The sequence below is a fragment of the Nocardia sp. NPDC052316 genome, from assembly GCF_044547795.1.
GTDB lineage: Bacteria > Actinomycetota > Actinomycetes > Mycobacteriales > Mycobacteriaceae > Nocardia.
Genome location: NZ_JBIUBB010000005.1, coordinates 797,633 through 854,453, shown reverse-complemented (window position 1 = coordinate 854,453; position 56,821 = coordinate 797,633). Strand labels below are relative to the sequence as shown.

The window sequence follows — 56,821 nt, the reverse complement described above, 5'->3', positions numbered from 1 at the left end:
GGGAGTTCAGCCGAACAGGTTGAACTTCGGCGAGCCAGAAACTGGCCCTGATCTGGGAGTATGGAGCCGCCTGCGAGAATCGAACTCGCGACCTTTTCATTACGAGTGAAGCGCTCTACCGACTGAGCTAAGGCGGCGTGCCTTTCGGCGTGGCGAGTCTATCGTCTCGGGGGGTGGAACGCGAAAACGGGTGGTCACCGGGGCGGATCGGGCGGGGTCAGGTGGTTTGGGCGGCCGTCAGGGCGGCGGCGAGGGCGGCCAGGGCGAAGCGGGGTTTGACGTTGAGGTCGAGGGCTTCGCGGCAGGCCAGGACGGCGTCGATGGACTTCAGCAGACCCTCGGGGCGGACGCGTTGGGCCAGGTCGTGGATCTGGTCGGACATGTCGGGGTGGGTGAGGGCGACGCCGGAGCCGTTGCGGGCGGCGCCGAAGCGGACGGCGAGGGCGTCGCGGTAGACGCCGGCCACGTCGATGAGGGCGCGGTCGAGGGAGTCGCGGCCGGTGCGGGTGGCGCGCGACTTCTGCCGTCGTTCCAAGTCTTTCAGTACGCCTGCGGAACCGCGAGTGGCGCCCGCGGCACCTTTGCCGGTGCCGCCCGCGCCCATCGCGGTGGCGAGTTCTTCGCGTTCGCGGTCGTCGCGGGTGGCGCTCATCTGTTTGGCTTCGTCGTCGGCGGCCTTGACCAGTTCGTCGGCGGCAGCATAGGCGGCGCCGGGTTTCGAGGCGGCGCCGACCAGGGCCAAGGCCCGCTGACGACGGGCCCGCGCTTCTTCGTCGGTGGCCAGGCGCCGAGCCCGGCCGACGTGACCGCCGCTGATCGAGGCGGCCCAGTTGGCGGTCTTCTCATCGAGCTTGTCGCGCTCGCGCAGCACCTGCGCGATGGCGGGCACCGAGGGCGTGACCAGGTGCACATGCCTGCAGCGGGAGCGCAGGGTCACCGAGATGTCTTCGGGGTCGACAGACGGCGCGCACAGCAGGAACACCGTCCGGTCCGGCGGCTCCTCGACCACTTTCAGAAGCACGTTGCCCGCGGCCTCGGTCAGTCGGTCGGCGTCCTCGATGACGACCACCTGCCAGCGACCGGTGCTGGGCCTGCGCGAGGCGATCTGCACGATCTCGCGCATCTCCTTGGTGCTGATGCTCAGCCCCTCCGGGATCACCCGGCGCACGTCGCCATGCGTGCCCGCCATGGTGGTGGTGCAGGCGTGGCAGCGGCCGCACCCCGGCGAGCCGGGGTCGGTGCATTGCAGCGCCGCCGCGAAGCACAGTGCCGCAACGGATCTGCCCGACCCGGGCGGCCCGGTGAACAACCACGAGTGCGTCATCGCGCCCTGCACCACCTCGGCGCGGGCGGCGACCGAGGCGGTCGTCAGCGCGGACTCGACCGCATCCTGGCCTACCAACCGATCGAAGACACCTGCCACGTCGTACACCCTAGCCGTCCGTACCGACACCGATCGCGGGGTCGGCGCGGTGCGACGCGCGGGCCGGTATTGACCCTGTCGCGGGCCGGGCGGATCCTCGAGAGGGAGGTGTAATCACCGTGAAAATTCTGTTGATCACCGGCGATGCGGCCGAAGACCTCGAGGTCATGTATCCGTATCAGCGCCTGCTCGAAGAGGGCCACGAGGTGGACATCGCGGCCCCCGCCGTCAAGAAGTTGCAGTTCGTGGTGCACGACTTCGTAGACGGGTTCGATACCTACACCGAAAAACTCGGCCACAGTTGGCCTGCCGATGTCGCGTTCGCCGACGTCGATCCGGCCGGTTACGACGCGTTGGTCGTGCCGGGCGGCCGGGCACCGGAGTACCTGCGCAACAACCCGGACTGCCAGCGCCTCGCACGGCACTTCGCGGAGGCGGGCAAGCCCATCGCCGCGCTGTGCCACGGGCCACTGATCCTCGCTGCCGCAGGGGTTTTGGTCGGTCGCTCGTGCAGCGCCTACCCGGCCCTGGCCCCGGATATCGAGGCGGCGGGGGCCAAGTTCGTGGACAGCGAGGCTTATGTGGACGAAAATATCGTCACCGGCCGCGCCTGGCCGGATCACCCCGCTTGGATGCGTGAATTCCTCAGGGTGCTCGACAAATAGCGCCGGCTGAGCACAGCGCTCAAGCGATCCGCGAGTAGGTGGTGTTCGCGCCGTCGAGTTCCTCGCGGATGATGTCGGCGTGCCCGGAGTGGTGCGAGATCTCACGCAGGATGTGCAGCAGCGTGTAGCGCACCGTCCACCACTCGCGCTCCGGCGACCACGGGGCGGTCGGGGTCGGGACCGAGGTGTCCAGGCTGTCCACCGTGCGGATCAGCTCCGCCGTGGCCGCCGCGGCCTCGTCCCATTCGGCGAGCAAACCTTCGACGGTTTCGCCTTCGGCCATCAGGTACTCGCCCTCGAACCGCGAGACGTCGAGCTGCGCGTTCTCGTCGCGCTCGGTGAGCACGGTGATCCAGTGGCGTTCGCAGCTGATCAGGTGGTGCAGCAGGCCGCCGAGGGTCAGTTCGCTGGCGGTGGTGCGCCTGCGCGCCTGTTCGTCATCGATGCCGCGCACCGTGATGCGGAACAGTTCTCGCTGGTTGGCGAGGATGCTGATCAGCTCTTCGCGTTCCTGGTCGGCCATGGGCAATCCTTTCGCGGGTCGTGCCCTTCGGACCGTAGTACGGCCGGGCACGACCCGCGAGTTCAGGAATTACCGACGCCGGTCTTCTTCGCCGCCGCCTTCTTGGCAGCCGTCTTCTTGGCGACCGTCTTGGTGGTCGTCGACTTGGCGGCCGTCGCCTTCTTGGCGGCGGTCTTCTTGGCAGCGGACTTCTTCGCAGGCGCCTTCTTGGCCGCAGCCTTCTTCTTCACCGGCCCACGAGCCCGGCGATCGGCGAGCAACTCCATCGCCCGCTCCGGGGTGATCGACTCGATCTCGTCGCCCTTGCGCAGCGTCGCGTTGGTCTCACCGTCGGTGACGTACGGGCCGAAGCGACCGTCCTTGATCACCATCGGCTGACCGGAGGCCGAGTCGTTGCCGAGTTCGCGCAGCGGCGCCGCCGCGGACGCCTGCCTGCCGCGCCGTTTCGGCTCGGCGTAGATCTTCAGCGCCTCCTCGAGCGTCACGTCGAAGATCTGATCCTCGCTGGTGAGCGAGCGAGAGTCGGTGCCCTTCTTCAGATATGGGCCGTAGCGACCGTTCTGCGCGGTGATCTCCTCACCGGAGGCCGGGTCCTTGCCGACCACCCTGGGCAGCGACAGCAGCTTGAGCGCGTCGTCGAGGGTGACCGTCGCCAGGTCCATCGACTTGAACAGCGAACCGGTACGCGGCTTGGGCGCGGTCGCCTTCTTCGCCGTCTTCTTGGCGGGTGCCGCCGTCTCCGCCGCGGCGGGTTCGGGCAGCACCTCGGTGACGTACGGGCCGAAACGTCCTTCCTTGGCGACGATTTCGTGTCCGGTCGCCGGATCCGTGCCCAGCGAGCGCCCCTCCTGCGGGGTCGAGAACAACTTCTCGGCGACCTCGCGGGTCAGCTCGTCCGGCGGCAGATCGTCGGGCAGGTTGGCCCGCTGCGAGATCGAATCACCTTCGGGGTCATCGGGATTGGTGACCATCCGCTCCAGGTACGGACCGTACCGGCCGACCCGGACGACGACGTCGCGCCCCTCGTCGTCGGCGAACAGCTTGATGGAGTTGATCTCTCGCGCGTCGATGTCGTCGAGCCGCTCGCCGACCATCTTCTTCAGACCGCCGGAGCGCGCGACCGAACCCTCGACGCCGGTATCGCCGCCGAAATAGAAGCTGGACAACCAACTTCCGCGCTGTTCGCGGCCGCCGGCGATGGCATCGAGGTCGTCCTCCATGCCCGCGGTGAAGTCGAAATCGACCAGCCTGCCGAAATGCTCCTCCAGCAGCCCGATCACGGCGAACGCCACCCACGACGGCACCAGCGCGCTACCGCGCTTGTACACGTAGCCGCGGTCGAGAATCGTCTTGATGATCGACGAGTAGGTCGACGGGCGGCCGATGCCCAGCTCTTCGAGCGTCTTGATGAGCGAGGCTTCGGTGTATCTGGCGGGCGGATTAGTGCTGTGCCCATCGGGATTCAGCTCGACCGCGGTGACGCCCTGGCCCTCGTCGAGCGCGGGCAGCCTGGACTCGGCGTCGTCGGATTGACCGCCCGCCTCCTCGTCCACGCTCTCCACGTAAGCCTTGAGGAAGCCTGCGAACGTGATGGTGCGACCCGACGCCGAGAACACGCACTCCTCGCCGGTGGTCGCGACGCCGGTGATGCGCAGCGTCAGCGTGGTGCCCCTGGCGTCGGCCATCTGCGAGGCGACCGTGCGCTGCCAGATCATCTCGTAGAGCCGGAACTCGTCGTTGTCCAGTCGCGCGTGCAGCTGGCCGGGGGTGGCGAAAGTATCGCCGGCCGGGCGGATCGCCTCGTGTGCTTCCTGCGCGTTCTTCACCTTGCGGGTGTACTGCCGCGGCGTGGGATGCACGTACTCGGCGCCGTACAGCTGGGTCGCCTGCGACCGGGCCGCGGCGATGGCCGACTCCGACAGCGTGGTCGAGTCGGTACGCATGTAGGTGATGTAGCCGTTTTCGTACAGTCGCTGCGCGACCCGCATCGTGCGCTCGGCGTTGAAGCGCAGTTTGCGCCCGGCTTCCTGCTGCAGCGTCGAGGTCATGAACGGCGGGTACGGCTTGCGGCTGTACGGCTTGGCCTCCGCGGAGGAGACGACCAGATCGGCGCCGTCGAGAGCCTGTGCCAAGCGGCGCGCGTAGCCCTCGTCCAGTACGACCACACCGGAGGCGGTCTTGAGCTGACCGTCCGAACCGAAGTCACGACCGCTCGCCACGCGCGCACCGGCCACACTCACCAGTCGCGCCCCGAAGGTCCGCGGGTTGCCGGTGTCACCGTCTTCGCCGGGACCAGCGTCGAGTTTCGCGGCGATGTCCCAGTATTCGGCGGAACGGAAAGCCATCCGCTCGCGCTCGCGCTGGACGATCACCCTGGTGGCGACCGACTGCACCCGGCCCGCCGACAAGCGCGGCATGACCTTCTTCCACAGCACCGGGCTGACCTCGTAGCCGTACAGCCGGTCCAGGATGCGGCGGGTCTCCTGCGCGTCGACCAGGTCGTTGTCCAGGTCTCGGGTGTCGGCGGCGGCCGCCTGAATGGCGGGCTCGGTGATCTCGTGGAACACCATGCGCCGGACCGGGACCTTGGGCTTGAGCGTCTCCAGCAGGTGCCAGGCGATGGCCTCGCCCTCGCGGTCGGGGTCGGTGGCGAGGTAGAGCTCGTCGGCGTCCTTCAGCAGGTTCTTGAGCTCGGCGACCTTGGCCTTCTTATCGGGGCTCACCACATAGATGGCCTCGAAGTCGTGGTCCACGTCGACGCCGAGCCGCGCCCAGGACTCGCCCTTGTATTTGGCGGGAACGTCCGCCGCACCACGCGGCAGATCCCGGATATGCCCGACCGAGGCCTCGACCGTGTAGTTACGGCCTAGATAGGGCGCTATCTTGCGGGCCTTGGTTGGGGACTCGACGATCACGAGACGACGCAGGGGACGGCCCTGGTCGGCTGCACCGCGGTCTCGTGTTGCCACCGGCGAATACACCTTTCCTGTCGACCCGCGCGGGGCGCTTTTCGGCGCTGTGCGCGGCTGGGGCAAGCGGGAGCGACGGCTGGGCGTCGCCACCAGACACGTTTATACCTTGACGCTACGTGTGGCCGAGTGCTTGCGACTTGAACCACAGAGCGTACGCGCGTCACTGCGACTCAGTATGCCTTGTGTGCCAGCCCCGGCTGTGCCACGGCGTGTTCACAGGCTCCTGACCTCAGTCGCCGGGTGTGTCTTTGCCCCGGATATAGCTCGTCCCCCACCTCCGGCTAACCGGCGGTGAGGGACGAGTGTGTTGGATTGCGTCGCTCAGCTGAGCGCGCGAACTCCGGTGGCCTGCGGGCCCTTGGTGCCCTGGCCGACCTCGAACTCGACCTTCTGGTTCTCTTCGAGGGTGCGGAAGCCCGACCCCTGAATTTCGGAGTAGTGGACGAAGACGTCAGCGGAGCCGTCCTCGGGCGCGATGAAGCCGAACCCCTTCTCCGCGTTGAACCACTTCACAGTTCCCTGTGCCATTCTGTTCCTTCTCTTTTCTTACCGGAACGGCGGACAACTGGGTTCGTCCACCGGGCCCGTTCCGACCGCTGTACTGTTGGTTCCCCCTGCAGGAAAGCACCAAGCACACCGTTCGCAACATCGATCCTGCTGACGGTTTGGACTTTGGATCCGACCCTCGAACACAGAAGCTTGCGACCAGGAACCAGTGAACCATGTCTTCGAGCAATTCAACAGTCGAGTTACCGACAATTTGCAAAAAAGTTGATCTTGCGAATGCGCAGGTGAGGGACACAATGCCGGAATCCAGACTTGAGGTTCGTTTGCCTCCCGATAACCGAGTGCGCGTATGGCAAAGGGCCTGTGACCCAGGTCGCTATTTGGTATCGAATTGGCAGGTAGACGTTCCTAACCGTCCACGTTTCACACTTTCTGAGCGTGTCGTGGCGCGCGCCGCATGAATCCGACCGACTCGACCGTCCGCACGGCACCCCCTAACGGCCTCAGCTACGGGACATCGTTGCTGAATCGTGTCCTAGTCGGAGCGCCCGCCGACGAGCCCCGATTGACCCACGTCGTCGAGCTGCCCGCCCGCGCCGCCGAGCTCACCACCTGGCCCGATTGGACATCGCCGGAGGTGATCTCGGCATTACGGGACACCGGAGTCGACGCGCCGTGGAGCCATCAGACCCGCACCGCCGACCTCGCGCACAACGGCGCCGACGTCGTGGTCAGCACCGGCACGGCATCCGGCAAGTCGATGGGATATCAGCTACCGGTATTGACCGCGCTGCGCGACGACCCGCGCGCCACTGCCATTTATCTGGCACCCACCAAAGCGCTCGGCGCGGATCAGCTGCGCGCCGTCAGCGCGCTCACGCACGACGGACCGCTGCGCGATATTCACCCAGCAACCTACGACGGCGATACCCCCGCCGAGATCAGGCAGTGGGTGCGGGCGAACGCACGCTGGGTTTTCACCAATCCCGACATGCTGCATCTGGGGATCTTGCGCTCGCATCAGCGCTGGGCACGGGTACTGCGCAGGCTGCGCTACGTCGTGGTCGACGAATGCCACGCCTACCGGGGTGTTTTCGGTTCGCACGTGGCGCTGGTGCTGCGCAGGCTGCGGCGGATCGCCGCGCGCTACGGCGCGGACCCGGTGTTCATCCTCTGCTCGGCCACCACGGCCGAGCCCGCGGCGGCCGCTTCCCGATTGATCGGGGCGCCGTGTGTCGCGGTCACCGAGGACGGGTCACCGCAGGGGCCGCGCACCGTCGCACTGTGGGAGCCGCCCCTGCTCACCACCGTGACCGGCGAAAACGGCGCGCCGGTGCGGCGGGCGGCCACCACGGAGGCCGCCCGGATCATGGCCGACCTGGTGGTCGAGGGCGCGCGGACGCTGACCTTCGTGCGGTCCCGGCGCGCCGCCGAGCTCACCGCGATGGACGCGCGGCGGTTGCTGAGCGAGGCCGATCCGGACCTCGCCGAGCGCGTCGCCGCCTATCGGGCCGGGTATCTCGCGGAGGATCGACGCGAGCTGGAGACGGCACTGTCGGACGGTTCGCTGCTCGGCGCGGCCACCACCAATGCGCTCGAACTCGGGGTCGATATCGCCGGGCTCGACGCCGTGGTGATCTGCGGTTTCCCCGGCACCGTCGCCTCGTTCTGGCAGCAGGCGGGCCGGGCGGGCCGACGCACCCAGGGCTCCCTGGTCATGCTGGTGGCCAGGGACGATCCGCTCGACACCTACCTCGTGCACCACCCGGAAGCATTGCTGGACAAGGCTGTCGAGGCCACCATCACCGACCCGCGCAATCCCTATGTACTGGGTCCGCAGTTGCTCTGCGCGGCGTTGGAGCTGCCGCTCACCGACGCCGAGGTGGACGAGCTCGGCGCGCGGGAGGTGCTGGCAGGCCTCGCCGAGCAGGGATTGATCAGGCGTCGCGCGGTCAACGGTGCCGAGGACCGAGGACGCTGGTACGTCACCGCGGAGACGCAGCCGCACGACGCCGTGGACGTGCGCGGCGGGATCGGCACGCCGGTGGCCATCGTCGACGGCGAGACCGGGCGATTGCTGGGCACGGCCGATGCCGGACGGGCGCCGGCGACGCTGCATCAGGGCGCCGTTCACCTGCATCAGGGCGAGACCTTCGTCGTCGACGAGCTGGATCTCGACGGCGGCGTCGCGTTCGTGCACGCCGCTGAACCGGGGTGGACCACCAGCGCCCGCTCGGTCACCTCGATCGCCATCGACGAGTTGACCGACGAGCGCCGCTACGGCCGGGTGACGACCGCGTTGGCGCAGGTCAGGGTGACCAGTCAGGTGGTCGGGTATCTGCGCACACTGGTCAGCGGTGAGGTGCTCGACCTGGTCGAACTCGACATGCCCGCACACACGCTGCCCACCAGGGCGGTGCTCTATACGGTGCGCCCGGAGTTGCTGGCGCTGGCCGGCATCGATCCGGCGGACGTGCCCGGGGCATTGCACGCCGCCGAGCATGCGGCGATCGGGCTGTTGCCGCTGGTGGCGACCTGCGATCGGTGGGATATCGGCGGGGTCTCCATCGCCGAGCATCCGGATACCGGGCTGCCGACGGTGTTCGTCTACGACGGCCAACCGGGCGGGGCGGGCTTCGCCGAGCGCGGGTACGCCCAGTTGCAGCGCTGGCTGTCGGCGACACTCGCCGTGATCGAGTCCTGCGCCTGCGCGGCGGGGTGCCCGTCGTGCGTCCAGTCGCCCAAATGCGGGAACGGGAACCATCCGCTCGACAAGGCCGGTGCGGCACGCCTGCTCACCTCCGTGCTGGCCGAGCTGTCGGTCCGGTGACGGTGCCGAGCTCGGTTCGTGACGGCACCGAGCTCGGCGTGTGATCGAATGTCTACCTGACCTGGGGCGATCTGCCTGGGAGCCGGACGCGGTGGCTGCGGACCACGGTCCGGGATCCCCGGTCGAATAAAGAGGAATGTATTCAGGTTAACTGAACTATTGCCACATCGCCGCCTGCTTACATGCGCATTCGTTCGTTTCTTTATCCGCGTCACTGCGGACAATTGTGCCGTCTGAAATTATTTGGCCAGGCTATTTGCCGATTTCCGCTACTCGCGACAACGTCTGCGTGCGAGTCAACACTTAGGTTTCTCTCAGTTTTCAACAGGCCCTGCCCGCGCGACAGCGCGCACCATGTGGGTTCCCAACAGACCCATTGGTACATTCCTGTTAACAATCACAGTCGCGTCCCACTCGACGACTTCGCACTCTTCCATCCGCGCCGCCATCCGCCGCACCACCGCTGCCGCCGCAGCGCATCCCGCATCGCCCCCCTCGGCCAATGCCGCGGCTGCCGCCAACGCCGCCAAGTCGGCGGCCGCCTGCGCCCGATGCCGCGTGACAACCACCACACCGACCTGCCCGATCAGCAGCGTCGCCGCGACAAGCGCGGTGACCGCGAGGCACGCGAAGACCGTGGCCGCACCGTCATCGGCCCGAAGCCGGTCCCCCACTGCGCCCCTCGCTGCGCTGCGCACCGCACCTCGGTTCACTCGTCGGCACCCACTCACGGCGTCGTTCCCGGCTCGCGCACCGCGACGGTGTCCGAGTGCAGCGTCAGCAGCGGTAGCAGCGGCGCGCGGGCAGTGACTCGGACGATCACGTGGTTGCCCGCATTGCGCAGCGAGATATCCGCGGCAGGCGGCGCGACGCGGCGGGCAGCGGCGATCGCGTTCGCTTCGTCGCCGCGGGCGGCCAGGCGAGCCGCCTCGCGGGCGGCGTCGACACAGCGCACCTGCGTCGACGCCGCCAGCAACGCGCCGATACACAGCACCACCGCGACGACGAGGGTGGCGAGCGCGATCGCCGCTTCGACCGTCACCGAACCTCGGTCATCACCGAGATACTCGGTGCTCCAACGGTTTATCCGAAACCACCCGACCGCTACACGTTCGTGTTGAGGGCGCGATCGATGATCTTCGTCAGCGCGTTCACAATGCTGTCGCCGGTCACCACCCCGTACAGCACGGCACCGAACGCCGCGGCGGCGATGGTCCCGATCGCATACTCGGCCGTGCTCATCCCGTCGTCGGCGGTCACCGCGTGCACGACTCGCGAACGCAGCTCCATATATACAGCCACCGAACCGTGGATCGCATCGCTCGTCACTCGCTCGATCAGCACCTGATTCCCCTCTCACTGCGGCCCGCGCGGCCGATCCGCACGGACACGTTCCGGTAGGCCGAGCAGACGGTGCGTGCACGGCGCCAGCCATGCCGACAACTCGTCCGCTTCTGACGCACTGGCCTGCCTGCGGGCCAAGTCCGCACGGTGGCGCATAGCGCCTTCGGCGCACCCGCTCGGACTCGCCGACGTACGCCACACCCCAAGGCGGCTGAGCGCGGGCGCACTCGTCGGCGCTCACCCGTGTCCGACCGGCGTAAGAGCGCGCTGTGCCGCCGCGGCCCACCAACTGACGCTCACTCACAGCAGCCCACCGCCGAGCACCCGGCCAGCGAGGCCGATGACAACCGGCACGATGCCGAGGCAGACGAACGCGGGGAGGAAGCAGAGGCCGAGGGGACCGCCGATCATTACTCCGGCCCGCTCGGCCTTCGCCGCGGCCGCATCCTCGACCACGCCGCGCCGCTGCTCGGCCAGTTCGCCGACCGCGACCGCCAGCGAAGCACCCGATCGCGCGGACCGGCGCGCCATCCGCGTCAACGACTCCACCTCCTCCGCACCCGACCGGCCGGTCGCGTCTTGCGCCGCGCGCTCCCATGCCGTTGCCGCATCGGCACCGAGGGCGAGCAGGTCCGCAGCTCGTCGCAGCGCCTCCCCCAGCGGTTCCGGCGCGCCGGGTGCCACCGCCCGCGCCGCGCCCGCCATCGGCAGCCCAGCGCGCAGGCATGCGGCAAGCAGATCGAATACCGAGGCCGAGGCCAGCGGATCGAGTTGCTGCTTCGACGCGGGTACGACGGTGCGCGTCGTGGACCGCCGGAGGGCACGCAGTCGACGGCGCACCGCGACCCGGCCGGGCAACAGGAGCAGTGCGACCGCAAGCAGCACCACCGGCAGGGCCGGATACATTGCCGACTTCATCCAGCACCTCCGCACCAGTCTCATTGCACGATTTCGACTCGAACACAGCGCAATTCGTATTCACATGACCACAGCTTCCCAGGCGTTCCGGGCAGGTGATCGAATGTGTTTGCCACACAACGGATTTGTCCTGACGGCGACAACGCTGTTGATTCATACGAGCACCTTTCGAGTGATGGCATCCGTCCACAGCAAGCCCGCGCAGGCGAGGGCAGCGCCGAGTGGAAGCAGCACGGTCCCTGCCGACGAAGCGAACAGCACGTGCAAGGGGGCGGCACCCATCAGCTGACCGAGACCGAGCCCGAGCAGTGGCAGGGCGGCCAGCACGGTGGCGGTGGCGCGCGCACCAGCGAGAGCTGCGGTGGTGCGGCCGTGGAAACGGATGCGGCCCGCCAGGTCCGTGCGCGCGGCGGACAGCAGCTCGGCCAGCGCCAGTCCGTGCTGTTCGGCCACCTGCCACGCGTCGGCGATGCGAGACAGCTCCGCAGCGACGATGGAATCCGGCTGTCGCAACCCGGCGGCAGCGGAACCACCCAGTCTGCTGCGCCCGGCGCTCACCGCGAACGCCGCGGCGGCTTCGCCCCGCGCTTCGCAGGACGCGACCTCGGCCGCAGCACTCGGATGCGCGCCGACCCGCAGCTCTGCGATCACGGCCTCCAACGCGTCGAGCAGGTAGGCGCATTCGGCGGTTCTACGCCGATCCACGCCCGCTCGACGAACTCGAAACCCGACCGTTCCCACCACCATCGCCGTCGCAAGGAATGGACCGATGCCGAAGACCGACACCGCGGCTACGCCGCAGCAGACGCCGAGCCGGAGCACACTGTCGCGGCGAACCTTTCGAGCCACGACCGGCACGTCGAACAACCCGGCCAACCGACGACGCGGTGGCGATGTCGGCGCCGCGAGCAGTGCGAGCGCCAGACACACCAACGCCGCGCTCATCGGCCGAGCCGCTCATCGAGCATCCGATTCAGTTCGCCCGCCGCAGGAGTCGGGGCGCACGTGTGCCAGGCGGGTGCGATGTGGACGCGGCCGTTGTCGTCGCGGCGGACGAGACCGATCTCGCGCAAGCCCCGTGAACCGTCCGTCCGACGGTGGACGTGCAGCACGATCTGAACGGCGGCGGCGAGCTGGCTGTGCAGTGCGGCGCGGTCCATTCCACCGAGTGCCGCAAGGGCTTCCAGCCGTGCGGGCACCTCCTGGGGCGAGTTCGCGTGGACCGTTCCGGCGCCGCCGTCGTGGCCGGTGTTCAGCGCGGTCAACAGGTCGACCACCTCGGCGCCTCTGACCTCGCCGACCACGATGCGGTCCGGGCGCATGCGCAGCGCCTGGCGCACCAGATCGCGGACGGTCACCGCACCGACGCCCTCTACGTTCGCGGTGCGCGCGACGAGTCGCACCACATGCGGGTGCGGCGGCGCCAGTTCGGCGGCGTCCTCCACGCATACGATGCGTTCGCGCGGCGCGACCTTGGCCAGCAGACCGGAGAGCAGCGTCGTCTTGCCCGCGCCGGTGCCGCCGACCACTAGGAACGCCAGTCGGGCCCGAATGATCCGCTCCAGCAGCTGTTTAGCGTCGGCCGGCACCGCCCCGGCGGCGGCCAGGGCGTCCAACCCCTGGGTGGCGGGGCGTAGCACGCGCAGCGACAGACAGGTGCCGCCGTGCGCGACCGGCGCGAGCACGGCGTGCAGTCGCACGCCGAACGAATCCCCCAGCGCCGCTCCGGTTCCGGACAGCCTGCCGTCGACCCACGGCTGCGCGTCGTCCAGTCGCCGACCGGCCGAGAGGGCCAGCCGCTGCGCCAGCCTGCGCACCGCGGCCTCGTCGGGGAAGGTGATCGCGGTCTTCTCCAAACCGTGTCCGCGATCTATCCACACCGCGTCCGGCGCGGTGACCAGCACATCGGCGACCTGTGGATCGTGCAGCAGCGGCTCGAGCACCCCGGCGCCGGTCATCTCGGTCTGCAACAACCGCAGCGCCCGCAGCAGATCCGTATCGCCGAGTACCGCACCGGCCTCCGCGCGAATAGCGGCGGCCACCTGGGCCGGGTCCGGATCACCCGAACCGCCGGACAGGCGTTCCCGCACCCGATCCAGTAGCTCGGCGGTCACCAGCGCACTCATCGCCGTTGTCCAGCAGGCGCACTCAACACGGCGAGTACCGCGTCGGCCGCGTCGCGCAGCGGTCCGCGCCGGTGCACGGTGAGCCCGCCGCGTTCCAGCCGAGCCGCCAAACCGGATTGGGCGCGCACGGCGGCCAGCAGTGGGAGATCGAGTACCTCGGCGACCTCGGAGCCACGCAGGCCACCGGGCGCGGGCCCGCGAACGATCAAGCCTTGATTGGGGTTCCGTCGCCCGATGTGCGCGGCGACCGCCTCGGCGGCGGCAACGGCCCGCAGCCGGGCGGGTACCACCAGCACGACGAGGTCGGCGGAGTCGAGCATTTGATCGGCGTGCGGGCCGCGTTCGCCGGAAATGTCGCAAACCACCAAATCGCCTGCGGCACGGCCTGCTTCGATGACAGCACGGACGGCGGCGGCGCCGATCTCGCGCGGCAACCGGCCGGCACCGCAGCGTCCACAGGCGAGCACCGCCAGGCCGGGGGCCGCGGCAGGCAGTGCGGCGTGCAGCGCCGCCGCGGACACCCTGCCGTCCTCGACGACCAGGTCCGGCCAGCGCGGTCCGGTGCTTGTCTCGATGCCGAGCAGCAGGTCGAGGCCACCGCCGAGGGGCGCGCCGTCGACAAGCACAGTGTCGCGGCGAAACCCCGCCGCCGCGGATCGCAGCGCGACGGCGGCGGCCAGCGTCGACGCTCCGGCACCGCCTGCCGCGCCTGCCACGGCGACGACAACCCCGTCTCCTGTGCGGTGTTCGCCGTACTCAGCAAACATCTCGATAAGTCCTTCGGCGGCGCCGGGCAGCGCGATGACCCGCTCGGCGCCGACGGCCGCCGCGGCTTGCCAATCGGGTAGTCCCGGTTCGCCGTCGGTGGTCAGTACGACCCCCACCCGGCGCAGATATCCGGCTTCGGCGGCCGCCCGCGCGGCGGTTGTGTCCAGGATCACCAGTGGCGCACCGGTCCAGGCGTGCCGTCCGACGGGTAGCAGGCGTTCGTCCAGCCCGCGTTCGGCCGCGGCGGCGACGCGCCGTACTTCGTCGCGGAGCCGTGGGTCGTGCAGGAGCACGAGGGCCGGTGGCGGGCTGCTGTTGTCCGGCGCCACTTCAAGATTCATGCGGCTGAGCGTGGCCGAAATCGGCTGACGGCAGAAGGGGCGATGGGCCGATTGTGGATAACTCGGGGGTGTGTAGAACTTTCGAGTTCCGCGACGATGACGTTCGGCGTCCGCGAAGGGGGAGGTGAACCGTCCCCGGAATAGAGGACGGCCCCAGCCGGGGGGGGAGGAGGCTGGGGCCGTCGGGTTCAGCCCCGGGGGGTCGGGCTGAACGCGCCTGGACCATGTCCAGGTGCCAGCAATACTACACCCAAGCCCCGCCCACAACGCAAGTCTGTTGCGGCAGAAGTTTCCGGCGATTACGGGCTCCGCGGGGGTGCGGCAAACTCCCCGCTCGCGGCTGCGGATACCGCCGTGTGGGCCGCCGCAGCCTGCGCCGCATCGCACTCGCGCGGTCCCCAGTCGGATCCCCAGTTCCGCACCGCGCGGCGACCGCCGCGGGTCCGCGCGTGCCGTAAGGGCGGTGGCGATACGCCTATGCTGGTCGGGTGGACTCACCCACTGCGGACGGACGCGTCGCCGCCTTCTTCGATCTGGACAAGACTGTGATCGCGAAATCGAGCACGTTCGTCTTCAGCAAGCCCTTTTACGCGCAAGGCCTGTTGAATCGCCGCGATGTGCTGGAAAGCAGCTACGCGCACTTCCTGTTCATGCTGTCCGGCGCCGACCACGACCAAATGGAGCGGATGCGCGCCCATCTCACGAACATGTGCGCAGGCTGGGACGTCGAGCAGGTGAAATCCATTGTGGCCGAGACGCTTCACGAGCTGGTGGATCCGCTGATCTACGCCGAGGCGGCCGATCTCATTGCCGACCACAAGATCCGGGGCCACGATGTGGTGATCGTGTCGGCCTCGGGCGAGGAGATCGTCGGCCCGATCGCGGAGGTGCTGGGCGCCTCGCACACCGCGGCGACGCGGATGGTCGTCGCGGACGGCAAGTACACCGGCGAGGTCGAGTTCTACTGCTACGGCGAGGGCAAGGTCGCCGCGATCGAAAAGCTGGCCGCCAGTGAGGGTTACGACCTCGCGCGCTGTTACGCGTACTCCGATTCGGTCACCGATCTGCCGCTGCTGAACGCGGTGGGCCATCCGACGGCGGTCAATCCCGATCGCGGCCTGCGCCGCGAGGCACTCGCCAACGGCTGGCCGATTCTGGCCTTCTCGAACCCGGTATCGCTGTGGGCCCGGTTCCAGGCACCGTCGTCCACTACCCTTGCCGCGACCGCGGTGGTCGGCCTGAGTGCGTTGCTCGCCGGCGCGATCAGCTATCGATTGCTGCGCCGGCGCAGCTGAGCCTTAGCCACCGCCGACGGGGGCGCGACCGCCGCTGCTCGAGCGGAAGCCCGGTACTTGCCGGAGAGGTTTGCTGAGTGCACACGCAAGAAGTTGCGACCAGGCATTGAACCACGAAACGCCGATCGACACGCCGTGAATCGAATGTTTTCGCAGCTCTTGATGTGAGAGCTGTCACAGAGTAAAAAGGTAACTACGGAAGGTCGGAAGGCCAAGGCAGGACCGGAAGAGAAGGTTCCGTCTCCCATCCAGCCTTCCCAGCACGGACACCAGGCACCCACGCGGAGCGCGCCGCGACAAGGGCAGAAGCGTTGTGGGCCTGCGAAATCCGGGTCTTCGTCGGCGATGGCCTCGCACAGGTTGCGGGGATGAACCGCCGGAGGTCGGACTCTCGCCGAGGCCGTAAACACAACCCACCCAGCACGCTTGGTAACCGGGTAGTCCGTGCTACGCGGGCGGTGAGGTCGGCAACGACACGCCGCCCGCTTTGACGTTCCGTCGACTACCCCGACGCCGAATCGGCGATCGACGTGGCCTCCCGCGCACCATCCTCCAGCGCACCGCAGCACAGCAGCACCCAGCCGCCGACCGCATCCGCCACACCGGACCCGAACGCCGCTGCCGCGTCGAGATACGCCTGCCTGCGCCGCAGCCAGAAAACTTCGGGCACTCCCAAGCTGTGCGGATCCAGCCCGCTCGACACCGCGACCAATCGCGAGGCCGCCCGCGCGACGACCCCGTCCGCGGTCCCGAACGGCCGCAACGCGAGGAGCTCGCCGTGCACCACCGCGGCGATCACGGGAGCAGGCGCGCTCGACCCGAGCACCGTCTGCACCAGCAGATCGAGGCGCTCGGCCACCCCGGCGTCGGGCCGTGGCCTGCCGAGCGCCGCCTGGTCGGCAACCAGATCGGCGGCGGCGAGCAGATGCAATCGGGCCAGCGCCTGCAACGGCGCCCGCTGCCAGGTGCCCACCAGATTCCGCAGCGCGTCACCGTCCAACGCCTGGCCAACGCGCAGCGACCCGGCCAAAATCGGATCGCCGACCTGACCGTCGGCGGGCAGCTCGGTGCTCCCGCCGTCGATGGCGGCCGACGATCGGGCGGCCCGCACCGCGGCTTCGGCGGCGGTCGTCGGCCAGCCGCGCCGATTCGCCTTGTGCCGATGCACCTCGGCGAGCGCATCGCGGGCGCGGTCGGCCGCGGCACGGACACCGGGGAGATCGACGAGAGGCTGTAGCGGATCGGTCACGGTTTACGAGGCTACTTGCGCCCGCCGGGCCGCTGGACCCAGCCCGCCGCGCGATGTCACTCAGCTGACGGAAACGGCCTCATCAGCACGGTTCACGGAAAGCGCGACTATTCGGCGCGCGACGAGCACCGTTGAGGAGTGCCCCGAGCGTGGCCGTCACAGCCCCCGACCAAGCGGCCGGCCCGACCCAACCGGGCCGGGCCGGCCGCCACACTCGTCGACAGGCCGATTGCTCAGCTCACCAACAGATCTCGGCCAGGGATGGCATCGAGCAACCGCCGGGTGTACTCCTCCCGAGGACTGTCGAAGACCTCCTGGGTGGACGCCGCCTCGACCACCTTGCCGGTCTGCATCACCAGGACGTTGTCCGCGATCTGCCGGACGACAGCCAGGTCGTGGGTGATGAACACATACGACAGACCCAACTCGGCCTGCAGATCGTTCAACAGCCGCAGAATCTGCGCCTGCACCAGCACGTCGAGCGCGGACACCGCCTCGTCACAGACCACGACCTCGGGCGAGAGCGCGAGGGCACGGGCCACGGCGACGCGCTGGCGCTGACCACCCGACAACTCGTTCGGGTACCGGCGCATCACGGTGGACGGCAGCGACACCTTGTCGAGCAGTTCGCGCACCGTGGCCTCGCGCTCCTTCGGGGTGCCGATGTCGTGCGTGCGCAACGGCTCCTCGATGGTGCGGTAGATCGAGTACATCGGGTCCAGCGAGCCGTACGGGTCCTGGAAGATCGGCTGCACCCGGCGCCGGAACGCGAAGGCGCCCTTGCGATCCAGCTTCGCCACCTCTTTGCCGTCGAAGGTGACCTTGCCCGAGGTGGGCTCGAGCAGACCGAGGATCATCTGCGCGACCGTCGATTTCCCCGAGCCGGATTCACCCACGATGGCGGTGGTGGTGCCACGCCGCAGCCGGAACGACACATCCTGCACCGCGAGAAAGTCGGTCGACTTCCATGGAACGCTGCCGCGGATCTTGAACGCCTTGGTGAGGTTCTCGACCACCACCACGTCGTCGGGCACCACGGTCAGCTCCGTGTCGGCCGCCGCGATCTGCTCGGCCACCTGCACCGCCTGCTCGCGGATCTCGATGCGCTGCTTCACCGAGGACAGCCGCTGCGACGCCAGCGATGGCGCGGAGTTCACCAGCCGCTTGGTGTACAGGTGCTGCGGTTCGCGCAGAATCTGCAGGGCCGGACCGGATTCCACGACGCGGCCGCGATACATCACCACCAGATGCTCCGCGCGCTCGGCGGCGAGGCCGAGGTCGTGGGTGATCAGCAGTACCGCGGTGCCTAGCTCGTTGGTGAGGCCTTCGAGGTGATCGAGGATCTGCCGCTGCACGGTGACGTCGAGCGCCGAGGTCGGCTCGTCCGCGATCAACAACTTGGGCCGGCACGCCAGGCCGATGGCGATGAGCGCGCGCTGCCGCATGCCGCCGGAGAACTCGTGCGGGTACTGGTTCACCCGGCGTTCGCCGTCGGACATGCCCGCTTCGTGCAGCAGTTCGATGGCCCGTTGTTTGGCCGCCTTCCCCTTGGCGATGCCGTTGGCCTCCAACGTCTCCCGGATCTGGAAGCCGACCTTCCACACCGGGTTCAGGTTAGACATCGGGTCCTGCGGGACCAGCCCGATCCCGCTGCCACGTACCGCGATGACGTCCTTCTTGGAGGCCTTCGCCAGATCTTTGCCGTCGAACATGATCGAGCCGGAGGTCACCTGCCCGGTGCCGGGCAGCAGATCGATGATCGCGTGCGCGGTGGTGGACTTGCCCGAGCCTGATTCGCCGACGATCGCGACGGTCTGGCCCGGATACACCGACAGGTTCACATCGCGGACGGCGGGTATTTTCTTGCCCTCCGAGGTGAAACAGACGTTCAGGTCCTTGATTTCGAGCAGGGGCGACTGTGCGCTGCGGGACTCACTCATCGCTTCCTAGCCTTCGGGTCGAGGGCGTCGCGCACCGCGTCGCCCAGCATGATGAAGCTCAGCACCGTGAGCGCGAGCGCCGTGGCCGGATAGAACAGGATCGCGGAGGTGCGGATCTCCTTCTGCCCCGACGAGATATCGGCCCCCCACGACACGATCGTGCGCGGCAGGCCGACACCGAGGTAGGACAACGTCGCCTCGGTGACGATGAAGACGCCGAGCCAGATGGTAGTGACCACGATGAGTGGGCCCACCGCGTTCGGCACCACATGGCGCAGCAGCGTGCGTATTCGCGAGACGCCCAAAGCCTTTGCCGCCGTGACGTAGTCGCTGTTCTTGGCTTGGATCACCGCACTGCGCGCGATCCGGGCCGCCTGTGGCCAGGTGAACGAGGCGAGAATGAGGACCACGGTCCAGATGGTCCGCGAGTCGAGCAGCTGCATGATCACGATCGCGGCCAGCATCAGCGGGATCGCGAAGAAGATCTCGGCGACGCGCGACACGATCGAGTCGAGCAGCCCGCCGTAGAAACCGGACAGCGCGCCGAGGACACCGCCGATCAGCACGAACAGCACGGTCGAGCCGACGCCCGCCAGCACCGATGCCCGTGCGCCGTACACAGTTCGGGCGTAGATGTCACAGCCCTGTTTGTCGAAGCCGAACGGATGACCAGGACCGCGTGGATCCATGCTGAAGTCGCCGTTGCAGTAGCGCGGATCCTGACTGGTGAACAGCCCCGGCCAGATGACGACGATGAGCACGAAGACGATCATCAGCGCGGCGACGATGAAGATCGGGTTGCGCCGCAGCTGTCGCCAGGCGTCCTGCCAGATGCTGGTCGGCGAGCCCGCGTCGACGACCATGTCGGTGGCGAGCACCTCGACCTCGTCGGGCGGTGCGACGAAGTAGGTCTGCCTGCCGCGGGCCGCGCTCTCCGCGAGGTCGATTCCTTTTCCTTTGTCGAGGTCAGGCATAGCGGATCCTCGGATCGAGTGCGGCGTAGAGCAAGTCGACGACCAGGTTGGAGATCAGGAAGATGATGATCAGCACCGTCACGAACGACACGACCGTGGGCGGTTCGCCACGGGTGATCGCCTGGAACAGCGTGCCGCCGACGCCGGGAATGTTGAAGATGCCCTCCGTGACGATGGCGCCGCCCATCAGCGAGCCGAGTTCGGCGCCGAGGAAGGTGAGCACCGGGATCATCGAGTTACGCAGGATGTGCACCGTCACCACCCGCTGCCTGCTCAGCCCCTTGGCGGTCGCGGTGCGGACGAAGTCGGCGGACATGTTCTCCGCCACCGAGTTCCGGGTCAGCCGCAGCACATAGGCGAACGACAACGACCCGAGTACGAAAGCGGGGACCAGCAATTCGGTGAAACTCGCTTTGCCGGTGACCGTCACCGGCGCGATCCCCCACTTCACCCCGAGCAGGAACTGCGCGAGGAAGCCGACGACGAAGATCGGGACCGCGATCACGACCAGGCTGATCACCAGCATCGTCGAGTCGAACAGCTTGCCCTTGCGCAGCCCGGCCACCAGGCCGAAGATGACGCCGAACACGGCCTCGATGCACACCGCCATGGCGGCGAGTTTGATGGTGATCGGGAAGGCCCGCGCCAGCTCCTCGCGCACCGGCCTGCCGGAGAAAGCGGTGCCGAAGTCGAACGTGACGATGCCCTTCAGATACAGCAGATACTGCATGATGAAGGGCTGGTCGAGGTGGTACCGCGCGCGGAGCTGTGCTTCCACCGCGGGGGTCATCGGTTTGTCGCCGGCGAGGGCCTGAATCGGATCGCCGGGAATGAGGAATACCAAGGCATAGATGAGCAGCGTCGCCCCGAGGAACACGGGGATCATCTGAAGCAGACGCCGCACGACATACCAGGCCATTTCGTCTCCTGGGTCAGTGGTGAGCCGCGCCGTCGGGTACGACGGCGCGGCTCAACAGCGGCTACTTCTCGATGTTTTCGAAGTCGAACAGACCGTTCCAGGCGAGCTCGGCCTTCTTCACCTTGTCCGAGCGACCGGCGTTGGCGATGTAGTCGAGCACCGGGATGTCGGCCATGTCCCTGAGCATCAGGGTCTGCGCCTGCGCGACGATCTTGTAGGACTCTTCCTGCGTCGGCGCGGCGAGCGCGGCGTCGAGCAGCTTGTCGAACTCCGGGTTCTTCCAGTCGACGTTGTTGGTCTCGGAGTAGCTGTAGTACTGCGAGGTCAGGAACTGCAGCATGGTCGGGTAGTCACCCTGCCAGCCGTAGCGGAACGCCTTGCCGATGGTCTTGGCGTTCACCTCGTCGCGGATGTTCTTGAACGTCGGGTACGGCGCGCCGACGGCGTCGATGCCGAGGGTGTTCTTGATGCTGTTGGCCACGGCTTCGATCCAGGCCTGGTGGCCGCCGTCGGAGTTGTAGGCGATCTCGTAACGGCCCGACCACGGGGAGATGGCGTTGGCCTGGGCCCACACCTTCTTGGCCTCTTCGGGGTTGAAGTTCAGCGCCTCGGAGCCGGGCAGGTTCGGGTTGAAGCCGGGCAGCGAGGCCGAGGTGAAGTCGCGCGCGGGCAGCCGGGAGCCGTGGAAGATGTTCTCGCAGATCTGCTCGCGGTTGATCGCCATCGAGAGAGCCTTGCGGCGCAGGATGCCTTCCTCGCCGCTGAAGTGCGGGACGTTGGCCTGGATGCCGATGTGCTGGTTCTGCGCGGTGGGCTTGGTGATCGCCCGATCGCCGAGATCCTGCTTGTAGGACCGGAGCGCGCTGTCCGGGATGGTGTCGAGGGTGTCGAGGTTGCCCGCGAGCAGGTCGGCGTAGGCCGTGTCGAAGGACTGGTACATCACGAACCGCAAGCCCTTGTTCTTCGGCGCGCGGCCACCCTTGTACTCCGGGTTGGGCACCAGGTCGATCTGGACGTTGTGCTGCCACGCACCATTGCTGGCGAACTTGTACGGGCCGTTGCCGATCGGGTTCTCGCCGAAGGCCTTGATGTCCTTGAACGCGGCTTCGGGCAGCGGGTAGAACGGCGCGTAGCCGAGCTCGGTCTCGAAATCGATGGAGGGCGACTTGAGTTCGACGGTGAAGGTGCGGTCGTCGACCACCTTCAGGCCCCGCAGCGTCTGTGCCGTCGGCGTCTCCGCGGACACCTCCTCGAACCCGAGGATCGGGGTGAACACGTAGCTCTGCAACTGTGCGTTGGTGCCGAGCGCGCCGTAGTTCCACGCGTCGACGAACGACTTCGCCTTGACCGGGGTGCCGTCGCTGAACTTCCAGTCCGGCTTGATGGTGATCTTGTAGTTCTTCCGGTCGGACGACTCGATCGACTCAGCCATCTCGTTGTGCGCCACACCGTTGGCGTCGTAGTACTTCAGGCCGGCGAACAGCCGGTCGACTACGCGGCCGCCCATGTTCTCGTTGGTGTTGGTGGGCACCAACGGGTTCTGCGGCTCACCACCACCGGTGGTGACGATGCCCTCGTCGGCACTACTGTCCGACGAACACCCGGCCAGGCCGAGGCTGGTAGCCAGCAGCGCGGCCGCGGTCAGCGCCATTGCTCTGTTGAATCTCAACGCGTTCTCCCGTTTTCGAGAAGGGCGGAATCCGTGGCATGCGCATGAGGTCACCAGGCGCATGCCAGCACAATCCGCCTTGGGTGTCTCGGAGGGTAGCCACCGAAACGGACTCTGTCATCGGATTGACCAAGGTTCATTCCACTTGTTCCCAATCCGGCAACACGGACGAAACACGAAAAACATCGCGCCAAAACGACCTATCCACCGGAACATTGCCTCCGCAGAGGTCGCCCGGCGCCTCCCGGATCAGACCCCTCCGTTGCGGATTACGCGACGGCGTGACGGGACCGAAACCCGGTGGACACACCGGACGCGGCGTAGGTCACAGTTGATTACTGTCGAACGTGCTGCGTTTGAATTGTGCGCTCAGGCTACGTGGAAAGAAGAACCGAGATGACCGAAACCGCCGACCACAAGGACTCGTACTCGCCGAGCGCGGAGTTCGCGGCCGCGGCGAACGCCGGTGCCGAGCTCTACGAGCGGGCGTCGGCCGATCGCGACGCGTTCTGGGCCGAGCAGGCGAGTCGGTTGCATTGGCATCAGCCGTGGCGTCAGGTGCTGGACTGGAGCGACGCGCCGGTGGCGAAATGGTTCGCCGACGGCAAGCTCAACGTCGCCTACAACTGCGTGGACCGGCACGTACTGGACGGCCACGGTGACCAGGTCGCCATCCACTGGGAGGGCGAACCGGGCGACTCGCGCGCCGTCACCTACCGCGAGTTGCTCGCCGAAGTCAGCCGTGCCGCGAACTACTTCACCGAGCTCGGCCTCGAAGCAGGCGACCGGGTCGCCATCTACATGCCGATGGTCCCCGAGGCCATCGTCGCGATGCTGGCCTGCGCCCGGCTCGGCCTCACCCACTCGGTGGTGTTCGCAGGCTTCTCCCCCAGCGCGCTGCGCCAGCGGGTCGACGACGCGAGCGCCCGGCTGATCATCACCACCGATGGACAGTGGCGCCGTGGTAAGGCGGCACCGCTCAAGGAAGCGGTGGACGAGGCGTTGTTCGCGAACGGCGATGTGCCGCACAGCGTTGAGCATGTGTTGGTAGTCCGGCGCACCGAGATCGAGGTGCCGTGGACCGAGGGTCGCGACCTGTGGTGGCACGAGACTGTCGCCGAAGCTTCACCGGAACACGAGGCGCAGCCCTTCGATGCCGAGCACCCACTGTTCATCCTCTATACATCCGGCACCACCGGAAAGCCGAAGGGCATCCTGCACACCTCCGGCGGCTACCTGACCCAGGCGTCCTACACCCACCACAACGTCTTCGATCACAAAGCGGGACAAGACGTCTACTGGTGCACCGCCGACATCGGCTGGGTCACCGGACACAGCTACATCGTCTACGGACCACTGTCCAACCGCGCCACTCAGGCGGTCTACGAGGGCACCCCGAACTTCCCGGACGAGCACCGGCACTGGCAGATCGTCGAAAAGTACGGCGTCAGCATCTATTACACGGCGCCGACGCTGGTGCGCACGTTCATGAAGTGGGGCCGCGAGATCCCCGCCGCGCACGACCTGTCCAGCATCCGGCTGCTCGGCTCGGTCGGTGAGCCGATCAACCCGGAGGCCTGGCGCTGGTACCGCGACGTGATCGGCGCGGGCACGGCGCCCGTGGTGGACACCTGGTGGCAGACCGAGACCGGCGCCATCATGATCTCGCCGCTGCCCGGCGTCACCGCGACCAAGCCCGGCGCGGCGATGGCGCCGCTGCCCGGCATCTCGGCGCTCGTGGTGGACGAGGAGGGCAAGCCGGTGCAGCGCGGCGAGACCGAGGCCAACGGCTACCTCGTGCTCGACCAGCCCTGGCCGTCGATGCTGCGCGGCATCTGGGGCGACATGGAGCGGTACCGGGCCACCTACTGGGAGCGCTACGCCGCGCAGGGCTGGTACTTCGCCGGTGACGGCGCCAAACTCGACGCCGACGGCGACCTGTGGGTGCTCGGCCGGGTGGACGACGTGATGAACGTGTCCGGCCACCGGATCTCCACCGCCGAGGTGGAGTCGGCGCTGGTCGGGCACTCCGGCGTGGCGGAGGCCGCGGTGGTCGGGGCGAGCGACGAGACCACCGGCCAGGGCATCGTCGCGTTCGTCATCCTGACCGCCGAGGCCAAGAACACCGGCGCGGCGCTGGTCGACGAGCTCAAGGCCGAGGTGTCGCGCGAGATCAGCCCGATCGCCCGGCCGAGGGAGATCCACGTGGTACCCGAGCTGCCCAAGACGCGCAGCGGCAAGATCATGCGCCGGTTGCTGCGCGACGTCGCCGAGGGCAGGGAACTCGGCGACACCTCCACGCTGGTCGATCCCAACGTCTTCGAGGCGATTCGGGCGCCCAAGGCGTAGCCCGTTCCACGGGGCACAGTGCGACCTCGCGCATTCGCGGCGCGCAAGCGCTGCATAGTAGGGCCGGTGGCGGTGTTTCGTCACCGGCCCTACCCGTTAGGATTGCGTAAGGTGTGCCGGGAAGTCTGGTCGGCCTGCGAGCGTGTCCGACCGCCGAGGCGGTGGATGTCGCGGTCGCAGCGTTGACCGACCGACGCCGAAAGGTTCTCCGTGATCACGCAAGTGCGCTCGGAACTATCCCGCTATCTCCGCACCGAAACAGTCGGCGGTGCAATCCTGCTCATCGCGGCCGCCGCGGCGTTGCTGTGGGTGAACTCGCCGTGGGGCGAGAGCTACGTGACGATGACCGAGACGCCGCTGGCCATCGCGCCGCTGCACCTGGACCTGACGCTGGCGGACTGGACCAAGGACGGCCTGCTCGCCATCTTCTTCTTCGTCGCCGGGCTGGAACTCAAACGCGAGCTCGTCGTCGGCGAGCTGGCCGACCCGAAACGGGCGGCACTGCCGATCATCGCCGCGCTCGGCGGCGTGGTCACCCCGGCGCTGATCGCCCTGGCGGTGGGCTTCGGCGAGCCGGGAATGGATCGCGGCTGGGCCATTCCGGTGGCCACCGATATCGCGTTCGCGCTGGCCGTGCTGGCCATGACCGGTTCGCGCATCCCGACGAGTGCACGGGTGTTCCTGCTCAGCCTCGCGGTGGTCGACGATCTGGTGGCCATCATCCTGATCGCCGTGCTGTTCACCACCACGCTGTCGCTGCTGTGGCTGCTGGCCGCCGCCGCCTGCTTCGCGGGCTGGGCGCTGGCTCAGCACAAGCGGATCAGCACGCCGTTGCTCTATGTTCCGCTGGCGCTGGTGTCCTGGTACGCGCTGCACGAGGCGGGCATCCACCCGACACTGGCCGGCGTGGCCCTCGGGCTGCTCACCAGGGTGCGCCTCGACCCCGGTGAGGAGCAGGCGCCCGCCACCCGGTTGGAGCACCTCGTCCAGCCGATCTCGGCCGGGCTGTGTGTGCCACTGTTCGCGTTGTTCGCCTCCGGGGTTCCGTTGGACGGCAAGGTGTTCGGGGAGCTGTTCAGCGACAGGCTGGCGCTGGCCGTGATTCTCGGCTTGCTGCTCGGCAAGACCATGGGAATCTTCGGGATCAGCTGGCTCGCAATCCGGTTCGGAGTGGCGAAGCGTCCCGCCGGATTGGGCTATCGCGACATGTTCGCCCTGTCGGTGCTCGGCGCGATCGGGTTCACCGTTAGCCTTCTGGTGGCAGAACTCGCGCTTGCCGGCGTCGACGACGGCTCCGCGGTCGAATTGGCGAAGGCCGCTGTGTTGGTCACATCAATGGCGGCGTCGCTCGCCGGTTCGGCGCTACTGTTGCGACGTGGGCGTGTCCACCAGGCGCGGCGGGACGCCCGTGCGCTACAACGAAAGAGTGAGGCCGAAGCAGTGCCTGGACAGGGAGAAGGGTCTACCAAGTGAGTTTCACAAACGGCGGTAACGGCAACGACGCGCAGCGCGGTCGTACGGTGACCTCCATTCCCCTTTCCGACGCCAACCCCAGCGGCAGCGCCAGCTTCGGCACGCTGGTGCGCGACGCGACCGAGCAGATGTCCACCCTGGTCCGCGCGGAGGTCGCCCTGGCCAAGGCCGAGGTGACCGGCGAGATCAAGAAGGGCCTGCAGGGCAGCGTCTACTTCATCCTCGCGCTGACCGTCCTGCTGTTCAGCACGTTCTTCTTTTTCTTCTTCCTCGGCGAGTTGCTCGACGTGTGGCTGGCCCGCTGGGCCGCCTTCCTGATCGTGTTCGCGCTGATGATCGTCGCGACCGCGCTGCTCGCCTTCCTCGGCTATCTGCGGGTGAAGAAGCTGCGCGCGCCGGAGAAGACGATCGACTCGCTCAAGCAGGCCAAGACGGTGCTGCCGCACGGCTTCGGTGCCGCCGCGCACGACGACTACCGCTCGCTGGAAAAACCCGCTTCGTAACCGCGCGCTCGCGCGCGGATACCCCGAACTACTAGGCTGCCTCGGCGTGTCGTCGCACTTCATTCCGGATCCGTCCAGCGTCCGTTTCGACGGCCCGTGGGCGCATCGGGACGTTCATGCCAACGGCATTCGATTCCACGTGGTGGATGCCGCTCCCGAGCGCACCGACGCGCCGCTGGTCGTGCTCCTGCACGGCTTCGCCGACTTCTGGTGGTCCTGGCGGCACCAGCTGACCGGGCTCGCCGAGCTCGGGTATCGCGCGGTAGCGGTGGACCTGCGCGGGTACGGCGACAGCGACAAACCCCCACGCGGCTACGACGGCTGGACCCTGGCCGGCGATATCGCCGGGCTCATCCGCGCGCTCGGCTACACCGACGCGACCCTGGTCGGGCACGCCGACGGTGGCCTGGTGTGCTGGGCGACCGCGGTGCTGCACCCCCGGCTGGTTCGGTCCATCGCCGTGGTGGGCTCACCGCACCCCGCGGCTCTCAAGAGCGCGGTGCTGCGCAACCGGCAGCAGCGCGCGACCTGGCTGCCGAACTTCCTGCGTTACCAGCTGCCGCGCTACGGCGAACGGCTGCTGACCACCGGTGACGGGTTCGAGGTCGAGCGCATGCTGCGCGCCAGGGTGAGCGGATCCTGGTCCGGCACCACCGAATTCGTCGACACGGCGCGGCGCATGCGGTCGGCTATCCAGATTCCCGGCGCGGCCCACTGTGCGCTGGAGTATCAGCGCTGGGCGTTCCGCAGTCAGTGGCGCCCCGACGGTCGCCGGTTCATGGCCACCATGCGCGAACCGATCCGCATCCCCGTTCTGGCCATGCGTGGCGATCTGGACCCCTACGTGCTCGGCAGCACCTTCCGGCGCGGCAGCCACCTCTCCCCGGACCGGCGCCTGACGACCATTCCCGCCGCGGGGCACTTCGCGCACCAGGAGAATCCGGACGTGGTGACCGCGGAGCTGGCGAAGCTGCTCGCGTAGTGCGGCGGTGATCCAGCTGGTTCCCGGGCCGAGTCCGACTGTGCCGAACCAGACCCGGGACTTTCTCAGCTCAGTACGCAGGCACCGGTGCCCACCGGGATGTTCGACCCGGTCGCGGCGTCGAGTTGGGCGCGGACCTCGGCCAGCGTGAGCACGTAGCCCGTGTCGTCGTCGGTCACGGCGGCACCGAAGACGACACCGAGCACCTCGCCCTGCGTGTCCACCAGCGGTCCACCGGAGTTGCCCGCGCGGACGCGGCCGCGCACGGTGTAGACCTCACGTTCGACGGTGCCGTCCCGGTAGATCGTGGGGCCGGTGAGGTCCAACGTCTCACGGATGCGGGCCGCGCTCGCCGTGTACGGGCCACCGCCGGGGTAGCCGAGCACGATGGCACTGTCGCCGGGCCGTGCGGCCGCGGGTGCCTGCGGCACCACCGGCGCGGTGAGCCCGGGCACCGCGAGCACCGCGACGTCCTTGGACGGATCGAACAGCACCACGTTCGCGTCCAGCGGGCCGCGCACCGTGTCCACCACCACGCTGGTAGTGCCTGCGACCACGTGGGCGTTGGTCATGATCCGCTCGGGAGCGATCACGAAACCCGACCCTTCCAGTGCCCGCTGGCAGCTCGGCGCGACGCCACGGATGCGCAGCACGCTCTGCTGCAGCGCGGCGGCGACCGGGCTGGACAGCACGCTCGGGTCCGGCGCTTCTACGGCGGCGATCGGGGCGCGGCCGAAGGGGCCGATCACGTCCGGCAGGCCGGAGGTGTTCAGCAGTTTGGAGAACTCGTTGGGCAGGCGGCGCAGCCAGTTCGGCGCGACCTCGTTGACGTCGGTGAGCACCCGCGAGCCGTTGATGGCGGTGGCGATCGACGGCTGCGACGAGGTAGCCAACGGCAGCGCGAGCAGCCACGCGGTGACCAGCACGGCCACCGCCTGCAGCCCGGCGCCGACCACGCTGTCCACGCTGCGGGTGAACGGATGCCGCATCCCGCTGCGCGCGGCGCGCCCGAGCACCATGCCCGCGACCTCACCGATGATCACCAGCACCACGATCAGCAGCACGCCGGTGAGCACCCGAGTGCGGCCCTCGTCGACATGGATCAGGATGTGCGGCGCGATGAGAATGCCTGCGACCGCGCCGAGCACCACGCCGAGAAAGGCGAGGGCGGACGCGACCGCGCCCTGCCGCCACCCCGAGGAGGCGGCCAGCAGCGCGAGCAGCACCACCGCGATATCGAGCCAGGCCGAGGAGGTCATAACGCCATGCCCACGTCGGCGAGGGCGGTCTCTAGATCACGAACGTCCTTGTGGTCCCAATCACGTTCCCAGCCTGCGGCTTTGAAGATGCCCGCCAGGATGCCGCCGGTGAGACCCCAGACCAGCATGCCGTCCACCTGGAAGGCGGGGCTCTGATAGCCGAGGCTGCCGCGCACCAGGAAACGGTTCGCCGGATCGAGCAACGCGGACAACGGCACTCGCACCACCCGTTCGGTCTCGCTCTCGTCGACCACGCCGACCTCGCTGGGGGTCCGCCAGTAGGCCACCACCGGCGTCACGTCGAAACGTGACGGCGGCACGAACAACTTCGGCAGCACCGCAAGGGGTTCCACGCCGGAACGTTCGAGTCCGGTCTCTTCGCAGGCTTCGCGCAGCGCGGTGTCGATCGGTCCGGTGTCACCGGGATCCACCGCGCCACCCGGGAACGCAACCTGGCCGCGATGCTGGCGCATGGTGGCGGCGCGCTGGGTGAGCAACACCTCAGCGTCGGCGGGCAGCCCACCGGGCGCGGCCGGATCGGCCTCGGGCGAGCCGCCGAACAACACCAGGACCGCCGCCTGCCGCGGGGTCGAGGTGAGCGACATGGCGCGGCGCAGGGTGCGCGCGAGAGTCAACGTGTCCGAGGTATCCGCCGCGGGCTCGGTGGCTTTGCTCAGCCACTTCGGAATGTCTTCTGGCACCGGGATGCTCATGCGGCGACTCCCAGTTCCCGCGCGACGGTTTCGCTGATGTCGTCCACCCCGCTGAACGCGCGCACCACGACCTGCGCGACGGAACCGTCCGCGCGCAGCAGCACTGAGATGGGCAGCACCGCGGGAGCGCCGACCGCGGTGCGCACGCGCGCGTCGGCGTCGAGGACACCAGGAAGTTCCACGCTCAATCCGGTCAATCGTGAAATCGCCTTGGCCTCATCAGGGTCGCTGTGCACGGTCAGCACGGTAATCGCGTTTCCGGCACGTTGGGCGAACTGCTGCAAATACGGCAATTCTTGCGCACACGGTCCGCACCAGTATGCCCAGAGATTCAGCAGCGCAGGCTTACCCGCGAGCGCGGCGGCCAGCTCGACGCTCCCGCCGTCGGCCAGGCAGCCGACGGTGAGGCCGGCCAGTGGGCCGGAACCGGTGGCGCCCGCGGCGGGCCGCGGGCAGGCCGCGAGGTTCGCGGCGAGACGTTGCTGCTCGGATACCCCGGCGCGGGCCTGTTGCCCGTTCTCCGCCGCGGTGTCGGCCTCACGGCCTCGCGGCCACAGCGCGACCGCCAGCGCGACCACCGCGATCAATCCGGCCAGCGCCCATCGCCAGGCGACCGGGAATCGTCTCACCGGCCCACCAGCTCGAGCAGGTGCTCCTTCTCCGGGCCCTTGACCAGCTCGGCGGCGGTGTCCGGGTCGGTGGGGCCGGTCCCGAACGAGGGGCAGTCCTTGGCCAGCACGCACACACCGCAGGCCGGCTTGCGGGCATGGCACACCCGGCGGCCGTGGAAGATCACCCGGTGCGACAGCATCGTCCAGTCTTTGCGCTCGATGAGCTCGCCGATGATGTGCTCGACCTTCACCGGGTCTTCCTCGTCGGTCCATTGCCAACGCCGGACCAGCCTGCCGAAATGGGTGTCGACGGTGATGCCGGGCACACCGAACGCGTTGCCGAGAATCACGTTGGCGGTCTTGCGCCCGATCCCGGGCAATTGCACGAGTTCGTCCATGGTGTGAGGCAATTCACCATCATGGCGCTCCAGCAGCGCCTGACCGAGGCCGATCAGCGAGTTGGCCTTGTTGCGAAAGAAACCGGTCGAGCGGATGTATTCCTCCAGCTCGGCCCGGTTGGCCTCGGCATAGGCGCGCGCGTCGGGGTACTTGGCGAACAGGGCGGGCGTGGTGAGATTCACCCGCACATCCGTGGACTGCGCGGAAAGTATTGTCGCGACCGCCAATTCGAGCGGCGTGGTGAAGTCCAGCTCACAATGCGCATCCGGGAAGGCGGCGGCCAGTGTGCGATTCATCCGGCGCGCCCGGCGCACAAGTCCGAGCTGGGTTTCCGCCTGTCGCGCGCGGGATTTCCGTTTCGGAGCGGCGACCGCGGCGGGTTGCGCATCGGTCGCCTCGGGGGCGGACGCACGCCCGTTTTCGGCGGCTGTGGAGGGGGTGACACGCACCTGTCCACCATACGGAACCGTCGGCCAACGTTGCCCGTCCAGTTCGGTTGCCGTGTTCCATCTGAGACCTAGACCGTGTTTACTCCTCCGTATGCAAGGACTCGCTGTGGTGCTCTTCCCAGTGCTGTTGATGCTGTTCGCACTGGGTATGGAGCGGGTCGAGAACCGGCTCCGCAAACTTCTCGAACCCGACGAAGAGGTTCAGCAGTACCTGGACAAAGCAAGCAACGCAGAAGTGAAAGAGCTGACGAGGCTCGGCCTGCCGGCGGCCGTGGCACGGATGCGCAAGCGCCGTGCGCGCGGCGAAGAGCTGGATGTGGCCCGGGCCAGTTAGCGCTCGGCAAGGCGAGGAACCGCGCACATCCGCCGAGCCGCGACGGGCCCGGCGGCGGCAGTTCGGTTGACCAGGCAGGGACCTGCGAACGCCGCCGACAAACACTGGTACGGTTCTTCGCTGCGCCACGCAATCCACTCGTTACGTGGTGTCTGTCACTACGCTGTCATCATGCCGCGTAGACTGCGCTGTTGGCCGAGTCGCTTTCGGTCCAGTACGGAGCCATTTCCCATAAGGAGCACATAAGTGGACGAGGCCCTCGCCAGAGCAGGCATCTTCCAGGGCGTCGAGCCCACTGCGGTGGCCGCCCTCGCCAAGCAATTGCAGCCGGTGGATTTTCCGCGCGGCCACGTCATCTTCAACGAGGGTGAGCCGGGAGACCGGCTCTACATCATCACCTCGGGCAAGGTGAAGATCGGCCGCAGATCACCGGACGGCCGGGAGAACCTGCTGACCATCATGGGCCCGTCGGACATGTTCGGCGAGCTGTCGATCTTCGATCCGGGCCCGCGCACCTCCACCGCCACCACGGTGACCGAGGTCCGCGCCGTCACCATGGATCGCGACGCGCTGAAGTCCTGGATCGATCAGCGGCCCGAGATCGCCGAGCAGCTGCTCCGCGTGCTCGCGCGTCGCCTGCGTCGGACCAACAACAACCTGGCCGACCTGATCTTCACCGACGTCCCCGGCCGGGTCGCCAAGGCGCTGCTGCAGCTCGCACAGCGGTTCGGCACCCAGGAGGCCGGCGCGCTGCGGGTCACCCACGACCTCACCCAGGAGGAGATCGCCCAGCTGGTCGGCGCCTCCCGCGAAACCGTGAACAAGGCGCTCGCCGACTTCGCGCACCGCGGTTGGCTGCGGCTGGAGGGCAAGAGCGTGCTCATCTCCGACTCGGAGCGACTGGCGCGCCGCGCGCGCTGACGCGAGACCGGACAACACGCTGGGTTCAGAGCTCCTGGAGCCCAGCGTGTTTGTCGTGCGCTTAGCCCTGGTCGTGCGCTCAGCCTTCGGTCGGGTAGGACTGCTCAGCCGTGGGCGCGTAGGTACTCCAGCTGCGCCTGCACCGAGCTGCGGGCGGCCAGCCAGAGCCGTTTGTCGACATCGGCGTAGACGCGCCGCACCACGTCCATCGCGCTCGCCTTCGGGCCGAGCACCCGCAACGCCTCGCGCACCTGATCCAGGCGTTCCTGCCGGTGCGTGATGTAGTACCGGGCGACCGGCGCCAGATCGGGATGGTCCGGACCGTGCGCGGGCAACAGCGCCTTCCCCGCCCCGATCTCGACCAGCCGGTCCAGCGAGGCCAGATAATCGGCCAGCGTGCCGTCGCTCGAATCGAGCACCGTGGTGCCGCTGCCCAGAATCGTGTCACCGGTCAGCACCGCGTCGTCGAGCAGGAAACTCGTCGAATCCCCGGTATGGCCCGGTGTCGCCACGACGGTGAGGCGCAGGCCGGCGGCCTCGATCACCTCACCGTCGACCAGCGGCGCGTCCGAGCCGCGCAGAAAGCCGGTGTCCTTGGCGCGCACGGGGGTTCCGGTCAGTTTCACCAGGCGATCGATGCCGCCGGTGTGATCGTGGTGCCGGTGCGTGATCAACGTGAGTGCGATTTCTCCGCCGGTGACCTCGGCGATTCTGGCGCTGTGCGCCTTGTCCTTCGGACCGGGATCGACCACCACACAATCCGACCGCCCCGGTGCCCGCAGGATCCAGGTGTTGGTGCCGTCCAGCGTCATCTGGCCGGGGTTGTCCGCCAGCAGCACCGCTGCCGTCGGGGTGACCTGCCGTAGTTGTCCGTACGCGGGATGAGTCAGCGTCATCGATGTACCCCAGTCGATCGAATCCCAGTCCGGGACTTTTCAGTTGTTACCGCACCTCGGCGATGAGTTCTACCTCGACCGGGGTGTTCTTGGGCAGCTCGGAGACGCCGACCGCGGAACGCGCGTGCACGCCCGCGTCACCGAACACCTCGGCCAGGAACTCCGACGCGCCGTTGATCACGATCGGCTGGTCGTTGTAACCGGGTGCGGAGGCGACGAATCCGACCACCTTCACGATGCGCACCACCGCGTCCAGGCCGACCAGGCTGTGCACCGCCGCCAGCGCGTTGAGCGCGCACAGCCGCGCGGCTTCCTTCGCCTGCTCGGTGGTCACCTCCGCGCCGACCTTGCCGACCGCGGACAGCTCGCCGTCCACGAACGGCAGCTGGCCGGAGGTGTAGACCAGCGAACCGGTCCGGATCGCCGGAATGTAGGCGGCCACGGGCGCGGCCACCGGAGGCAGGGTCAGGCCGAGGCGGGTGAGGTTGGTCTCCCATTCGGTCACTGCGGTCATCCCCTTCTCCTTTACTTCGGGCGCTTGAGATAGGCGACGTGCTGCTCACCGGTCGGCCCGGGCAGCACGGTCACCAGCTCCCAACCGTCCGCGCCCCACTGATCGAGAATCTGCTTGGTCGCGTGCGTCAACAACGGCACGGTCGCGTACTCCCACAAGCTCGCTTCACTCATGCGAGTGAGCGTAGCTGTGTCTAATTGGCGGCGCCTGCGGCGCCGCGTGTTCGCGGCCCCCGGGTGTCTCGCGTCCGAGTGGCCGAGACTTGCGCCTGCGGCGCGTGCGCTTCGGCCACTCGGACGCGAGACGGGCCGCGAACGATGATGCTCGGTCTCGCTTCGCTCGGAAACGAAGGTTTACCGCTGGGTTCGGTCGCGGATTCGGCGGCTGGGCAGAGGGAATACGGTTCGTTGCTCAACGCGCAATCATCCGCTGTCTGGTACAGATACACGCCCTGGACCAGGCACTAGGCGGATCCCTCGGGCGCGATCTCAGAACGAGTTATAGGCTCGCGAGCGTGGGAGTACCAACAGCAGTGCCTGTTTCGGCGGAGCCGGGACTGGAAACAGGGTGGCCGAAGCGTGCCGAGAAGGCGCGTCTGCACTATGTCTCCGGGAAGGGCGGCACGGGCAAGTCCACGGTGGCCGCGGCGCTCGCCTTGGCGTTGGCCGCGGGTGGCCGCCGGGTGTTGTTGGTGGAGGTGGAGAGCAGACAGTCGATTGCGCAGCTGTTCGATCTGCCGCCGCTGCCGCCGACCGAGACCAGGATCGCCACCGCGGACGGTGGCGGCGAGGTGGTCGCGCTCGCGCTCGACATCGAGCATGCGTTCCTCGAGTACCTGGACATGTTCTACAACCTGGGCTTCGCGGGCCGGGCGATGCGCCGGATGGGCGCCATCGAGTTCGTCACCACCATCGCGCCCGGTCTGCGTGACGTCATCCTGACCGGCAAGATCAAGGAGACCGCGGTCCGGGTGGACAAGGCGGGCAAGCGGGTCTACGACGAGATCGTGGTGGACGCCCCGCCGACCGGCCGGATCGCCAGCTTCCTCGACGTCACCCAGGCCATGCTGGAGGTGGCCAAGGGCGGGCCGATCGCCTCGCAGGCCGAGGGTGTCTCGAAGCTGCTGCACTCCGATCAGACGATGATCCATCTGGTCACCCTGCTCGAGGCGCTGCCGGTGCAGGAGACGGCCGACGCGATCGCGGAGTTGAAGGCGGCCGATCTGCGCATCGGCACGGTGATCGTGAACCGCGCCGCCGAGGGCCAGCTGCCCATCGAGCTGCGCGCCAAGGCGGCGCAGGGACACGTCGATACCGACGCCGTCCGGGCCGGACTAGCCTCGGCGGGGATCACCCTGTCCGACAACGACTTCCAGGGCTTGATCACCGAAACCGTCGAGCACGCAGCCACTTTGCAGGCACAGGACGACAGCGCAGCCGACCTCGCAAAGGTCGATGTGTCCCGCCTGTACCTGCCCGCCCTGCCCGACGGCATGGATCTGGGTGGCCTGTACGAACTAGCCGAACACCTCAGCGAGCAAGGGGTCCGATAGCCATGACCACGCCGACTGTGGCCGCGCCACTGGATGTTTCGGACATCATCGACGACCGCACGGCGCGGGTGATCGTCTGCTGCGGCTCCGGCGGCGTCGGCAAGACGACCACCGCGGCCGCGATCGCCTTGCGCGCGGCCGAGCAGGGTCGCAAAGTGGTGGTTCTCACCATCGATCCGGCCCGCAGGCTGGCCCAGTCACTCGGCGTCGCCGACCTCGGCAACACCCCGCAGCGGGTGCCGCTCGGCCCGGAGGCCAAGGGCGAACTGCACGCGATGATGCTGAACATGCGGCGCACCTTCGACGACATGGTGCTCGAGCACACCAGTCCGGACAAGGCCGAACAGATCTTCGCCAACCCCTTCTATCAAACGGTCGCCTCCTCGTTCGGCGGCACGCAGGAGTACATGGCGATGGAGAAGCTCGGCCAGCTGGCCGGGCGCAAGGAGTGGGACCTGATCGTGGTCGACACTCCCCCGTCGCGCAACGCGCTGGACTTCCTCGACGCGCCGAAGCGGCTCGGAAACTTCTTGAACGGCAGGATGATCCGGGTGATCATGGCGCCGGGCCGGGGCGTCACCCGGCTGGTGACCGGCGCGATGAGCCTGGCGGTGCGCGGGGTGTCCACCATCGTCGGCGGCCAGATGCTCAAGGACGCGTCAAACTTTCTGCAATCGCTGGACTCGTTGTTCGGCGGCTTCCAGGATCGGGCGGACCGCACCTACGCGATGCTGTCCAAGCCCGGCACGCACTTCCTGGTGGTCGCCGCCGCCGAGCCGGACGCGTTACGCGAGGCGTCGTTCTTCGTCGACCGGCTCTCGACCGAGCGGATGCCGCTGGCCGGGCTGGTGCTCAACCGCACGCATCCGGCGCTCAGCGCGCTCTCGGCGGACCACGCGCTGACGGCGGCCGAGCAGCTCGCCGACACCGATCCGCTCACCGCGTCCGTCTTGCGTATCCACGCGCGCCGGGTCGCCACCGACAAGCGCGAACAGCATCTGCTGCACCGGTTTACCGGCGCGCATCCTCGGGTACCGATCGTCGCGGTGACCGCACTGCCGTTCGAAGTGTCGGATCTGGCGGCACTGCGCGCGGTCGGTGATCAGCTCACCGGCCACCGAGCATCTGCTTGATACATAGACGCATCGGCTATTGGTCCAAACGGAAGTATTTGCCCCCAAACGGAACTGAGCCCGCTTTCGCAGGCTCAGTTCCGAATGTCGGTCGGGGCTACATGGCCACCTGATGCTGGCGTTGGGCCTGGAAGAAATCCGCCCACGAGGTGACCTCGGGATGCTGCTTGAGGAGCGCGCGACGCTGCCGCTCGGTCATACCGCCCCACACGCCGAACTCCACTCGATTGTCGAGTGCGTCGGCACCACACTGCATCAGCACCGGGCAGTGCCTGCAGATCGTCGCGGCTTTGCGCTGCGCAGCGCCGCGAACGAACAACTGATCGGGATCCACTTCCTTGCATCGGGCCTGGGCTACCCAGGCGATCCTTGCTTCGGCCTGCTCCACGTCCAATCGAGCGATGGGGGTTGTCATGTGCATTTGGTGTGCCCCTTTGCAGTCCGAACACCGGGTCAACGGCGCTCCAGAATCGCGTGTCAGCGTCGCAGCAACCCAAACCCCGCTGCGAACTGCACCACATTCCACTTTGAGTGTTAGCTCTATCACACTGGGTTCTCAATCTAGGTAAAGGTATGGGCCTAGCGCAAGACCGCCCTCGGAATTTTTGGTACGTCCGTCCCTGCAAAATGCCGGGAGCGGCGGCGGGTCCGGCACATTCGCGGCGCGCCGTCCCGCGACACGCCAGACTCGCAGCCGCGACACGCCCAATCGTCCGCACGAATCGCCTTCCGGTAAACGCACGGAAGAACGCTCGGACCCCACCCCGTAGGCTGGGGATCGTGCCGATCACACAAACGCTAGCGAGGCTGGCCGGCAGCTGCGCGCTGGCCGCCGTGCTCGTCGCCGGGTTGCTGTTCCCGCTCGCCGGTGGCTTCGGATTCGTCTCGAACCGAGCCGCCGACGCCGTCGACAACGTGTCCTCGGAACTGGTCGAGGGCACGGTCCCCGCCGTCTCGACCATGGTCGACGCGAGTGGAGCACCGATCGCCTGGCTGTACGAGCAACGCCGCTTCGAAGTCCCCAGCGACAAGATCTCCAACAACATGAAGCTGGCGATCGTCTCCATCGAGGACCGGCGCTTCGCCGAGCACGAGGGTGTCGACTGGCAGGGCACGTTGCGCGCGTTCCTGACCAACACCTCGAGCGGTGAGGTCCAGCAGGGCGCGTCCACGCTCGACCAGCAGTACGTGAAGAACTTCCAGCTGCTCGTCGTTGCCAAGACCGACGCCGAGCGCCGCGCCGCCATCGAGACAACGCCCGCGCGCAAGATCCGGGAGATCCGGATGGCGCTCACCCTGGACCGCGAGCTGACCAAGGACGAGATCCTCACCAGGTACCTGAACCTGGTGCCGTTCGGTAACTCCTCCTACGGCATCCAGGACGCGGCGCAGACCTACTTCGGCGTCGACGCCTCCGAGCTGAACGTGCCGCAGTCGGCGATGCTCGCGGGCATGGTGCAGAGCTCGTCCAAGCTGAACCCCTACACCAATTCCGAGGGCGTGCTCGCCCGCCGCAACACGGTGCTGGACACGATGATCCAGAACATCCCCAGCCGCGCCGACGAATTCCGCGAAGCCAAGACCATGCCGCTGGGCGTACTGCCGGAGCCGAAGGGCCTGCCGCGTGGCTGCATCGCCGCCCACGACCGCGGCTTCTTCTGCGACTACGCCATCCAGTACCTGGCCAACGCGGGCATCAGCAGGGAGCAGATCGACAAGGGCGGCTACCTGATCAAGACGACGCTGGACCCGGTCGTGCAGGACTCGGTGAAGCGGGCGGTGACCGACGCGGCCAACCCGAACCTCGACAACATCGCGCAGGTGATGTCGGTCGTCGCGCCGGGCCAGGACTCGCACCCGCTGATCGCGATGGCGAGCAGCCGCACCTACGGCCTGAACCGCGACGCCAACGAGACCGTGCAGCCACAGCCGTACTCGATGGTCGGCGACGGCGCGGGCTCGATCTTCAAGTTGTTCACCACCGCCGCGGCCATGGAGAAGGGTCTCGGCATCAACGCCCAGCTCGACGTGCCGAGTCGGTTCGAGGCCAGGGGCATGGGTAACGGTGGCGCCCGCGGCTGCCCGCCCGCCACCTACTGCGTCGAGAACGCGGGCAAGTACAAGTCACCGATGTCGGTGACCGAGGCGCTGGCGACCTCGCCGAACACCGCGTTCGTCAAGCTCATTCAGGCCGTCGGCGTCACGCCGACCGTCGACATGGCGGTCCGGCTCGGCATGCGCTCCTACACCGAGCCGGGCAGCTCGGGCCACGGCAACCAGAGCCTCGCCGACATGATCAAGGAACAGAACCTCGGTTCGTTCACCCTCGGCCCGGTCGCGATCAACCCGCTGGAACTGTCGAACGTCGCCGCGACGATCGCCTCCGGCGGCAAGTGGTGCCCGCCGAATCCGATCAAGGAGGTCGTCGACCGGCAGGGCAAGCAGGTGCCGCTCACCCAGCAGGCCTGCGAGCAGGTGGTGGAGCCCGGCCTGGCCAACACCCTGGCCAACGCGATGAGCAAGGACGACATCAGCGGCACCGCGGCGGGCGCCGCCAAGTCCGTCGGCTGGAACGCGCCGATGTCGGGCAAGACCGGAACCACCGAGAGCCACCGCTCGTCGGCCTTCGTCGGCTTCACCAACTCGCTGGCCTCGGCCACCTACGTCTACGGCGACAGCCCGACCCCCGGCGAGATCTGCTCGTTCCCGCTGCGCAACTGCGGCGACGGAAACCTGTTCGGCGGTAACGAACCCGCCCGGACCTGGTTCAACTCCGTCAAGCCGATCCTCGACCGGTTCCCGGCGCCCGCGTTGCCGCCGCTGGACGACAAGTACGTCCGCGGCTCGAACAACGCACAGGTGCCCGACGTGGTCGGGATGACCCAGGGGCAGGCGACCGCGGCGCTGGTCGGCGCGGGCTTCCAGGTGACGCCGGTGACCGGCCCGGGCGCGCAGGCCAAGGGCACCGTGATGGGGACCGCACCGAACGGTTCGGCGATCCCCGGTTCGGTGATCACCCTCTACATCAGTGACGGCACCCAACGCGCCGCACCGCCGCCCGGTCCGGCGCCGGGGCCACCGGGGATCCCCGGGCTGCCACCGCCGCCGCTGTTGCCGCCCATCCCGATCCCCATCCCCATCCCACGCTGAGAAAAGGGGCCGCGAACCATAAGGTTCGCGGCCCCTTTGCGTGGGACTCGAGAGGGGCTTACAGCCGAGCCTTCACGGCCGCGGACAGCCGGGAGCCGTCGGCCTTGCCCTCCGCCAGTGCGGTGGCGACCTTCATGACCTGGCCCATCTGCCGCATGCCAGGGCGCTCGCCGAGCTCCTCGGCGACCTGCGCGATCGCGGTGTCGACGACATCGGCCACCTCCGCCTCGTTCAGCTGGGTGGGCAGGTACTCGTCGATGATCCGCGCCTCGGCGTGCTCGTTGGCGGCCAGCTCACCGCGACCGTTCTGGGTGTAGATCTCGGCCGACTCGCTGCGCTTCTTCGCCTCTTTCTGCAGCACGGCGACCACCTCGGCATCGGAGAGTTCGCGCGCCTCGGTGCCCGCTGTCTCGGCCGTCTGGATGGCGGCGAGCAGCATCCGCAGCGTGGCGAGGCGCAGCGTGTCCTTGGCTTTCATCGCGGCGGTCATGTCCGTCCGCAGTTGCGCTTTGAGTTCCGACATGAGGCTCACGGTAGCTGGTCCTTCGCAACCCGCCCACCACATTTGCGCTGCTGCGGCGAATACCGACGCTGTTTTCCGGGGCATGCGCAAGCGCTTGTGCGTAAACACACTCGGCGTTCCACAACGGGGTCACCTATGCTGGGCAAATGCCCGTAATCTCGACCTCTGCTGTCCGCACGACCGCGTTGGGAGCCGCCGGGGCGGCCGTGGCCGGAATCGGCTATGCCTCGCTGGTCGAACGCAACGCCTTCGTTCTGCGGGAGGCCACGATGCCGGTCCTCGCGCCGGGGTCGTCGTCGCTGCGGGTGCTCCACATCAGCGATCTGCACATGACCCCCGGTCAGCAGCGCAAGCAGCAGTGGCTGCGGGAACTGGACCGGCTGGAGCCGGACCTGGTCATCAACACCGGCGACAACCTCTCGCACCAGAAGTCGGTACCCGCGGTAGTCCAGGCCCTCGGCGGATTGCTTTCCCGCCCGGGGCTTTTCGTTTTCGGGAGCAACGACTACTTCGCGCCGGTGCCGAAGAACCCGATGAAGTACTTCAAGAAGGATCACCGGCGCGTCTACGGCGCCCCGCTGCCGTGGAAAGACCTGCGCGCGGCCTTCACCGAGCGCGGCTGGCTCGATCTGACGCACATCCGCCGCGACCTCGAGGTCGCAGGCATCCGGATCGCCACCGCGGGCGTCGACGACCCGCATCTGCACCGCGACCGCTACGACACCATCGCGGGTGCCCCGAACCCGTTGGCCGACTTGCGCATCGGCCTGACCCACTCGCCCGAGCCGCGCGTGCTCGACCGCTTCGCCGAGGACGGCTACGACCTGGTCATGGCCGGACACACGCACGGCGGTCAGCTGTGCCTGCCCGGCTACGGCGCGCTCGTCACCAACTGCGGTATCGACCGGTCCCGGGTGAAGGGCGCGTCCAAGTGGGGCGAGCACACCCAGCTGCACGTCTCCGCGGGCGTCGGCACCTCGCCGTGGGCGCCGTACCGTTTCTGCTGCCGCCCCGAGGCCACCCTGTTGACGCTGGTCGCCGCGCCACCGAAGCGGCCGTCGGCCGACACCGGCCAGGGCGTGTCCACATCGGAGGCCGTCGCCCGCTAAGGTCGCGTGCCGAGACGTGTGTCAGGCAGGGGACAACTGTGAGTGGATTCGACGACCGGCGCAACGACCCGACGGTTCTGGGCCGACCCGGTGCGGCCCACCCAAATCAGCAACAGCCATCCGGCGCCGATCAATTCGACCAGGCAGGCGCGCAGGACGAGGCCGAGCGGCAGGCGCCCGCGCGGCCGTGGAAGCGGGATTCCGGCTTCCACGAACAGGTGCAATGGCCGCCTGCCGACCCGGCGGCCCAGTGGCAGCAGGGTGCGGCGGGCTCGAGCGGGTCGTCCACTCCTGACCCCACCGTGCAGTGGCAGCAGGGTCAAACACCGGACTATCAATGGCAGCCAGGCCACAGCGGGCAAGGGCAACCGGCCCAGCAGTGGCAGGCAGGCGGCTCGCCCGCGGCCAACGCCCAGTGGCAGCCGAGCGGCTCGACCCCCGACGCCAACGCCCACCGGCAGCCCAGCGGCAGTGCGGCGCCCAACGCGCAATGGCAGCCCGGTGGGATCGGCCAGGCACCGCCGACGCCGCAATGGCAAGCCCCCGCAGCGGGATCCGGTCGCGCCGACCCAACTCAGTTGGCACAGCCCGTATCCGGCGGGCACGCGCAATGGCAGCCGTCGACCGCAACGCCAGGGCAGGCAGACCCGACCCTGTTGGCACAACCACTTTCCGGCGGACAAGCGCAACCCGCACAGTGGCAGCCGCCGACCGCAACACCGGGACAAGCCGACCCGACACTATTGGCACAACCACTTTCCGGCGGACAAGCCCAGCCCGCCCAGTGGCAGCCGCCGACCGCAACACCGGGACAAGCCGACCCAACCCTGTTGGCACACCAGCAGTCCCGCGATTTCGGTGAACCCGTCGGCCTGTGGCAGCCGAGCCTGGGCACCCCGGAGCCGAGTCAGCAGGCGCCGAGCGAGGCGGCACCGACCATGCTCGGCTACCCCAACGCCACTCGACTAGGCCAGCCCGACCCCGCCCTCCAATGGCAGCCTGCGCCATCGCCACCCGCCTATGCCCCGCCGCAGTACGGACAGCCGGTAGCGGGTGCGTACGCGCCACAGAGCGGGTTCGGCGGACCGCCGCGGCAGCAACCACCCGGCCACGGTGCGGGCGGTCCGCCGCCCAGCGGGCGCGGGAAGGCGATACTGCTGGTCGGACTGGTCGTGCTGCTGGTCGCGGCGGGCGCGGTGACCGCGGTGACGCTCGCGAAGCGCGGATCGGACAACTCCGATTCGCAACGCAACTCTCCGTCCATGGTCAGCGCGCTGACCACCAGCGCGGAGACCTCCCCGACCCCGTCGAAGTCCAGCACGGCGCCCACACCGGCGAACGGCCGCAACGAGCCGCCCGTGATCCCCGGTTACCAGGTGGTGGTCGCCCCCGACCGCGGCGCGGCCTATGACGTGCCCGCAGGCTGGACGATCGCACCGGAGACCGCCATCGGCGGGTTCGGTGAGCCGCCGAACGCGGTGGCGGGCAAGGGCTACGCCAGCGACGGCAAGGGCTACTGCCCCGGCTCGACCCGCACCGCGTCGTTCCTCACCGGTTCGAAGGACCCCGATTCCGGCGCCGCCGCAACCGAACTCGGCACCAGAACGGCCAAGCTCGCCTACACCGCCTCCGCCGACGCGCACCCGTCCCCGCCCGTCCCGATCGACTCGCTCGACGGGACGCAGCACGGCATGTTCGTGGAGACCAAGGGCACCGTCACCCAGGCCAAGCCCGGCTGCGCGACCGCGTACTCGGTCTACACCGCCGCCTTCCCCACCGAGAACGGCAGCTTCGTCATGGTGATCGCCGCCGACACCGGCGTACCCGGCGCGCTGGACGCCGAGACCGCCAAGCGCATCTTCACCAGCATTCGCCCACACGACAACTGACCGCCCCGCCGCTGAATCGTGCCGTATTAACCCCCTCTGAACTGGGGGTTTAACGTCTACACCGACCTTGTTGTAAGGTAGTCCAGGTTCGATTCACGGGGTGTGGCGCAGCTTGGTAGCGCGCTTCGTTCGGGACGAAGAGGTCGCAGGTTCAAATCCTGTCACCCCGACTCGTGGTTGAGACGAACACTTTGCCCCCGGCCTACCAAGGCCGGGGGCAAAGTGGTTTCCAGGCGTCGCCGTTCGGCGCGGACCTGTTGCGACGCAAGCCATTCAGCTGAGATGAAGCCGATCGTGGTCTAGCGGTGTTCGAATTAGTATCTGTCATATAGTATTTGCCACATACTTACTCGCCGCCCGATCGACGGAAGCCGAAAACCATGACCGATCAGCTGGCCGCCCCGCGTGCCCGCATCTACGACGTAGACGCCCTGCGCGGATTCGCGCTGCTGGGGATCTTCATCGTCAACATCACCTTCATGTCCTCCGGATACCCGGGCAACCTGGCGACCGACCCCGCCTACGCCGCGCCGCTCGACGACCTGGTCCGCGCGCTCTCGTCGGTCTTCGTCGACATGAAGTTCTACCTGCTGTTCTCATTCCTGTTCGGCTACAGCTTCACCCTGCAGATGAGCGCGGCGGCCCGAGCCGGCGCCGCCTTCGAACCGCGCATGCTGCGCCGCATCGCCGGCCTGTTCGTGCTCGGCGTGCTGCACATCGTGTTCCTCTACGGCGGTGACGTTCTCACCACGTACGCACTGGCCTGCCTCGTCCTGTTCTGGATGCGCGGGGTCACCGACCGCACCGCGCTGCGGGTGGTCGCCGCGATGTACGCCTTCGTCCTGGCGAGCCTGCTGCTGAGCGGCCTGCTCCTGGACACCTCGGCCATGCTGCCCTCGGCCGCCGAGGCACAAGCCAACGGCAGACAGGCCACCGAGGCGCTGCTCGGCGGGTGGGGTGCCATCGTCGGCGAGCACCTCGCCGGACTGCCGCTGCTCGTCCTGCAGGCAGTCACCCTGCAGGGACCGACCGCGCTCGCGATGTTCCTGCTCGGCATGATCGCGGGCCGCCGGAAACTGCTGGCACAGGTGCGCGGTGACGAACCGATCCTGCGGCGCGTCCAGTGGATCGGTTTCCCGGTGGGGCTGGCAGGCAGCGTGCTCTACACGCTGGGCGGCGGCACCGGCACCGCGCTACCCGTCGCGGTGAGCGTCGCCACCGCACCGCTACTCGCCGCCGCGTACGTCGCGACGCTGCTGCGCATGATGCACAGCCCACGCACCGCCTGGCTCCGCACGGCGCTCGCTCCGGCCGGACGGATCGCGCTGACCAACTACCTCGGCCAGTCACTGATCGGGCTGCTCCTGTTCACCGGCGTCGGGCTCGGCGCGGCGGGCAGCCTGTCCCCACTGGCCACGCTCGCGGTGGCACTGCTGGTGTTCGCGGCCCAATTGGCGGTCAGCGCAGCCTGGTTGCGCCGGTATCGGTATGGACCAGCGGAGTGGCTGCTGCGCTGGATCACCAACGGCAGCCGACCCGCCTGGCGCGCGGCCGAGAGTCGCACGGGGTAGCGAACCGGGGTCGATACGGTCGGCCCCGGAATGCATACTGGCTCTGCCGGTCACCCAGCGGCGAATGTGTCTCCGCGGTGGCGGTTTCCGCACAACGGAAAGGCGAAGTCATGAACGCGACCGGCCCGCTCGCCGGAAAGACGGCCCTGATCACCGGTGCGGACGCCGGGATCGGCAGGGCTATCGCAGGTACCCTCGCCAGGCAGGGGGCGCAGGTGGTGATCCAGCATCCGCACAGCCCGGAATCGGCCGCCGACGTGGTGAAGGAGATCACCGCGGCCGACGGTTCGGCGCTCGCTCTGGCGGCCGACCTCGCCGATCGCGCCGAGTACGAAGAGCTGATCCAGGTCCTGCTCGAGGACTGCGGACACTGGGACTTGCTGGTGCACACCGCGTCCACAGCCCTCACCACACCGCTGCGGGAGCTCTCCGAGGAGGAGTTCGAACTCGGTTTCGCGGCTCCGGCCAAAGCCCTCGTGCACGGGATGCGGCTCGCCGCAGCGCACCTCGCCGACGGCGGGCGCATCATCACCGTCGCCGCGGCCACCGCGCCGGGCAACGCCCTCGACAACGCCGCCGCCGGGGCCATCGCGGAGTTCACCCGCCTACTCGCCACCGACTTCGCGGCGCGGCACATCACCGTCAACGCCGTCAGCTCGGCCGCGCAGGCGGGCGCCGGGGACAACAGCGACGACCAGGCCAAGAGCGAGCACGAGCCGAGCTACGCACCGGGATCGGGCGTGCTCGATCGACTCGGCACGGCGACCGAGATCACCGACGTGGTGGCCATACTGGCGGGCGACGACGCCGCAGCGGTGACGGCGCAGCACATTCGGGTCGGCGCCGGAATGGCGGAGAGCTGACCCGCGGCGAAGGCAAATTATTCGCAAATGTGCGGCAATTGGAATGCACGTACGATGGGAAGTAGCACGATCGCAGGATGACGCGGCGGTGCGGCGCGGGGAGGCCTAAACTACTTCGATGCGGATCGCGCGAGCCGGGTTCGCCTCGACCGGCCGAGCAAACGCCTACGCTGTGGTTTATGACCCGTGTTACCGCGCAAGGGAGCACATTGGACATCGCGACGACGAATATCGCGACGACGTCACCGACGCCCGTGTATCGGATTGCCGCGCTGTCCGATCTGGACGGCGTCGCCGCGATCGAGACCGAACGCTTCGGCGATCAGTCCTACCCGTACTTCGCGCTGCGCCAACTCTTCGATCTGCACGGCGCCAACTGGCTGATCGTCGAGGTCGACGGCGTCGTCCTCGGCCATGTGCTGGTGGCCCTGCTGCCTGATCGCCGCGCGTGGCTGCTCAGCCTCGCCGTCACCGAGGAAAGCTGCGGACGCGGCTACGGGTCGACCCTGCTGACCGAGGCGATCAAGCTGTGCCGCAGGCAGAAGATGCGCAGTGTGCTCATCACCGTGCGCCCGACCAACCAGTCGGCATACAACCTCTACCGCCGCATCGGCTTTCAATGGACCGGGCACCATGAAGAGCGCTACTTCGGCGCAGGCGAGCCGCGCGACGTGCTGGAGTACAAGCTGACCAACGCCTGATCAGGGGCTCCAGAAACTCCCGCGAACTCGGTAATCTGGATCAGGCGCTTCCAGGCGGGTGCCCGAGCCCCGGGGGAGCTGAATGACCGAGCAGGAACCGCGTTCGGAGTTCGTCGAATCGACCACGACTCGAATCCTGCGCCGGGCAGCGAAATACGCCGACGAGACCTATCGCAACAGCGCGCCCGGCGAATACGCGCTACTGGACGGGCTCAATGCCGACGTCGAAGCGGTACTCGGCAGGTACCATCCGCCGAGCCCGTGGCGGCGCGGCGACAGCCTGGTGTTCGCGCATCTCTACACCGACGTCCCCGACACCACGGTCGCACCGGACGAGGACGGACGCGGCGTGGTGAACGTGATCGCCGCGCTGCTCGCCGCCGAGGTCGAGTTCCGCGGACCGCTGCGGCTGAGCCATACCCAGAACACGCTGCTCGCCCAGGTATACGAGCGACTCGGCGCCCAGCTGCGCCCGCTCGGCCTGCCCGCGCACGCCGTCCTGTCCTTCGGCCGGGCGGCCACCCTGCACCGGCTGAACGAGGACATGGACGCGGTGGACCGGTGCGGACTGCAGCAGGCGCGGGCGCGGTGCCAGACCAAGCCACGCGGCTTGCCGCGCGTGGGTTCGCTGCTGTCGGATCTGCTGTGCGGCTACGGATACAAGCCGTTCCGGCTGCTCGGCTGGATCGCGGTGCAGCTGGCCGTGTTCAGTGTCGCGCTGCTGCTGGTGAGTCGGGAACCGCTCGGTGACACGCTGTATCTCAGCATGACCAGTTATCTGAATCCCATGGGGCTCGGGGATACCAGCACGCTGGCCGACGGCGGGCGGGCGCTGCTGGCCACCGAGTCCTGGGTGGGCACGGTGTCGCTGTCCGTGTTCTTCGCGCTACTGGTTCGCCGCTGGTTCCGTCTATAAGGCTGTGTTGCAACGGCATTCGACGGTTGGTTGCAGTCGACTCTTGCGAATGCGCCTGTGCGCCATCACCACTCGGGGCTGCTCACCTGAATACGCCGGGAAAGGTTGTTCCACTGGGCCACTCGCAGCCGATCCCGCACCTGCCCGATCAGCGCCGTCCACTGGCGAGAGAAACCTGGATCGGATTGCAGATCCTTCCACAGACTGCGCAGGGCGGGCGGGGTGTGCGCGCCAGGCATCCACAGGTGCGCCAGGTGCTCCAGCACCGCGGCCAGGATCTCCATCTGGTCCCGGCTGGACGAGGGAAAACGATCGGCCTCCTCGATCGCGGTGTCACCGACCGTCAGTAACCAGTCGTGCGCCGCCAGATCCTCGCAGAACCGCTGTGCCGCATCCAGATCCGTCTCGCTCCGGACGATGATCCAGGCCGAGCGCACCGAGTCGTCGTCCAGCCGCAGGCGCACCTTCGGCCCCGCCGAGCCGCCAACCTTCGCCGTCCAGCGCAGCCGGGTGGTCGCCGCTTGCAGTGGTGCCTGCTGGTCCAGCCTCGGGTCGGCGCGTAACCGGGCGAGCAGGCGTTCGCTGATCGAGGCCAGGTCGAGGGTGTCCGGCGAGGGGCGGCCGTTCAGGTAGCCGTCGGCCAGTGCGTCGCAGGCGGTCTCCCGGTCGCCGAGCCGGTCGATCACGTCGGTCACGCCGACCCGGCTCAGGTAGTGCGACCAGGTCTGGCGCCGCCGCTCCGCCGCCCGGATCACCTGGGTGCGTACCGAACTCTGCAGCACCCGCCCGCCCGTCACCACCGCGCGGCCCGCGACCGTGCCGACCACCCGAACCGGGTCGGCGTCGGGCAGTAGCAGCTTGCAGTCCACCCCGACCGGCGTGGTCGGCGAAACGGCGAGCGTGCACGGCCGTTGCCGCCACAGCACCCGCCGCCCGGGGACCAGGGCGAGCAACTCGCCTGCTTCGGCACGATGCAGGGTGGCGGACGCGGGAACCAGGCAGGTGCGCACCTCGCCGAGGGCGATCAACGGAGTTGTCGACGGCCCCATCACTCAGGATCCGTCGAGTAATAGGTGGGATAGGCGTTCGGTGACCTTGCGCGACACCGTCACCGGCACCTCGTCGTAGGTGCCGCACCTGATGATCTGATCGACCACATCACCGTCCAGGTCGATGTGGTCGAGGATGAGCCGTACCGAATGTTCGATGGCCAGATAGCGTTTCGGCAACATCGACAGCGCCTTGTAGGCCGCGAACGGGGCGGCGTCCGGATTCAGCTGCACCACAGCGGGAATCTCGCGCCACCGGCCCGGCCAGCCGTCCCCCGCCCGCCACGGCTGCGGCACCACGACCGCCGCGCCGTTGTAGCGCAGCATACCGAGCCGCAGCAGATGCCACACCGAGGCGAGGAACGCGCACGACCATTTGGTGTGAATCTCGTTGTGCCCGTTGACCACCTCCGGTCGCTTGCTCCACAACTGCACGTCAAGGAAGATCGAGTGCTCGCGCCTGCCGAACTCCTCCGGCGGCCGATACGGCTGCACCCGCATGGCCTGCGCCGGTTCGTCCAGCGACGACCGCCGCCCGTTGCAGAGCCAGCCGGATTCGGCGGTCGGCGGGCGGCGTCCGGTCGAGGACGAGATCTCCGGCTCGGCGACGATTCGCGCCGCGACCATCTCGGCCAGCCGGATCGGCTCGTCCAACGGCACCCCGTCGACGAACGGATCCGCCTCCCAGCAGCCGGACTCGCGCGCCAAATAGTCGATGCGCAAATCGGTTTCGTCCGCGGCGGTGAGCAGCTTGCCGAGGATCTCCCGCGGATCGGTATCCGGCTGGAAGTAGTCGTCGATCAGATAGCAGGTACTCACTCGCGCCCGCGGGCCGAACTGCACCCTGGCCGAGGCGATGAAGGCCTCGACCAGCGGCACGATTCTGCGGAACTCGCGGACCACCTGATCCATGTCATTGGCGATCTCGTTCATGTAGAAGTGGCCGACCTCGATCGACAGATGCGACAGCGGCACCTCATCGATCCGCGCCCGTTCGGTCTCTTCGCTGTACCCCACGGCGTCCCTCACGGCGGATCAGAACCTCTCCCAGGTCGCGGCGTCGAGCAGGCGCCTGGCCAGGTCGGCGTACGCCGCCGTGGTGGCGGGATTGGCGATCTTCGCGTCCACGTCCATATCCATGATCACCTGCTCACGCCACTGCAATACCGGCTCCATCGGCGTCTCGCCGAGCAGCGCGCTCGCGCCGAGCTGATTCGCCGACGCCAGCCGCTTGAGCGCGGCGTTCTGCTCCATCAACCAGGCCGTCTGCGCGGGTCTGCGGTCCACCGAGCCGGGCAAAGTCGGCGCGGGCACGGCGGTGCGCACGTAGCGCACCGACTCCAGCAGCTCCACCGGATCGTGCCCGCACTCCTTGCCCGTCTGCTTCAATCCGTGCGGCCCGTGCACCAGCCCGCTCGCGGCCAGAATGTGCTGGCGGGTCCACCGGTGAAAGATCAACCAGCGGGCGGTGAACGAACGCAGCTGCGGCAGCGCGGTGGCCTTCAACACCAACTCCAGCGCGACCGAGCGGCCCGCGCTCAGATCGACCAGCACCACCTTGAACTCCTGCTCCAACGCGAGCAGCAGTTCCGCGCACCGCGCGACGACCGCGTCGTCGGCCGTGAGGAATTCGGCCCCGCCCTCGTCACCGGGTAACAGCAGCAGCTTGCCCGCCCGAGGACCCAACCGGCGCAACGCGGGCCGGTCCGAGGCCGTGCGCACGTCGATCCTGGCGGCAACACCCGTCTCCCCCAGCAGATACGAGTGCACGCCGTTCTCGTGCGGCGTGCCCCGTTCCACCGCACTGATTTCGAACAACGCACCCGCGGTCGGTGACCCGAAATCGAAGTCGACGTAGGCGACATTGCGACCGCTCGTACACAGTCGATACGCGAGGTTGCAGCTGGTCACCGAGCGACCGGTGCCACCCTTGTCCGAGGTCGAGAACACCAGCATGGGTCAGGCCCTCGTCGCATCGCGTCGCGCGTAGGCCAACTCGTACAACTGCTGCAGCGCCTGCCCGGCCAGGATGAACGCGGTCGCCGGCTGCTCGTTGGACAGCCGCCGCGCCTCGTCGAGCTGCTGCTCGATCCGCGAGAGCATGGCCTGCGAGACGTCCGGATCGCCGACCTCCAGCATTTCCTGGTTGAGCAGATGCTCGGCCTCACTGCGCATCTCCACAGCGCGGGTGATCATCGACCGCATGGCCAGCGGTGGCTCCCGGAAATTGCGATCGGCCGAGACCAGGCATTCGACGATGCGTTCGGTCAGGTACCAGGATGGTTGCACCGCAGCATCTTCGGGCTCAGGCTCGACCGCCGTTCTGGCCAGACCGGGTCGCTGGCTACCCGCCACCCGCTCGGCGTCGTCCCAGAGTCCGGCCGCCGGGCCGGTGGTGATCTGGCGCCTGCCGAGGTGGTCCATGGTGAGTTCGGCCAGCGACATCAACCGGTCGCGCATGGCCACGTCGCCGGACAACTGCCAGGCCTGCAGTGAGCGTTTCAGCAACAGCGTCGCGAAGTCCGGCACCACCCACACCAGTGGCGGACCGCCACCGATACCCTCGCTGCCCGGCAGGGCCATCCGCACGCCGGGGTAGTGCAGCGCGGCGGCCGGATCGCCCGCGGTGAGCCTGCTGATGATGCGGCCGCGCCTGGCGAGCTGGTCGAAAACGGCCACCAGCTCGGGTAGTTCCTCGGTGGTCTGCCGGTTGGCGAAGTCCTTCAGCACCATGGTCGCGACGGCGAGGGTGTAGTAGTCGGACTCCTCGCCATCCGAGGTGCGCCACGGGATGTCCTCCAGCGGCCAACGGCCGGGTCCGTAGCGCGCGGCGGTGGACCAGTAGCGCTGGGTCAGATCCCAGCGCAGCTCCAGTGCGTCCGCGAGCTGGCGTTGTTCGTCGTTGAGCAGGTCCATTTCCCGGGTGCGGCGCCAGGTCAGATCGTCGATGCCGTCGAGCGCGACGATGGTGAAGTACAAGTCGGGGCGCGAGACCGCGTAGCCGGGTTGGTCGCCGATCCGGCCCGAGACGAAGTCGATCGGCGAGGCCTTCTGATCGATGCCCCAGCTCCAGCCGCACTCGAACAGCAGCAGGTCGTCCTCGAGATCGATGTCGGGGGTCTGCCCCAGTTTCACGTCGTTGGCCATCTGCACGCGGACCCGGTCGAGCCGGCGCGCGATACCCGCGATCACCGTGTCCTCCGGCGCGCCGATCTGGTTGAGCATGCCCAGGATCGCTTGTCCCTGCTCGGATTTCGGGCTCGGGGTGTGCACGACGAAGCTGCGCACCAAACCCGTCATCGCGGCGGTCAACCGGGCGCTGACCCGCGGCATCAGTACCCGGATGCGCGCCGAGAGTTCCCTGGCCTCGCGCCGCACCTCCTTGTCCACGAACCGCTGGAAAACCCGGAGGAAGCGCAGCGAAGCGATACACAGGGTGAGCGACATCGAGTACGCGTCGACCACCTCCAGGCCGTACTGCTCGGCGCTCGGTTCGCGCTCATCGGTCGTGCGCAGATAACTACCCGCGGCGAAGATCGGCTCCCCGTCGGGCGCGGTGTAGCGGGTGAAATAGTCCTCGAGCACGCCGACCAGCGCGCCGCCGATCCGCGTTTCCTCGCCGAGCGGAATAAGCACCGAGCGAATGTCGTCGGACATATCGTCGGGTTGATCCAGTGCGAATGCCTGGATCTCGGTGGCCGGATACAACAAACAAAGCAACTGCTCGGTATCGCTGATCGAGTTCGCCCCATCGCGCCCACCCCAATGCCACACCCCTTTGTCGTAGCAAGCGGAAAGCAACGACCGCCACACTTCCAAAAGCTGCTGCCGCGGCTGGATCCTCATCAGCCCCCCGTTCTCGCTACGAACACTGACTGCCTAAAGTGTCCCCCCGTTCCCGATATTTACCAAGAGTATTGACCGACTACACGATCTACCCACGCGGCGGTAATCGGATATTCGGCGAGGTCACCCAGTGTTGAAAACCGTTCGAGGACACCTTCCCACTGCGAACCAAGATCGAATCACAGCTTTACCGCACACCGCTCCCGCACCTTTCGGTACATTTCGTCACTCCATTCCCGAGGCCGACCCTCCGTTGCGCACTGACACAACACGGGTTCGGCCGAGTGAATCCACCACTATGGTCAGCCCTTTTCCGTCCCGAGCAACTCCACGTAAACCGTCACCAGATTTGGACCCCCACTCGACCACACACTCGATTTCGCTGACGAATTGCTGCCCACATTCCTGGACCCCGCCCTCCGCACGATTCGATCGAGCCCGCGCACAAAACACCCGTATCAGCATGGCGGCACGTCGATGACCCGCCACGGCTACCTCACCCGCGCTCAGATCGATGAAAGAACCGCCTCGCGCGACCTCAAGGCGCTGACCGATCTCGGGCTTCTTGCCGCACGTGGTGCGACCCGGGGCAGGCATTACGTGGCGGGTACACATCTCTTGGAGCTCAGATCCGTTCTCCGCGAGGAGGTTCCGCGGCGGATAGTGGATCCCTACCCTGGACTCAGGGCTGAGTTGGTGAAACCCTAAACGGTGACACCGAGGTCGGTGAGTAGGTGTTCTACGCGGGTGCGGATGGTGTTGCGGATGGGGCGGATCTGGTGGAGGGGGAGGCCGGCGGGATCGTCGATGAACCATTCCTCGTAGCGGGGGCCGGGGACAAGGGGGCAGGTGTCGCCGCAGCCCATGGTGACGATGACGTCGGCGGCGCGGATGATCTCGTCGGTCCAGGGTTTGGGGTATTCGTCGGCGATGTCGACGCCTATTTCGGCCATGGCGGCCACCGCCGCGGGGTTGAGGGCCTGGCCGGGGTCGGAGCCGCCGGACCAGGCGACGGCGCGGCCCTTGGCGAGGTGGGCGAAGAAGCCGAGGGCCATCTGGGAGCGGCCCGCGTTGTGCGTGCAGAGGAACAGCACGGTGGGGCGCGGGCGGGCGACCTTGCCCTCGATCTTGGCCAAGGCCTGCAGTCGCTGCCTGCCGAAGCGTTCGGCGAGCAACGTCAGGTAGCGCTTTACCGTTGCACGCGAAGCGAATTCGTCGTACGACGAATGCAGATAGCGGTGGATGGTGGCGAGGTCGAACATGGTGGCGAACTCTTCGCGCAGCCGAGCTTCGGCGTGCTCGAGCGCCGTCTCGTGATCGAGGGAGAGCAGGCGGTATGCGGGTGTCGCGGAGCTTTCGGTCGTACCCGACTTTTCAGGCTGAGACACCTACCCAGGGTGTCAGGCCAGCACTGACCTGGACAAACGAACACCCTGTAAACCACGTCACACCACAGGTGAACACGACGCCGCGACGAGACTATTCAGCGCGCGGTGAGCAGGCCCTTACGCCCCGCTAACCTGTCGTCACGTCACCGAAACGCGAGGTCCATAGCGTATACACCCATGTCGACACGGTTGGCCACACTGGAAGACGCCGCGGGCCGCCCACTGCGCGAGGTGGTGTACACGGCGCTGCGCCGGGAGTTGATGAACGGCGACATCAAGTTCGGCGAACGACTCACCGAACCGAAGCTGTCGGCGCGCTTCGGGATCTCCCGCACGCCGATCCGGGAAGCGTTGACGGTGCTGTGCTCCGACGGACTGCTACAACGCGAAGACTACGGTTTCAGCCCGGTACGCCCGAGCGTACCGCTGATCCGCGACCTCTACGAACTGCGAATCACCCTGGAGCTAGGCGGGATTCAACGCGCGATGACCAATCCGGCGGTGGCCCACGACCGCGCACTGCTGGAGGTGGAGCGCGCCGACTGGCTAGCCTTGCGCGCCGACCCGCCCGCGCAGGAACCGGGTTTCGTGGTGCGCGACGAGGAATTCCACGTCACCTTGCTCACCGCGGCGGGCAACGCCGAAATGGTGCGGGCGCTGCGCGCGGTGAACTCGCGGATCAGGCACGTCCGCATGTACGACTTCATGGTCAACAACCGCATCGAGACCACCATCGCCGAACACCTCGGCATCCTGGAAGCCGTACTGGCCGAGGATCTTTCCCTCGCCTACCGGCTGCTGCACGCTCATATCGGCGAATCCCTCGATGTCGTGCTCGAGCGGGTCACCCGCGCCATCGCCGCGATGGCCGCCGAATAACGCCCACCGGAAGATGCCGTAATTCGCAGCTACCGGTCGGGCAAGTGCCAAGGTAGAACTGCGAACCGTTCAGCAGTGATCGGAGTAGACCAATGTCTGCCGACAGCCTAGGTATCAGCGCAACACCCACCGAGCGGGTGCGGACCGCGTATCGGCGGATCGCCGAGGTGGATCGGCCCGAAGTGTGGATCACCTTGCGGCCGGAACACGAGGTCGCCGCCGACGCGGCGGCGGTGGAGCAGCGACTCGCCGCGGGTGCGTCGCTCGCGCTGGCCGGGATGCTGCTGGCGGTCAAGGACAATATCGACGTCGCCGGGTTGCCGACCACCGCGGCGTGCCCGGAGTTCGCCTACACCGCCGCCGTCACCGCTTCCGCGATCGAACGGTTGACCGCGGCGGGTGCGATCGTGCTCGGCAAGACCAACCTCGACCAGTTCGCCACCGGTTTGGTCGGCACCCGCAGTCCGTACGGCGCCGTGCGCAACGCACACGATCCCACGCTGATATCCGGCGGTTCCAGCTCCGGCTCGGCGGCGGCGGTGGCGCTCGGCATCGCCGATATCGGAATCGGCACCGACACAGCGGGTTCGGGGCGGATTCCCGCGGCGCTGCACGGAATCATCGGTCTCAAAACCACTTTGGGCATCATCCCGAACCATGGTGTCGTGCCCGCCTGTGCGGACTACGACGCGGTCACCGTATTCACCACCGACCTCGCCGACGCGGTGACGGCCGCCGCGATCATGTCCGGACCGGAACCGCGTGATCCGCGCAGCCGCGCCTGGCCCCCCGATGTCCGGTTGGCGGCACCGCAGGCCTCGCGCATAGCGATCCCCCGTGCCGCGGACCTCGCCGCGTTGAGCGCGCCCTACCGGGATGCTTTCGCACGAACCACCGCTGCCGTTGCGGCAGCAGGCGCGAAGCTCGACGAGATCGACATCTCCGGTCTGCTCGACGCCGCACTGCTGCTCTACGACGGCGCGATCGTCGCCGAGCGGCATGCCTCGGTCGGCGCTTTCCTGGCTACGGCGCCCGCAGGCGCCGACCCCACGGTGGCCGCCATCATCGAAGCAGCCGGTAAGACAACGGGTCCCGAGTTCGCCGCCGATCTCGACGCCCTGGCCCGAGCCCGGGCGGCAGCGGCCGTACTACTCGACGACTTCGACGCGCTCTTGCTGCCGACGACCACCGAGCATCCGAGTATTGCTGCGGTACAGGCGGATCCGATAGGCATCAACAGGCGATTGGGTACCTACACCAACTTCGGCAACCTGCTCGACCTGGCGGCGATCGCGATCCCCGGCCAGCCCACCACCGATGGTGCGCCTTTCGGCGTCATGCTGGCGACGCCCGCCTTCGCCGATCAGGTCGGCGTCGATCTCGCCGCTCGCCTGCTCGGCGCCGAGTCCACACCGCTGCTGGTCGAGCGCGGTGTCGAGCTGGCCGTTTTCGGCGCGCACCTGCGTGGCCAGCCCTTGCACTGGCAGCTCGAACAAATCGGTGCCCGCTTCGCAGGCGAAATCCACACCACCGACGCATACCGCCTGACCGCCCTGGCCACCACGCCGCCGAAACCTGGTCTGGTGCGATACGGCGACGGCCTCGGCGCCCCCATCGCCGGTGAGTTGTTCCGCGTCGCGGAGGCGGGACTCGGCAGTTTCCTCGCCGATCTTCCGGCCCCTATGGCGCTTGCCAGCGTCGAATTGTCCGACGGCCGTTCGGTTACCGGATTCACCTGCACTTACGAGGCCGCAATCAACGCCACTGACATCACCTCCTTCGGCGGCTGGAAGGCGTACCTCGAACACCGCCCGTAGGTAGCACACCCGCATCGGCCAGCAGCCCCCTCGCTGCGGACGGACCTTGCCTGCACATTGGTCTTAAACATTTGTACTAGACATTTGTGCAAGAACCGGGTAGACATATGTCCAAGACATTCGGAGCCGAGCAAGGGAACAGATCATGAGCGCCACCACCACCCAGCCCCGCGTCCTCATCGCCGGCGGCGGCATCGGCGGCAATGCCGTTGCGCTGCAACTGCTTCGGGCGGGTATCCGGCCGACCGTGGTGGAGCGCGCCGCGGCGCCGCGACCGGGTGGGCAAGCCGTCGATCTACGCGGCCCCAGCCGTGCGGTCGCGGAGCGGATGGGGCTGATGCCCGGCATCCGCAAGTACCAGCTCGACGAGCGCGGCTTGAAGTTCGTGGATGCCGCGGGCCGCGACCTGGTACGCATGCCCACCGAACTGTTCGAAGGCAAGGGCGGGGTCGCCGAAATCGAGATCACCCGAGGCGATCTCAACCAGGTCCTGCTCGACGCGCTGGCCGAGGCGGGCGGCGTGGACTACCGCTACAGCGAGTGGATCACCGCTATCGCACAGGACGAGG

At 67.9% G+C, this 56,821-nt stretch carries 51 protein-coding genes and 2 tRNA genes (1 of these 53 only partly in view); 22 read left to right on the top strand and 31 right to left on the bottom strand.

Translation table 11 applies throughout. The features are described 5' to 3' along the window. Positions 1 to 61 precede the first annotated feature (61 nt). Together ACIHA7_RS27460 and ACIHA7_RS27455 are read right to left on the bottom strand one after the other, a co-directional pair. Positions 62 to 137, bottom strand: a tRNA-Thr gene (locus ACIHA7_RS27460). Positions 138 to 217: 80 nt separating this feature from the next. After that, complete coding sequence (locus ACIHA7_RS27455; RefSeq protein ID WP_397293788.1) at positions 218 to 1,423, bottom strand: DNA polymerase III subunit delta'; 1,206 nt, start codon at positions 1,421 to 1,423, stop codon at positions 218 to 220. Positions 1,424 to 1,542: 119 nt separating this feature from the next. On the opposite strand from ACIHA7_RS27455, the gene ACIHA7_RS27450 reads away from it, so the two are divergent. Continuing rightward, positions 1,543 to 2,088 carry a DJ-1/PfpI family protein gene (locus ACIHA7_RS27450; RefSeq protein WP_397293787.1) on the top strand — a complete coding sequence of 182 codons (546 nt, stop codon included), beginning with the start codon at positions 1,543 to 1,545 and terminating at the stop codon, positions 2,086 to 2,088. Between the two features lie 19 nt (positions 2,089 to 2,107). Here ACIHA7_RS27450 and ACIHA7_RS27445 read toward each other — a convergent pair whose 3' ends face one another. From ACIHA7_RS27445 to ACIHA7_RS27435, 3 genes are all read right to left on the bottom strand, one after another. Next, positions 2,108 to 2,611 carry a DinB family protein gene (locus ACIHA7_RS27445; RefSeq protein WP_397293786.1) on the bottom strand — a complete coding sequence of 168 codons (504 nt, stop codon included), beginning with the start codon at positions 2,609 to 2,611 and terminating at the stop codon, positions 2,108 to 2,110. A gap of 62 nt (positions 2,612 to 2,673) precedes the next feature. Continuing rightward, positions 2,674 to 5,580, bottom strand: a complete 2,907-nt coding sequence (topA, locus tag ACIHA7_RS27440; RefSeq protein WP_397293785.1) for a type I DNA topoisomerase — start codon at positions 5,578 to 5,580, stop codon at positions 2,674 to 2,676. Between the two features lie 324 nt (positions 5,581 to 5,904). Continuing rightward, complete coding sequence (locus ACIHA7_RS27435; protein WP_011206895.1) at positions 5,905 to 6,111, bottom strand: cold-shock protein; 207 nt, start codon at positions 6,109 to 6,111, stop codon at positions 5,905 to 5,907. A gap of 436 nt (positions 6,112 to 6,547) precedes the next feature. On the opposite strand from ACIHA7_RS27435, the gene ACIHA7_RS27430 reads away from it, so the two are divergent. Further along, complete coding sequence (locus ACIHA7_RS27430; RefSeq protein ID WP_397293784.1) at positions 6,548 to 8,920, top strand: DEAD/DEAH box helicase; 2,373 nt, start codon at positions 6,548 to 6,550, stop codon at positions 8,918 to 8,920. A gap of 314 nt (positions 8,921 to 9,234) precedes the next feature. Here ACIHA7_RS27430 and ACIHA7_RS27425 read toward each other — a convergent pair whose 3' ends face one another. The 7 genes from ACIHA7_RS27425 to ssd all read right to left on the bottom strand — a co-directional run bounded on the left by ACIHA7_RS27425 (position 9,235) and on the right by ssd (position 14,417). Beyond that, the gene (locus ACIHA7_RS27425; RefSeq protein ID WP_397293783.1) at positions 9,235 to 9,594 is read right to left on the bottom strand and encodes an Rv3654c family TadE-like protein; all 360 of its coding nucleotides are present in this window, start codon (positions 9,592 to 9,594) and stop codon (positions 9,235 to 9,237) included. 53 nt (positions 9,595 to 9,647) lie between these two features. Next, positions 9,648 to 9,962, bottom strand: a complete 315-nt coding sequence (locus tag ACIHA7_RS27420) for a TadE family type IV pilus minor pilin (RefSeq protein ID WP_397293782.1) — start codon at positions 9,960 to 9,962, stop codon at positions 9,648 to 9,650. 62 nt (positions 9,963 to 10,024) lie between these two features. Then, a complete protein-coding gene (locus tag ACIHA7_RS27415; protein WP_397293879.1) occupies positions 10,025 to 10,210 on the bottom strand; it encodes a DUF4244 domain-containing protein in 186 nt (61 codons plus the stop codon). A 354-nt stretch (positions 10,211 to 10,564) separates the two neighbouring features. After that, a complete protein-coding gene (locus tag ACIHA7_RS27410) occupies positions 10,565 to 11,182 on the bottom strand; it encodes a type II secretion system F family protein (protein WP_397293781.1) in 618 nt (205 codons plus the stop codon). A 153-nt stretch (positions 11,183 to 11,335) separates the two neighbouring features. Next, the gene (locus ACIHA7_RS27405) at positions 11,336 to 12,127 is read right to left on the bottom strand and encodes a type II secretion system F family protein (protein ID WP_397293780.1); all 792 of its coding nucleotides are present in this window, start codon (positions 12,125 to 12,127) and stop codon (positions 11,336 to 11,338) included. Beyond that, positions 12,124 to 13,308 (bottom strand): TadA family conjugal transfer-associated ATPase, encoded by a 1,185-nt coding sequence (locus ACIHA7_RS27400; RefSeq protein WP_397293779.1) that lies wholly within the window; start codon positions 13,306 to 13,308, stop codon positions 12,124 to 12,126. The genes ACIHA7_RS27405 and ACIHA7_RS27400 overlap by 4 nt, the downstream gene beginning before the upstream one ends. Further along, positions 13,305 to 14,417, bottom strand: a complete 1,113-nt coding sequence (gene ssd, locus ACIHA7_RS27395) for a septum site-determining protein Ssd (RefSeq protein ID WP_397293778.1) — start codon at positions 14,415 to 14,417, stop codon at positions 13,305 to 13,307. Before ssd ends, ACIHA7_RS27400 begins: the two co-directional genes overlap by 4 nt. Before the next feature lie 488 nt (positions 14,418 to 14,905). On the opposite strand from ssd, the gene ACIHA7_RS27390 reads away from it, so the two are divergent. Next, on the top strand, positions 14,906 to 15,712 hold the full coding sequence (locus tag ACIHA7_RS27390; RefSeq protein ID WP_397293777.1) for an HAD-IB family hydrolase: 807 nt from the start codon (positions 14,906 to 14,908) through the stop codon (positions 15,710 to 15,712). A 502-nt stretch (positions 15,713 to 16,214) separates the two neighbouring features. Here ACIHA7_RS27390 and ACIHA7_RS27385 read toward each other — a convergent pair. The 5 genes from ACIHA7_RS27385 to ACIHA7_RS27365 all read right to left on the bottom strand — a co-directional run bounded on the left by ACIHA7_RS27385 (position 16,215) and on the right by ACIHA7_RS27365 (position 22,445). Then, positions 16,215 to 16,961: an oxidoreductase gene (locus tag ACIHA7_RS27385; RefSeq protein ID WP_397293776.1), complete on the bottom strand. Its 747-nt coding sequence runs from the start codon at positions 16,959 to 16,961 to the stop codon at positions 16,215 to 16,217. Between the two features lie 233 nt (positions 16,962 to 17,194). Continuing rightward, complete coding sequence (locus ACIHA7_RS27380) at positions 17,195 to 18,901, bottom strand: dipeptide ABC transporter ATP-binding protein (RefSeq protein WP_397293775.1); 1,707 nt, start codon at positions 18,899 to 18,901, stop codon at positions 17,195 to 17,197. Continuing rightward, complete coding sequence (locus ACIHA7_RS27375) at positions 18,898 to 19,875, bottom strand: ABC transporter permease (RefSeq protein ID WP_397293774.1); 978 nt, start codon at positions 19,873 to 19,875, stop codon at positions 18,898 to 18,900. The genes ACIHA7_RS27380 and ACIHA7_RS27375 overlap by 4 nt, the downstream gene beginning before the upstream one ends. Then, complete coding sequence (locus tag ACIHA7_RS27370) at positions 19,868 to 20,794, bottom strand: ABC transporter permease (RefSeq protein ID WP_397293773.1); 927 nt, start codon at positions 20,792 to 20,794, stop codon at positions 19,868 to 19,870. The genes ACIHA7_RS27375 and ACIHA7_RS27370 overlap by 8 nt, the downstream gene beginning before the upstream one ends. Positions 20,795 to 20,855: 61 nt before the next feature. Further along, on the bottom strand, positions 20,856 to 22,445 hold the full coding sequence (locus tag ACIHA7_RS27365; protein ID WP_397293878.1) for an ABC transporter substrate-binding protein: 1,590 nt from the start codon (positions 22,443 to 22,445) through the stop codon (positions 20,856 to 20,858). Positions 22,446 to 22,859: 414 nt separating this feature from the next. Between ACIHA7_RS27365 and acs the strand changes: the two genes are divergently transcribed. The 4 genes from acs to ACIHA7_RS27345 all read left to right on the top strand — a co-directional run bounded on the left by acs (position 22,860) and on the right by ACIHA7_RS27345 (position 27,770). Then, a complete protein-coding gene (acs, locus tag ACIHA7_RS27360) occupies positions 22,860 to 24,812 on the top strand; it encodes an acetate--CoA ligase (RefSeq protein WP_397293772.1) in 1,953 nt (650 codons plus the stop codon). Positions 24,813 to 25,025: 213 nt separating this feature from the next. Beyond that, the gene (gene nhaA, locus ACIHA7_RS27355) at positions 25,026 to 26,285 is read left to right on the top strand and encodes a Na+/H+ antiporter NhaA (protein WP_397293877.1); all 1,260 of its coding nucleotides are present in this window, start codon (positions 25,026 to 25,028) and stop codon (positions 26,283 to 26,285) included. Then, entirely contained in the window at positions 26,282 to 26,788 is a 507-nt protein-coding gene (locus ACIHA7_RS27350; protein WP_397293771.1) for a phage holin family protein, read from the top strand. The genes nhaA and ACIHA7_RS27350 overlap by 4 nt, the downstream gene beginning before the upstream one ends. A 46-nt stretch (positions 26,789 to 26,834) precedes the next feature. Further along, the gene (locus ACIHA7_RS27345; protein WP_397293770.1) at positions 26,835 to 27,770 is read left to right on the top strand and encodes an alpha/beta fold hydrolase; all 936 of its coding nucleotides are present in this window, start codon (positions 26,835 to 26,837) and stop codon (positions 27,768 to 27,770) included. Between the two features lie 65 nt (positions 27,771 to 27,835). Here the strand turns inward: ACIHA7_RS27345 and ACIHA7_RS27340 are convergent, their stop codons facing one another. The 4 genes from ACIHA7_RS27340 to nth are packed head-to-tail and all read right to left on the bottom strand — an operon-like array spanning position 27,836 to position 31,066. Continuing rightward, positions 27,836 to 29,029 carry a MarP family serine protease gene (locus ACIHA7_RS27340; RefSeq protein ID WP_397293769.1) on the bottom strand — a complete coding sequence of 398 codons (1,194 nt, stop codon included), beginning with the start codon at positions 29,027 to 29,029 and terminating at the stop codon, positions 27,836 to 27,838. Further along, a complete protein-coding gene (locus ACIHA7_RS27335) occupies positions 29,026 to 29,742 on the bottom strand; it encodes an NUDIX hydrolase (protein ID WP_397293768.1) in 717 nt (238 codons plus the stop codon). The genes ACIHA7_RS27340 and ACIHA7_RS27335 overlap by 4 nt, the downstream gene beginning before the upstream one ends. Next, on the bottom strand, positions 29,739 to 30,371 hold the full coding sequence (locus ACIHA7_RS27330) for a TlpA family protein disulfide reductase (RefSeq protein WP_397293767.1): 633 nt from the start codon (positions 30,369 to 30,371) through the stop codon (positions 29,739 to 29,741). The genes ACIHA7_RS27335 and ACIHA7_RS27330 overlap by 4 nt, the downstream gene beginning before the upstream one ends. Beyond that, positions 30,368 to 31,066 (bottom strand): endonuclease III, encoded by a 699-nt coding sequence (nth, locus tag ACIHA7_RS27325; protein ID WP_397293876.1) that lies wholly within the window; start codon positions 31,064 to 31,066, stop codon positions 30,368 to 30,370. Before nth ends, ACIHA7_RS27330 begins: the two co-directional genes overlap by 4 nt. 241 nt (positions 31,067 to 31,307) lie before the next feature. On the opposite strand from nth, the gene ACIHA7_RS27320 reads away from it, so the two are divergent. Both ACIHA7_RS27320 and ACIHA7_RS27315 read left to right on the top strand, forming a co-directional pair. Next, the gene (locus ACIHA7_RS27320) at positions 31,308 to 31,535 is read left to right on the top strand and encodes a hypothetical protein (RefSeq protein WP_014981184.1); all 228 of its coding nucleotides are present in this window, start codon (positions 31,308 to 31,310) and stop codon (positions 31,533 to 31,535) included. A gap of 246 nt (positions 31,536 to 31,781) precedes the next feature. After that, entirely contained in the window at positions 31,782 to 32,456 is a 675-nt protein-coding gene (locus ACIHA7_RS27315) for a Crp/Fnr family transcriptional regulator (protein WP_011206875.1), read from the top strand. 104 nt (positions 32,457 to 32,560) lie between these two features. Here the strand turns inward: ACIHA7_RS27315 and ACIHA7_RS27310 are convergent, their stop codons facing one another. From ACIHA7_RS27310 to ACIHA7_RS27300, 3 genes are read right to left on the bottom strand one after another with little or no spacing between them, the layout of a single operon-like run. Then, a complete protein-coding gene (locus ACIHA7_RS27310; protein WP_397293766.1) occupies positions 32,561 to 33,352 on the bottom strand; it encodes an MBL fold metallo-hydrolase in 792 nt (263 codons plus the stop codon). A 46-nt stretch (positions 33,353 to 33,398) separates the two neighbouring features. Further along, complete coding sequence (locus tag ACIHA7_RS27305) at positions 33,399 to 33,866, bottom strand: RidA family protein (RefSeq protein ID WP_397293765.1); 468 nt, start codon at positions 33,864 to 33,866, stop codon at positions 33,399 to 33,401. Positions 33,867 to 33,877: 11 nt separating this feature from the next. Continuing rightward, complete coding sequence (locus tag ACIHA7_RS27300) at positions 33,878 to 34,039, bottom strand: DUF4177 domain-containing protein (RefSeq protein ID WP_014981181.1); 162 nt, start codon at positions 34,037 to 34,039, stop codon at positions 33,878 to 33,880. Positions 34,040 to 34,398: 359 nt separating this feature from the next. Here ACIHA7_RS27300 and ACIHA7_RS27295 point away from each other — a divergent pair, with 359 nt between their 5' ends. Together ACIHA7_RS27295 and ACIHA7_RS27290 are read left to right on the top strand one after the other, a co-directional pair. Then, on the top strand, positions 34,399 to 35,418 hold the full coding sequence (locus tag ACIHA7_RS27295; RefSeq protein ID WP_397293875.1) for an ArsA-related P-loop ATPase: 1,020 nt from the start codon (positions 34,399 to 34,401) through the stop codon (positions 35,416 to 35,418). A gap of 2 nt (positions 35,419 to 35,420) precedes the next feature. After that, a complete protein-coding gene (locus ACIHA7_RS27290) occupies positions 35,421 to 36,551 on the top strand; it encodes an ArsA family ATPase (protein WP_397293764.1) in 1,131 nt (376 codons plus the stop codon). Between the two features lie 97 nt (positions 36,552 to 36,648). Here the strand turns inward: ACIHA7_RS27290 and ACIHA7_RS27285 are convergent, their stop codons facing one another. Beyond that, positions 36,649 to 36,972 carry a WhiB family transcriptional regulator gene (locus ACIHA7_RS27285; protein WP_014981178.1) on the bottom strand — a complete coding sequence of 108 codons (324 nt, stop codon included), beginning with the start codon at positions 36,970 to 36,972 and terminating at the stop codon, positions 36,649 to 36,651. A gap of 359 nt (positions 36,973 to 37,331) precedes the next feature. Between ACIHA7_RS27285 and ACIHA7_RS27280 the strand changes: the two genes are divergently transcribed. Then, complete coding sequence (locus ACIHA7_RS27280) at positions 37,332 to 39,701, top strand: penicillin-binding protein (RefSeq protein ID WP_397293763.1); 2,370 nt, start codon at positions 37,332 to 37,334, stop codon at positions 39,699 to 39,701. A gap of 58 nt (positions 39,702 to 39,759) precedes the next feature. Here ACIHA7_RS27280 and ACIHA7_RS27275 read toward each other — a convergent pair whose 3' ends face one another. Then, the gene (locus ACIHA7_RS27275; protein ID WP_397293762.1) at positions 39,760 to 40,224 is read right to left on the bottom strand and encodes a GatB/YqeY domain-containing protein; all 465 of its coding nucleotides are present in this window, start codon (positions 40,222 to 40,224) and stop codon (positions 39,760 to 39,762) included. 146 nt (positions 40,225 to 40,370) lie between these two features. On the opposite strand from ACIHA7_RS27275, the gene ACIHA7_RS27270 reads away from it, so the two are divergent. The 7 genes from ACIHA7_RS27270 (at position 40,371) to ACIHA7_RS27240 (ending at position 47,273) form a co-directional block, all read left to right on the top strand. Continuing rightward, the gene (locus ACIHA7_RS27270) at positions 40,371 to 41,333 is read left to right on the top strand and encodes a metallophosphoesterase (protein ID WP_135234433.1); all 963 of its coding nucleotides are present in this window, start codon (positions 40,371 to 40,373) and stop codon (positions 41,331 to 41,333) included. Positions 41,334 to 41,371: 38 nt separating this feature from the next. After that, positions 41,372 to 43,222, top strand: a complete 1,851-nt coding sequence (locus tag ACIHA7_RS27265; protein ID WP_397293761.1) for a hypothetical protein — start codon at positions 41,372 to 41,374, stop codon at positions 43,220 to 43,222. Between the two features lie 96 nt (positions 43,223 to 43,318). Next, positions 43,319 to 43,392 (top strand) — tRNA-Pro (locus ACIHA7_RS27260). Between the two features lie 210 nt (positions 43,393 to 43,602). Then, on the top strand, positions 43,603 to 44,793 hold the full coding sequence (locus ACIHA7_RS27255; RefSeq protein ID WP_397293760.1) for a DUF418 domain-containing protein: 1,191 nt from the start codon (positions 43,603 to 43,605) through the stop codon (positions 44,791 to 44,793). Between the two features lie 110 nt (positions 44,794 to 44,903). Then, the gene (locus ACIHA7_RS27250) at positions 44,904 to 45,656 is read left to right on the top strand and encodes an SDR family oxidoreductase (RefSeq protein WP_397293759.1); all 753 of its coding nucleotides are present in this window, start codon (positions 44,904 to 44,906) and stop codon (positions 45,654 to 45,656) included. A gap of 179 nt (positions 45,657 to 45,835) precedes the next feature. Beyond that, positions 45,836 to 46,357, top strand: a complete 522-nt coding sequence (locus ACIHA7_RS27245; protein ID WP_397293758.1) for a GNAT family N-acetyltransferase — start codon at positions 45,836 to 45,838, stop codon at positions 46,355 to 46,357. Positions 46,358 to 46,439: 82 nt separating this feature from the next. Then, positions 46,440 to 47,273, top strand: coding sequence for a hypothetical protein (locus ACIHA7_RS27240; protein WP_397293757.1), 834 nt, complete (start codon positions 46,440 to 46,442; stop codon positions 47,271 to 47,273). Between the two features lie 65 nt (positions 47,274 to 47,338). On the opposite strand, the gene ACIHA7_RS27235 is transcribed toward ACIHA7_RS27240, so the two are convergent. The 5 genes from ACIHA7_RS27235 to ACIHA7_RS27215 form a co-directional block, all read right to left on the bottom strand. Beyond that, a complete protein-coding gene (locus tag ACIHA7_RS27235) occupies positions 47,339 to 48,322 on the bottom strand; it encodes an SCO2521 family protein (protein ID WP_397293756.1) in 984 nt (327 codons plus the stop codon). 3 nt (positions 48,323 to 48,325) lie between these two features. Continuing rightward, the gene (locus ACIHA7_RS27230) at positions 48,326 to 49,351 is read right to left on the bottom strand and encodes an SCO2522 family protein (RefSeq protein WP_397293755.1); all 1,026 of its coding nucleotides are present in this window, start codon (positions 49,349 to 49,351) and stop codon (positions 48,326 to 48,328) included. Positions 49,352 to 49,357: 6 nt separating this feature from the next. Next, a complete protein-coding gene (locus tag ACIHA7_RS27225) occupies positions 49,358 to 50,278 on the bottom strand; it encodes an SCO2523 family variant P-loop protein (protein ID WP_397293754.1) in 921 nt (306 codons plus the stop codon). Positions 50,279 to 50,281: 3 nt separating this feature from the next. Beyond that, on the bottom strand, positions 50,282 to 52,168 hold the full coding sequence (locus ACIHA7_RS27220; RefSeq protein WP_397293753.1) for an SCO2524 family protein: 1,887 nt from the start codon (positions 52,166 to 52,168) through the stop codon (positions 50,282 to 50,284). A 704-nt stretch (positions 52,169 to 52,872) separates the two neighbouring features. After that, on the bottom strand, positions 52,873 to 53,556 hold the full coding sequence (locus ACIHA7_RS27215; RefSeq protein ID WP_397293752.1) for an arsenate reductase ArsC: 684 nt from the start codon (positions 53,554 to 53,556) through the stop codon (positions 52,873 to 52,875). Positions 53,557 to 53,733: 177 nt separating this feature from the next. On the opposite strand from ACIHA7_RS27215, the gene ACIHA7_RS27210 reads away from it, so the two are divergent. The 3 genes from ACIHA7_RS27210 to ACIHA7_RS27200 form a co-directional block, all read left to right on the top strand. Beyond that, entirely contained in the window at positions 53,734 to 54,435 is a 702-nt protein-coding gene (locus tag ACIHA7_RS27210) for a GntR family transcriptional regulator (RefSeq protein ID WP_397293751.1), read from the top strand. Positions 54,436 to 54,527: 92 nt separating this feature from the next. Beyond that, entirely contained in the window at positions 54,528 to 56,252 is a 1,725-nt protein-coding gene (atzF, locus tag ACIHA7_RS27205) for an allophanate hydrolase (protein ID WP_397293750.1), read from the top strand. Positions 56,253 to 56,397: 145 nt separating this feature from the next. Continuing rightward, positions 56,398 to 56,821 carry the start of an FAD-dependent monooxygenase gene (locus ACIHA7_RS27200; protein WP_397293749.1) on the top strand. Its footprint extends 809 nt past the window's final position, so only the first 424 of its 1,233 coding nucleotides appear in the window; its start codon is at positions 56,398 to 56,400; its stop codon lies off the right edge, out of view.

Excerpts from the sequence above, each read along its gene's own strand:
- ACIHA7_RS27445 (WP_397293786.1), bottom strand. The coding sequence starts at position 2,611 with ATGGCCGACCAGGAACGCGAAGAGCTGATCAGCATCCTCGCCAACCAG.
- ACIHA7_RS27435 (WP_011206895.1), bottom strand. The coding sequence starts at position 6,111 with ATGGCACAGGGAACTGTGAAGTGGTTCAACGCGGAGAAGGGGTTCGGC.
- ACIHA7_RS27430 (WP_397293784.1), top strand. The coding sequence starts at position 6,548 with ATGAATCCGACCGACTCGACCGTCCGCACGGCACCCCCTAACGGCCTC.
- ACIHA7_RS27415 (WP_397293879.1), bottom strand. The coding sequence starts at position 10,210 with ATGGAGCTGCGTTCGCGAGTCGTGCACGCGGTGACCGCCGACGACGGG.
- ACIHA7_RS27410 (WP_397293781.1), bottom strand. The coding sequence starts at position 11,182 with ATGAAGTCGGCAATGTATCCGGCCCTGCCGGTGGTGCTGCTTGCGGTC.
- ACIHA7_RS27405 (WP_397293780.1), bottom strand. The coding sequence starts at position 12,127 with ATGAGCGCGGCGTTGGTGTGTCTGGCGCTCGCACTGCTCGCGGCGCCG.
- ACIHA7_RS27400 (WP_397293779.1), bottom strand. The coding sequence starts at position 13,308 with ATGAGTGCGCTGGTGACCGCCGAGCTACTGGATCGGGTGCGGGAACGC.
- ssd (WP_397293778.1), bottom strand. The coding sequence starts at position 14,417 with ATGAATCTTGAAGTGGCGCCGGACAACAGCAGCCCGCCACCGGCCCTC.
- ACIHA7_RS27380 (WP_397293775.1), bottom strand. The coding sequence starts at position 18,901 with ATGAGTGAGTCCCGCAGCGCACAGTCGCCCCTGCTCGAAATCAAGGAC.
- ACIHA7_RS27375 (WP_397293774.1), bottom strand. The coding sequence starts at position 19,875 with ATGCCTGACCTCGACAAAGGAAAAGGAATCGACCTCGCGGAGAGCGCG.
- ACIHA7_RS27370 (WP_397293773.1), bottom strand. The coding sequence starts at position 20,794 with ATGGCCTGGTATGTCGTGCGGCGTCTGCTTCAGATGATCCCCGTGTTC.
- ACIHA7_RS27365 (WP_397293878.1), bottom strand. The coding sequence starts at position 22,445 with ATGGCGCTGACCGCGGCCGCGCTGCTGGCTACCAGCCTCGGCCTGGCC.
- acs (WP_397293772.1), top strand. The coding sequence starts at position 22,860 with ATGACCGAAACCGCCGACCACAAGGACTCGTACTCGCCGAGCGCGGAG.
- ACIHA7_RS27340 (WP_397293769.1), bottom strand. The coding sequence starts at position 29,029 with ATGACCTCCTCGGCCTGGCTCGATATCGCGGTGGTGCTGCTCGCGCTG.
- ACIHA7_RS27335 (WP_397293768.1), bottom strand. The coding sequence starts at position 29,742 with ATGAGCATCCCGGTGCCAGAAGACATTCCGAAGTGGCTGAGCAAAGCC.
- ACIHA7_RS27310 (WP_397293766.1), bottom strand. The coding sequence starts at position 33,352 with ATGACGCTGACTCATCCCGCGTACGGACAACTACGGCAGGTCACCCCG.
- ACIHA7_RS27305 (WP_397293765.1), bottom strand. The coding sequence starts at position 33,866 with ATGACCGCAGTGACCGAATGGGAGACCAACCTCACCCGCCTCGGCCTG.
- ACIHA7_RS27300 (WP_014981181.1), bottom strand. The coding sequence starts at position 34,039 with ATGAGTGAAGCGAGCTTGTGGGAGTACGCGACCGTGCCGTTGTTGACG.
- ACIHA7_RS27290 (WP_397293764.1), top strand. The coding sequence starts at position 35,421 with ATGACCACGCCGACTGTGGCCGCGCCACTGGATGTTTCGGACATCATC.
- ACIHA7_RS27285 (WP_014981178.1), bottom strand. The coding sequence starts at position 36,972 with ATGCACATGACAACCCCCATCGCTCGATTGGACGTGGAGCAGGCCGAA.
- ACIHA7_RS27275 (WP_397293762.1), bottom strand. The coding sequence starts at position 40,224 with ATGTCGGAACTCAAAGCGCAACTGCGGACGGACATGACCGCCGCGATG.
- ACIHA7_RS27270 (WP_135234433.1), top strand. The coding sequence starts at position 40,371 with ATGCCCGTAATCTCGACCTCTGCTGTCCGCACGACCGCGTTGGGAGCC.
- ACIHA7_RS27255 (WP_397293760.1), top strand. The coding sequence starts at position 43,603 with ATGACCGATCAGCTGGCCGCCCCGCGTGCCCGCATCTACGACGTAGAC.
- ACIHA7_RS27250 (WP_397293759.1), top strand. The coding sequence starts at position 44,904 with ATGAACGCGACCGGCCCGCTCGCCGGAAAGACGGCCCTGATCACCGGT.
- ACIHA7_RS27245 (WP_397293758.1), top strand. The coding sequence starts at position 45,836 with ATGACCCGTGTTACCGCGCAAGGGAGCACATTGGACATCGCGACGACG.
- ACIHA7_RS27240 (WP_397293757.1), top strand. The coding sequence starts at position 46,440 with ATGACCGAGCAGGAACCGCGTTCGGAGTTCGTCGAATCGACCACGACT.
- ACIHA7_RS27235 (WP_397293756.1), bottom strand. The coding sequence starts at position 48,322 with ATGGGGCCGTCGACAACTCCGTTGATCGCCCTCGGCGAGGTGCGCACC.
- ACIHA7_RS27225 (WP_397293754.1), bottom strand. The coding sequence starts at position 50,278 with ATGCTGGTGTTCTCGACCTCGGACAAGGGTGGCACCGGTCGCTCGGTG.
- ACIHA7_RS27220 (WP_397293753.1), bottom strand. The coding sequence starts at position 52,168 with ATGAGGATCCAGCCGCGGCAGCAGCTTTTGGAAGTGTGGCGGTCGTTG.
- ACIHA7_RS27210 (WP_397293751.1), top strand. The coding sequence starts at position 53,734 with ATGTCGACACGGTTGGCCACACTGGAAGACGCCGCGGGCCGCCCACTG.
- atzF (WP_397293750.1), top strand. The coding sequence starts at position 54,528 with ATGTCTGCCGACAGCCTAGGTATCAGCGCAACACCCACCGAGCGGGTG.